Raw genomic sequence first — 57,671 nt, 5'->3', positions numbered from 1 at the left:
TAAAAAAAGTGCTTGAATACAGAGCGTCAGATATTCAAGATAAACAAATGCACCGTTATTAAGTCATTATATGCTTAACTCTAAATGTTAAACATGACAACATAACAAACAATGCTTAAATGGACGGCATTAGCTATCACGGATTGAGTAACAGGCATCTAAGGGTGTAGATCCACCCGTTGCCAAGGGCTGCTACTTACTATCTTTTGATACACGGACCACATGTCAAGACATCAACTAATGACCAGGAGGGTCAAGGGTTTACTTCCCCTTAGAGTATGATGTCTATCGAGCATTGCACTATTTGCTAATTCGAACACACGAATATCCACTATCAGCCCGTTCTGCTTACGGGTACCAGCTTATACTCCGCATTGGAAATGTAAGCTGCCCGTCTACTTAAAAGGACAAGCTATGTCAATGATTTCCTCACAAACACACTTGGCTACGCCAGATGATTTTTCTGATAATTGCGGTTTTGGCCTAATTGCCCATATTGAGGGTGAAGCAAGCCATGATTTGGTAAAAACAGCCATTCATAGTTTAAGTTGTATGACACATCGCGGCGGTGTTGCTGCTGACGGTAGAACTGGTGATGGTTGTGGCTTACTATTAGCGACGCCTACCGACTTTTTTAAACAGATTGCTGACGAGCAGCAATTTGCGATTACGGACAATTTTGCCGTTGGTATGGCGTTCGTTAATTTAGATAGCGAGAAAGCTAAACATAGCCAAAAAATATTAAGTGATGAAATTACAGCCCAAGGATTAGAAGTGGCTGGCTGGCGTGATGTGCCACTTGATTTGAGCATTGTTGGTGAGATTGGTCGTGAGACGTTACCAGACTTTAAGCAAGTGTTTGTTAATGCGCCAGATGATCTAGCAGCTGATGATTTCAATCGTAAGCTGTTTGTTGCGCGCAAAAAATCAGAACAGCGCTTAATAGATGATGAGCTATTCTATGTCTGTTCATTGAGTTGTCAGACCATTATTTATAAAGGCTTGGTAATGCCTTCAGATTTACCAGCGTTTTTCTTGGATTTGCAAGATGAGCGTTTGGCATCACATATCGTGGTATTCCATCAGCGTTTCTCAACCAATACGTTACCGCGCTGGCCATTGGCACAGCCATTCCGTTATCTTGCTCACAATGGTGAGTTGAACACTATCACAGGTAATCGCAACTGGTCTAAAGCCCGTACGCCAAAGCTAAAGTCAGACAAACTGCCTAACTTAAATAAGTTGACACCACTTGTAAATAGTACTGGTTCAGATTCATCTAGCTTAGATAATATGCTTGAAGTACTAATGTCTGGCGGTATGAACCTGTTTCATGCAATGTCTATATTGGTACCACCAGCATGGCAAAATGTTGATAGCATGGATATGGATCTGCGTGCGTTTTATGAGTTTTACTCGCAGCATATGGAAGCATGGGACGGCCCAGCAGGTCTAGTTATTCAAGACGGACGCTATGCGGTCTGTATGCTCGATAGAAACGGTTTGCGTCCGTCACGTTGGGTAACCACCAAGAATGGCTATATCACTGTTGCATCAGAAGTGGGCGTTTGGGATTATGAGCCACAAGATGTATTGGCAAAAGGTCGCGTTGGACCTGGTCAAATGCTGGTCATTGATACTTTGACAGGTCAAATTCTAGATACAACAGCTATTGCAACTTTACTAAAAACGGCTCATCCATATCGTAAATGGTTGCGTGAAGAAGCGACGCGTGTCCGTGATGATGAACGTCTAGAAGAAACATTGGCAACGCAAGCATGTCGCGGTGAGAAGCTAAAAGCGCTACAGAAGATGTATCACATCACTAATGAAGAGCGTACAGAAATCATTCGCCCTAACGCTGAAAATGGTCAAGAACCAGTCGGCTCTATGGGTGACGATACGCCAATGGCTGTACTATCGCAGCAAATTCGCCATGTCGGTGACTTTTTCCGTCAGCAGTTTGCACAGGTGACAAACCCGCCAATCGATCCATTACGTGAATCTATTGTCATGTCATTACAGACCTGTTTAGGCGCTGAGACTAACGTATTTGCACCATCTGCGAGAGATGCGCATCGTATTATTTTGTCATCGCCAGTATTGTCAGCCAGCAAAATGCAGCAGCTTGAAACCTTGGATGATCCAGCGTTCAAGATGGCTCGCATTGATCTAAACTATGACCGTACTCTAGAGCTATCTGATGCTATCGTGGCTATTTGTGAGCAAGTGGCAGATAATATTCGCTCAGGCAATACACTGATTGTCTTGTCAGATAAAGATATCGATGCAGACAAAGTACCAGCCAACGCCATTATGGTTACTGGTGCTGTGCATCATTATCTAATCGCGCAAGGTATCCGTACCGATGCTAATTTAATCATCGAGACGGGTCTTGCTCGTGATTCGCATCAAATAGCGGTATTGATTGGCTTTGGTGCGACTTGTGTATACCCATATCTGGCATATGATGTTATTGATGATTTGGTCGCTACTGGTGAGCTACTTGGTGATCCGATTCAAGCCCGTGTTAATTTCCGTAAAGGCTTAGATAAAGGCTTGCTAAAAATCTTATCAAAAATGGGTATCTCTACCATTGTTTCTTATCGTGGTGCGCAGTTGTTTGAAGCAGTTGGCCTCTCAGAAGAAGTCGTCAATCTATGCTTTAAGGGCGTACAAAGTCGTATCAAAGGCGCTACCTTTGCCGATCTTGCTACTGACCAAGCTCAATTGGCTGCTAATGCGTTTAAGCGTCGCGCCCCTCTAGATCAGGGTGGTCTGCTCAAGTTTGTCTTTAATAAAGAGTACCATGCTTTTAATCCTGATGTGATCAACAGTTTGCATACAGCGGTACGTACAGGCGATTATGACAATTACCGTAACTACGCTGATTTAGTCAATAGCCGTCCGGTCGCTACTTTGCGTGATTTATTGCAACTGAAAACGGATAACAGTATTGATGTCGATGAAGTAGAAGGTATCTCTAAAATCTTAACGCGTTTTGATTCAGCTGGCATGTCATTAGGCGCGCTATCTCCTGAAGCGCATGAGTCGATTGCGATGGCTATGAACACCATCGGTGGTCGTTCAAACTCTGGTGAGGGCGGTGAAGATCCTGCGCGCTATGGCACATTGCGCAACTCAAAGATTAAGCAAGTTGCCTCTGGTCGTTTTGGGGTAACGCCTGCCTATCTTCGCTCTGCTGAAGTCATGCAAATTAAAGTAGCCCAAGGTGCCAAGCCTGGTGAAGGTGGACAGCTACCTGGCGGTAAAGTCAATGCGCTCATTGCACGTTTGCGTTATTCGGTACCTGGTGTGACCTTGATTTCGCCGCCGCCGCATCATGATATTTACTCTATCGAAGATTTGGCACAGCTGATTTTTGATCTTAAACAAGTTAATCCAGATGCATTGGTATCGGTTAAATTGGTCTCACGTCCAGGTGTTGGTACGATCGCGACAGGTGTTGCAAAGGCCTATGCCGATTTGATTACGATCTCAGGTTATGATGGTGGTACAGCAGCGTCTCCGCTATCGTCTATCCATCACGCAGGCTCGCCATGGGAGCTAGGTTTGGCTGAGACTCACCAGTCTCTACGAGTGAATGGATTACGTGACAAAGTACGTGTCCAGACTGACGGTGGTCTAAAAACAGGACTGGACGTAGTAAAAGCTGCGATCTTAGGTGCAGAGAGCTTTGGTTTTGGCACCACACCGATGATTGCGGTCGGTTGTAAATACTTACGTATCTGCCATTTAAACAACTGTCCAACAGGTGTTGCTACTCAAAAAGCCAAGCTACGTGATGAGCACTTCATTGGCGAAGCAGAAATGCTCATTAACTTCTTTAAGTTTGTTGCAACCGAAACGCGTGAATGGTTAGCAGCGCTAGGCGTTCGTAGCATGGAAGAGCTGGTCGGTCGTACTGACTTACTTGATATTCTAGACGGCAATACTGATAAGCAGCGCCATCTTGATTTAACGCCGTTGTTATTTAGTCATCCAGCCAGCGTGGGTAAAGCACAAACTTGTCAGGTAGAGCGTAACGAGCCATTTGATAAAGGCCTGCTTGCTGAGCAGATGATTAGCGATATGCTTGTAAACATTCGCAAAGGTGCAGGTGGTGATTATAGCTACTTTGTTGGCAACTGTGATCGATCTATCGGTGCTCGTATTTCAGGTGAGATTGCTCAAGTTTGGGGCAACCTTGGCATGAACGATATGCCAATTAAACTTCGTTTAACTGGTACTGCAGGGCAAAGTTTAGGTGTATGGAATGCTGGCGGCCTAAACATTGAGCTTGAAGGCGATGCTAACGACTATGTAGGTAAAGGCATGGCAGGTGGTGAGATTGTTATTTATCCGCCGAAAGACTCAAACTTTATGGCACAAGAAACCGCCATTATCGGTAACACCTGTCTATATGGGGCAACTGGCGGTAAACTATATGCTGCTGGTACAGCAGGCGAGCGCTTTGGTGTTCGCAACTCTGGCGTGCATGCAGTCATCGAAGGCACAGGCGACCATTGCTGTGAGTATATGACGGGCGGTATCGTCACAATTCTTGGTCGTACTGGACTGAACTTCGGTGCTGGTATGACGGGTGGTTTTGCTTATGTCCTCGATATGGAAGGTGACTTCTTTGATCGTTGTAACCATGAGCTAATCGATCTAAACCGTATTTCAAGCGAGCAAACAGAAGAGCATCGCATTCACTTGCAACAAGTGATTGAAGCTCATGTAGATAAAACAGGCAGTGCGTGGGGTCAGACAATTCTGAATGATTTTGAGCACTATGTTCGTAAGTTCTATTTGGTTAAGCCAAAAGCGGCGAACATCGCAAGCCTTCTTAAAACTACCATGGCCGACCCGCAATAGCCGATACGTCACTGTTGATCCTACCAATAGATTGCATTGATGGATCGACAGTGAATTTAATTAGGGTAGCCAGCGTTCCGCTTTTAGAGACGTTTTAACTCACAGGTTTTCAGCAGGTACGTGATAGCAGCGATATATGTCTTAGATTGTAGACAAACCAAACATCGCTGACTGTCGCTACCCACTGCAAAAGAGCCTTATATAAAAGAGATAGCACCATGGCAAAACGCTTAGAAAATAACTTCCAGTTTTTAGATGTACCAAGATTTGATCCAACCAAAAAAGATATTGCAACGCGTTCAACAGAGTTTGTTGAGATTTATAAACCTTTCGAAAATGAAGCCGTTGCTCAGCAAGCGCATCGCTGCCTTGAGTGTGGTAACCCGTACTGCGAGTGGAAATGTCCAGTACACAACTATATTCCTAACTGGCTAAAACTGGCCACAGAAGGTCAGATATTTCAGGCTGCTGAATTGTGCCACCGTACCAATACCTTGCCTGAAGTGTGTGGACGAGTTTGTCCACAAGATCGTTTGTGTGAAGGCGCTTGTACTCTGAATGATGGCTTTGGTGCAGTGACCATTGGTAATGTTGAAAAATATATCAACGATACCGCATTCGCACTTGGCTGGCGTCCAGATATGTCTGAAGTCGTTTGGACAGACAAAAAAGTTGCTATCATTGGTGCAGGACCAGCAGGTCTGGGTTGCGCGGATATCTTAGTCAGAAATGGTGTTAAACCAGTTGTCTTTGATAAGCGCCCTGAGATTGGCGGCTTACTGACATTTGGTATTCCTGAATTCAAAATGGAAAAAGATGTTATGCGCAATCGCCGCGTCATCTTTGAAGATATGGGTATGGAGTTCCGTTTAGAGACAGAAATCGGTACAGATGTCACTATTGATGAATTGTTAAGCGAATACGATGCTGTGTTTATGGGTATGGGTACTTATACTTATATGCGCGGCGGCTTTGCTGGAGAAGAGTTGGAAGGTGTATACGATGCACTAGATTACTTGATTGCCAACGTGAATCGTTGTAACGATTGGGAAAAAGATGCTGAAGAGTATATCGATTTCAAAGGAAAGAAAGTAGTAGTACTCGGTGGCGGGGATACAGCAATGGACTGTAACCGTACCAGTATCCGTCAAGGCGCCGAAAAAGTAGTTTGTGCCTATCGCCGCGATGAAGAGAATATGCCTGGCTCACGCCGCGAAGTGGTCAATGCTCGCGAGGAGGGCGTTGAGTTCTTATTTAATCGTCAGCCGACTGAAATTATTGGCCTAAACGGTAAAGTTAACGGTGTAAAAGTCGTTACTACTCAGTTGGGTGCACCAGACAACCGTGGTCGTCAACGTCCTGAGCCTATTCCTAATTCTGAAGAAATCATTCCATGTGATGCAGTCATTATGGCATTCGGCTTCCGCCCAAGCCCCGCTGACTGGTTTGAGTCTCAGCAAGTAGCAATGGACAGCTCTGGCCGTGTAATAGCAGCCGAAAAGCAAACTTTCAGATTCCAGACGCAAAACCCTAAAATCTTCGCTGGTGGCGATATGGTACGTGGTTCTGACTTGGTTGTCACAGCTATCTGGGAAGGCCGTGAAGCTGCGGAAGGTATATTAGATTTCTTAGAAGTATAGTCGAATTTATTCTAAGTTCAGCAGTTTGTGAATAGAGTTTGAGCGTAAAACGTCTTTTGTCTTTTGGTAGGCAAGAGACGTTTTTTTGATTATTACTATTGTAAATAGTGGTGTGGCTGATAGCATGTTCGTCCGTTTTATTTATCAATTAAAAAGAGTAGCCTTACGTGAAATCAATCCTTTGGCAGCGTGTCATATCTCCGTTTGTTGAACCTTATATCCGTTATCAATATGCGGATATTTTGCATGCCATACGCTTAGGTGCGGCAGTGATATTTGCTTTGATAGTTAATGCGCTTACTGGTTTCCCACATGGAGAGTGGACGACGATCACTGTGTTTATTATTTTGGGTTTATTACAGTATCAAGGCGCTATTTATACCAAAGCCAAAGAGCGAATACTGGGTACCATATTTGGTATTATCGCAGCATTCGGTATTCTGTGGTTCAATGACAGCGTGAACGCATGGGTGTGGGTGTATTATGCGCTCATCGGTCTCGTCAGTAGTGTTATTGGTTATTTGGCAGTCAGAAACCTTGGTTATACAGGCTTACTGACTGGTATTACGATGTTGATGATTGTCTCAAACTTAGGCCAAGGTAACATGAGCCAAGACGGTATATATCGTGCCCTAAATATCCTGTTAGGCACTGGTGTTTCGGTGGCTGTGACGCTAATTTTGCCGTTGAAGTCGACATTAATGTGGCGATTTCTATTAAGCAGCAACCTTGATGCTTGTAGCAGTCTTTATGCTGGTGTCGGTAAACATATTGATACTACTGATCAAATCAAAGATGATTTAATGCAGCAGCAAAATACAAAGCTATTTCCCATGGATGAAGTACCTGTTAACAAAGCGTTGCTCACAGAGCTACAGCAAATTAATAAACGTCTGCTGGCTGTACGACCACATATCGCCGCGACAGCAAGTGAGTCAGGTATTGAGAAGGGAACGCTCGAGACGATTCAGCGTACCCATCGTAATATTATTGGAACGATTGACTTACTATTAAGTGCTGCGCCACGATTGGCAAATATTGAGATTGATGAGGAAAATCATATTTTATTGGTACATTATCAGAATGAGCTAACCCAAGCGATGCAACATATGGCAGCGGTATTGCGGAGTCCTAGCGATGAAGTGTTTCGCCCCATTACTCGTATTGCTGTCTCGGAGTATCCGAGCGTGCAGCATCTAGCATTTGAATGGCAGGGGTATTTTTGGTTGACTCAAACCTTGCAAACTCAATTACAACAGCTGAGCGACTTGTTACAAACATCTAAGCTGCATTGGTTTGCTGCATCTGGATTGAGTTATCAACGCCGCGAGCAGCGCAGAATGAAAGAGAAAGGTGGTGAGAGAGATTTACATCTATAACGCACAAAAAACGCTGATCATCTAGGATCAGCGTTTTTATTTTAAATGTCTACTTTGTTTTTAAAATGCTAAGTCAAAACGATTAACGACCAGTTTTTAGCTTATCCCAATACTGCTGATACACTTGCAATGCTTCATCGCCCACATCTTCTTGGAATTCAGCTTTCGCTAATACTTCTTTAGAAGGATAAATCGTTGGGTTGTTTTGTACGCTTTCATCCATCAACTCGCGTGCAGCTATATTTGGTGAGGCGTAGCCAATCCCTTCACTCACGATTTTTGAGTTTTCAGGACGCAATAGATAGTCTATAAATTTATGTGCAGCATCTACTTGCTTAGCATTCTTAGGAATGACAAAGTTGTCCATCCATAAGATAGCTCCTTCGCTAGGGTACTTATAAACCAAGCTAGTGAGACCTTCATCATTGGCGATTACCGCTTCGCCATTCCAGCTCATACCCACTGAGGTTTCACCTTCCATATATGGCATGCGTGTGGCGTCTGAGTTGAACGTCTTAACGTTTGGCATTAACGTCGTGAGCTTGTTATAAGCGGCTTCGATTTCATCGGGATTGCTACTATTACCTGAATAACCCAAGGTGAATAGCGCCATACCAAACACTTCTCGCACGTCATTGGTTAGCATGACTTGTCCTTTATACTTGGGATCCCATAGATCATTCCAACTATTAACTGTCGCAGGATCAACGCTATCTCCATTGATTGCTAGACCTGTGCTACCCCACATATAAGGGATAGAGTATTTATTATCAGGATCAACTTTAGTATTGGTAAATGAAGTATCAAGATTCTTGAAGTTGCTCAATTTAGATTTATCTAGCTCTTGCAGTAGTCCTTCTTTCGCCATCTTTTCGACATAATAGGTCGATGGTACAGCCAGGTCGTACTGACTTGAGTCATCGAGTAGCTTAAGCTTGGCATACATAGCTTCATTAGAGTCAAAGGTGGTGTAGTTGACCGAGATACCAGTCTCTTCTTCAAAGCCATCAAGAATTTCTTGTGGCATATATTCTGACCAGTTGTAAAGGTTCAGCGTCTCATTACTCGCTGCAACGCTGCCATCTGCAGCGTTATCAGAGTTGCTACAGCTGGCAAGAACCAAGCCGACAGCCGCTGCTAATAATGCTTTTGGCACTATACGACCGACACTAGCCGAAGTATGGGTAGCTGGATGGGACGATGATAAAAGGGTCAAAATATCTCTCCTAAATAAAGATAATGCAAATCAGAAAAATTCAATAAAAAATCCAAAAGCCTGACATGGCCAATAAAACTATTATGGTCATTAATTTGTATAATTTAAAGGGGTATTGTTAAGGCAATGCTTAGTGATACTAATAAAGATAACTGGTTGGCTTAATGAGGTGAGTAGCAAAACGAACGTAATGACAGGTAGCTTTGAGTAAAGTTGCTAGCAAGCTGCTGACGTCGAGTCGGAAAAAGATAGTATATAACCATGCTATGATTGGCGCTGATCGGAGTATGATGAACGTAAGCTCAGAGATAATAAGCCTTGACCATACCATAATAATAAAGGATACAGCACAATGACCGAAAGCACTTCAACTCAAAACGTCTTGAACAAAAACCACTCAGCTATACCAGCCTTGCTCACAGATAAAGTCGCCATAGTGACTGGATCCAGTCGTGGGCTTGGTGCACAGATTGCTCAGCAAATGGCAGCGGCAGGCGCAACCGTTTGCGTCAACTACCTTAACAGTAAAGAAGCTGCTGAGAAGGTAGTGGCTGATATCATCTGCGCAGGCGGTCAGGCATTTGTTTATCAGGCAGATGTCACCGAGCTTGAGCAAGTACAGGCAATGGCAGCTGAAGTTGTCACTCGTTATGGTCGTATCGATATATTGGTCAATAATGCCTTACCGAGTTATCAGTTCAATCCAAGTGCTGCGTACACCAGTATCGAAACCGTAGAGTGGTCGCATTTCTCGCAGCAGATGGATGGTATCGTTAAAGGTGCATTTAATACAGTACAAGCAGTATTACCACAAATGAAAGCGCAGCAAGTGGGTAAAATTATCAATATCTCGACCAACCTTGTCTACAATCCAGTGGTTACTTATTACGACTATACCACTGCTAAATCAGCACTCATTGGGCTAACGCGCAACTTAGCAAGTGAGCTAGGACAATATGGTATTCGAGTTAACTTGCTGGCAGGTGGGTTGTTAAAGACTACGGATGCAAGCAGCCTGACTACAGAGGAAGTATTTGATTATATCGCTACTACAACGCCGCTACGCCAAGCGACTTCGGTTGCTGATTTTGCCAATTCGGTACTACTTATGGCATCTGATTTGAGTATGGCTATTACTGGACAATCTATCGCTGTCGATGGTGGCTTAACGATGCCTTGATAGCAGGTAGGTACTAAGATTCCATATACTGTGTGTTAGCTCGTTTGCCATTTTATAAAATAGGGAGCTACACTTATTTAGTCCTGAGATATTTTTAAATGGCGATAGGTTGGATATATTCCGATTTGTCGCCTTTTCTATTTTTGGTACTACAGTTTTAGATTCTTGTGATTTATAGGTTGCATATAGTTACAAACTTTTTGTTTGTTAATACGAAAATATTTGTTTCTAATTGTCAACTATGTTTCAATTCCATTCTTTTATCAATTTCTTATATACCTTAAGTACATTCACTGTGCTTAAGTTTTGATTGGAGTAATGGGATATGCAAGGAAGTAATTCGCCAAATGGTAGTCCGCCACACAACGATTTCGATGCAGCAGAACAAAATTCTCGTATGCAGCGGTTTTTAAAGGGCGTCGAATGGCTCGGTAATTTATTACCGCATCCTGTTATTTTATTCGTTTGGATGTCTGTGCTGTTGTTGGTGCTCTCAGCTGTCATGTCATATTTTGGCGTGTCGGTTATTGACCCAAGACCAGAAGGTACAAGCGGACGTAGCGCTGATGGGATGATCGAAGTCGTCAACCTATTGAACGGTGAGGGCTTGGCTCGTATCGTCGAAAATCTTGTGACCAACTTTACTGGTTTTGTACCGCTAGGTACGGTGCTAGTAGCGTTGTTGGGTGTCGGTATCGCTGAACACTCTGGCATGATATCAGCTGCGCTGCGAGGTCTGGTCATGAATGCTCCCAAAAAGATGGTCACCTTTACCATCGTTTTTGCAGGCATCATGTCAAACACGGCTGCTGAACTAGGTTACGTGGTACTGATACCACTTGCGGCGGTGATTTTCCACTCGCTAGGTAGACATCCTTTAGCAGGTCTAGCAGCAGCATTTGCTGGGGTGTCAGGTGGTTATAGTGCTAATTTGCTGCTAGGGACAGTAGATCCTTTGTTATCAGGGATTACCCAAGAAGCAGCGCGTATCATTGATCCAGCTTATACCGTTGGTGCAGAGGCCAACTGGTACTTTATGATCGCCAGTACCTTTTTGATCAGTGGTTTGGGTTACTTTGTCACTGAAAAAATCGTTGAACCAAGTTTAGGGGAGTATAACCCTAAGGATGCTGACGATACCTCTGTGCTAGAGACGCAAATTGAAAAAGTATCATCGCTTGAGAAAAAAGGTCTACTGTGGGCAGGTATCAGCATGTTGATATTTTGCTTATTGTTAGCGTGGACAGTAGTGCCTGCCGATGGCATCTTGCGTAATGCAGAGACAGGTTTAGTATCAGGCTCACCATTTTTAAAAGGCATTGTGGTCTTTATCTTTGTATTCTTTGCGATTCCAGGTTATATCTACGGTAAGATTACCGGTAGCATCAAGAGCAATCAAGACGTTGTCGATGCTATGAGCAACGCTATGAGCTCGTTAAGTATTTATATCGTATTAGTATTTTTTGCTGCACAGTTTACCGCGTTCTTTAAGTGGTCAAACTTGGGCTCAGTAATGGCCGTATCTGGCGCGACTTTCTTGAGCGATATTGGCCTAACTGGGCCATTACTATTGGTTGGTTTTATCTTGATATGTGGAGTGGTCAACTTGATGCTCGGCTCAGCATCAGCGCAGTGGGCGGTGACCGCACCTATCTTTGTGCCTATGCTAATGCTCACAGGTTACGCGCCAGAAATGATTCAGGCAGCCTATCGCATCGGTGATTCGACTACCAATATTATTACGCCTATGATGAGCTATTTCGGCCTTATTTTGGCAGTTGCTATGCGCTATAAAAAGAACACAGGTGTAGGAACCTTAATGGCCATGATGCTGCCATACTCGATGGCGTTTTTGATTGGTTGGACAATCTTATTCTCTGTTTGGGTATTTGTACTTGGTTTGCCAGTTGGTCCGGGATCAGAGACTTTTTATCCAGCACAATAATTAGATAGTAATAGAAAATATATTGATAATAAAAAGCCCTCACTAATGATTTAGTAAGGGCTTTTTTATTGAATGTTAATGGCTTCATTTACTTGGATGTTTTTACAACTTTATATCTAGCTGATCAAGCACGGTTTGAATACCATAATCTTCAATCGTTCCAGTGACGAAATCAGCGCGTTCTATTAAAGCTGGCTGCGCATCGCCCATTGCCACAGCAAACCCAACCAAATCAAACATCTCTAAGTCATTGAATCCGTCACCAAACGCCATACATTCACTTGCATCCGCCCCATAATATTTGCAGATATCTATAATACCTCGCGCCTTGGACGCATCGACCGGTAATATATCGGCCCCAATCTGATGCCAATGTACCAGTTTTAAATCATACTGGGCAAAGTCGATGTCTTGCATTTTTTCTTGCTGGTTATTAAAAAATACCGAGCACTGATAGACGGTATTTGTTTTGTAGTAATCAGGATCAACAATAGAATTGGGCGTGACAGCATTGAACTCGCGCAAACGTTCATTTTCGCCCGACCAAGCGATATGAGTAGCAGAATCAAACTTATGAATCAAATCACTCTGCTGGCACAGGCGCACGATTTTATCTGTTTGCTCAGCAGATAATGGGTAGTGGCTGATTTTGCCACTTTTATCAAAACTATATTGCCCATTCATACAAATAATAGCATTCAATATGTTCGCATCAAGCAACGACAAAATATCTTCAGGTAATATAGCTTTAGAACGACCAGTCGAAATCACTAGCTTAATATCGGTATCAGCAAGCTGCTCAAGCGTGGCTTTATTATGTTCAGCGATAATACCGTTACGACTCAAAGTATCATCAATGTCAAAGAAGATAATTTTGGGTGTCGAAATCTTAATAGTCATACTTTCTGTGGCAATCTTATCTTCGATAAACATGATGATCCTATTATTTTTAGTCGTCTAGATAATACATTAGATATTACTACAACGCACCTAATCAGATAAGTACCTATCGAGTAACCTATGATGCTATAAACATACTTGCTGATTCAGTATTCGTATGATGGCTAGTGAAGTTGCTCATCGCTTTTCCAGAGGATTAACAAAAATGCTAAACGATATGATTAACTCAATCGTATCGATTTATTATAAGGTGATATTCAATTATCAAAACTAATATACAAAATGAGATGGACTATCATTATTAATGCAGCAGCTACCTAAAGGAACAAGTATGAAGTTTTTCACCTTAAAATCGGTTACCGTTTTGGCAACATTGGCTTTATCTACTAATGCTCTTGCAATGGATGTTAAATTTAACGATGCCGCTTGGGACGGTAAAAAAATACCTGAAGGGCAGCAGTGTCTGAACTATGATGGTAAAAGTCCAGCCACGCCCAGCATGACTGTCTCAGATATTCCAGTAGGCGCGGAAAGCTTGGTATTCGTCTACAACGATGTAAGCAATAAACGTATGCAACACGGTGGACATGGCATTGTAGAGTTCGCACTACCAGAAGGCGCTACAAGTGCAGAGGTGCCACGAGTATTTGGCCATACGTACGAAGTGCCAGTAGGTATTGAGATGGTCGCAGAATACCGCAGCCGTAAGGGTGAGGCGGGCGGAGCATACAAGCCACCTTGCTCTGGTGGTAAAAACCATCTATACACAGTAGATGTACAAGCATGGCAGGGTGATTCGGTACTTGCTGAAACAACAATTGAGATGGGTCGGTATTGATACGTTAGTTTATTCAATTGGTATGCAATAAAGCCGTCTATACCTGCTGTAGGCGGCTTTCTACTGAGGGTGAATTGTGTTTCGAATATTGATAATTGGGCTAGCGTAATAAGTATAATAAACTGAAGGTCTGCAATGGCTAGTCAATAAAGCCGACTTGTTGATTAATTTTTTATGAATAAAATACGGTTATAGGCAGATATAGAGTAGACTTTTTAGTTATTAGAATAATGGTATCACTGCTATGGTGTCAGGTTTTATAGTATAATTATAATCTGACAAATGTTGACATGATATTTCGTCAAAACTTTATATCATTACTCGAAGAGGATCATGGTAGATTATAGAGAGCGGTTATAAGTTAGTAATACTATTGATGGTGTTTTTTTAAGATGTCTTTTGATTCAGTTTAATCATTTATAAATGGATTTTATCATGCATACAGCTACAAGTGATACTGTAAAAAATAGAAAAAGACACGGCGAGCACATTCTTATCCACATGACGTATATTGCTAAAAACGTCGATCTAGATTCGGGAGTTGAGCTAACTCGCGCACTTGAATATTGGCGCAGATATTTTGAAGAAAACAATATAGTTTCAGCTTTAGTTATTAGTGAAGGTTATTTCGTTCAAAGCTTTCAAGGAACAAGGCCTGCTATCAATACTGCCTTAGAAAAAATACTTGATGAGCATTCAACTATTTTCCCTAATATTGTTGATATAAAGGAAATAGAATCGCGTCAATGGAATGGGTTTTTAGTCAAACATTTGACATCAAGCGTTGAAGATGAAGAGTATGCACTAAAGAGTTTCTCAGCAGGTTCTGACTATGATCCTTATCTCATGAAAAGCACTCAAATTGAAAGTTTTTTGACAGCGATTTTTAAAGGTAATTAATTCAAAAGGTTATAAACGCGTAAGTTCTGCTCAGTATAAAGGCTGTCTGCTCTAACCAGCATAAAAAAGCCGTCTATGAAGTGTCTTTTGATTTAGATAAAATTTTTATAAATAAGGTTTCCTATGCACACAACGACAAATCAAACTTCAGAAAATAAGAAAAGACATGGCGAGCATCTGCTGATTAGCCTAACGTATATCGGTAAAAATATAGAAATGAAAACAGGTATAGAGTTGACTAGAGCTCTTGAGCAGTGGCGAAGATATTTTGATGAAAGTGGGCTAGTTTCAGCGTTGGTGATTAATGAAAGTTATTTTATTCAGAGCATTCAAGGCTCAAGACCTGCTGTTAATGTTGCACTAGCGAAAATATTCGATGAACACTCTAAGATTATACCTAATATTGTTAAATTAGAAGAAATAGAATCCTGTACATGGGATGGTTATTTAATCAAACATTTGACGTCAAGCGTTGAAGATGAAGAGTATGCCTTAAAAAGCTTCTCAGCAGGTTCTGACTTCAATCCTTATCTAATGAAAAGTACTCAAATTGAAAGCTTTTTGACAGCAGTTTTTGAAGGCGCTGAAGCCAATAAACCTTAAATAGCTAATAATCACTTACTGTCACAGTTAGTTATTCTAGTGAGCACCAAAAAGCTGCCTATACACACGTATAGGCGGCTTTTTTATTGCAGAGAGTAGGTTGTAATGAGAAGCAAAAGTTATGTTGCAACCTCAACACTCGTCACATTCTGAAAGCCTCTTGGCAACTGACCACCACGATTACCACGCACACCCGTATAGTTAGACAAGTCATTTGGCTTGAGTGTCACATGACGTTTACCAGCAGTAATGACTAGGCTGTCTTGTTGACTGAGTGGCGTGATAGCGAGCACCTCTTCGCCATCCTTTAATTTAATAAGTTTATTGCCCTTACCTCGAGCTTGTTCAGGCAAGTCATCAAGGGCAAATATCAGTAAATACCCCGCATTGGTCACAACGGCGACATGGTCAGGCGCTACCTTTGCATCGGTGCTTTCACCGTCAGCATTAGCAGTCGTTGCCACTGGCGCATCGATACGGGCCACAGGGAGTAAGCGGCTCTCAGCTGCGAGATTAATGATATTTTTCCCCGCTTTTTGATTGCTGTCTAGGTTGCCAAGCGTGTTGATAAAACCGTAACCTGCTGAGCTAGCCAAAATGATGCGTTGATTGTCAGCCCCCGTTAGCAGCTGCTCAAAGCTAGCACCTGCTGGTGGCTTTAGCACACTGGTCAACGGATCGCCTTGACCACGCGCTGAAGCAAGATTGTGTGCGTCAATGCTATAGCTGCGTCCAGTGCTGTCGAGTATGTATATTCTCTCGTTGGACTTACCGCGCACATGCGCTTGATAGCTATCACCTGAGCGATAGCTCATGCCAGCAGCATCGACATCATGACCTTTAGCAGCGCGAATCCAACCCGCTTTTGACAAGATAGCAGTGACAGGCTCGCTCGGCACAAGGTCAGACTCTTTTAGTGCTTGAGCTTCTTCGCGTTCTGCCAATGGTGACACACGCTCATTACCGTGCTCTTTCATATCAGCGGTCAGCTCTTCAATCAGCAAGTTGGTCAAGCTATCTGGATTGTCCAAATACTCTTGAATGATGGCGCGTTCAGCGGCTAGCTCATCTTGCTCACGACGTAACTCGATTTCCTCTAACTTTGCCAGCTGACGTAGACGAATATCCAATATGGCATTGGCTTGAATATCAGTCAGATCATAGTCCTGCATCAAGGTTGCTTTTGGGTCGTCCTCTTCACGAATGATGCGAATGACTTCATCGATATTGAGATAAGCAATTAGTAAGCCTGCCAAAATATGCAAGCGTTTGTCGATTTTATCGAGGCGGTACTCCAAGCGGCGGGTGACCACTGAGCGGCGACACACTAGCCATTCTTCTAATATCTCTTTGAGGTTTTTAACTTGCGGTTTACCGTTTAAGCCAATCATGTTCATATTGACGCGGTAGTTGCTTTCTAGATCCGTGCTGGCAAACAGATGACTCATAACACGATCGACATCGACCCGTGTTGATTTTAATTCAAGCACGATACGGCAAGCGTTTTCGTGATCTGACTCATCATGGATATCTGTGACCCAAGGCAATTTTTTATCGGTCATGAGCTTGGCGATTTGCTCTTGGATTTTGTTGCCTGATACTTGATACGGCAGCGCATCTATAATGACGAGATTTTTCTCTTTAGAGTCAATATGGAAAGTGGCACGCATTTTATAGCTGCCTCGTCCTGTTTCGTACATCGCTTGCAAGTCTTTTTTGCTGGTAATGATTTCCGCTGGTGTTGGCAAATCTGGCGCTGGTATCGATTGGGTAAGCTGTTTCACCGATAGCTCGGGATTTTTGAGCAAGCGAATAGATGCACGCACCACTTCATTGAGATTGTGCGGTGGAATATCGGTTGCCATACCGACCGCGATACCTGTTGTACCGTTTAGCAAGATGTTGGGCAGGCGGGCAGGTAGGGTGGTTGGCTCTTGCATCGTGCCATCAAAGTTATCCTGCCAATCGACCGTACCTTGACCTAACTCTGCAAGTAAGGTATTGGCGTAAGCTGACATTTTGGCTTCGGTATAACGCATCGCGGCAAATGACTTTGGATCATCTGGGCTGCCCCAGTTACCTTGACCCGTGATAAGCGGATAGCGATAGCTGAACGGTTGTGCCATCAGTACCATCGCCTCATAACACGCACTGTCACCGTGCGGATGATATTTACCCAATACGTCACCGACCGTACGAGCAGACTTCTTGGCCTTGGCGGTGGCTTTCAAGCCCAACTCACTCATGGCATAGACGATACGGCGTTGAACAGGTTTTAGACCATCAGCGATATTTGGCAGCGCCCGATCCATGATGACGTACATGGCGTAGTTGAGATAGGCTTGTTCAGTGAACTCTGCGACTGAACGGGTATCCATCGGTTCATTGGGAATGGTTGGAGCAATCGTATGATCAATAACATCAGGCATAAAATAGGATTCACTTATCAGTTTTAATAGGTATAGATAATGGGGTCAAGCACAAAAATAGGATAGTGCTATCGTAAAGGAAATTAGCAGAATTAAAAAGGTATAAGTCATAATAGACGACAAGTCATGACGTGCTTAAAATAAGGACTTATAAAGACTTTTCATCATGTTGTGGTTCATAGCTTTTATAGATTAAGTTAAGTATAGTAAATCTAATATTTATTTTTTGTATGGTTAATAAATGTCTTAGTGTTCCATCATCAACAACTAAGAGTACGATTATTGACACGGACAAGTCGTTACCGAATTATCTTACAATAAGGAATTTCTATTATGTCGTTTGACCTTTTATCCTACGTTTCCACCTCTACGATGCTAAAAAATAAAAGCAGGCACATAGGAGAAAACGCCACTAGAAATGTACTATTGATTAGTGCTATAGCCAGTCTAGGATTAACAGCCTGTAGCCCTTCACAAATGAGTAAGCCGCTACCAGCCGAGACAAACAGCACAGTCAATCAAGATGCAGCAGTGGTGTCAGAATCTATCATGGCATCACCCAGTGCTAAGCGCGCAGTCACGAGCCAACAGATGATGCGCTCTGCGGTGCAGACAAGTATCGTAAGCCCATCACCGCGTATCATCGTCACACCAGAGGCAAAAGACAACTATCAAAAAAATGAAGCAAACCCTGTACATCGAACTACGGATATGGCGGTATCTACTTTGTCTATCGATACTGATACGGGCAGCTACGCCAATGTGCGCCGATACCTAAATGAAGGTCAACTGCCACCCGTCGATGCCGTACGTGTAGAAGAGTTGATTAATTATTTTAACTATCAGTTTGATGATGGCAAACGTATGGGTAGAGCACCATTTGTTGTATCAACTGAAGTAGTAGACTCACCTTGGGATAAAGCTGGTCAAGATAATAAAATAGTCAAGGTTGGTATCAAAGCCGTTGATAGTAGTTGGTCACAAAAAACGGATAAGCAGTCTATGCCACCTGCCAATCTTGTATTTTTAGTAGATGTTTCAGGCTCTATGTCGTCGCGCGATAAGCTACCATTGGCCCAGTCGTCGCTTAAACTGTTAACAGAGCAACTGCGCGCCCAAGACAGCATCAGTATTGTGACCTACTCAGGTAGTACTAGTGTGGCACTGCCTGCGACCAGTGGTAATCAAAAAGCAAAAATATTGGCTGCGATCGAGGGATTAAATGCTTCAGGTTCAACCAATGGAGAAGATGCTCTTAAATTGGCCTACAGACAAGCTGAGCAAGGACTAAGAAAGAACGGTATCAATCGAATCATGATGCTAACGGACGGCGATTTTAATGTCGGTATTAGTGATGTTGATGAGATGCTGGATTTGGTAAAAGCCAATCGCGATCGCGATATTTCTTTGTCTACCGTTGGCTTTGGTCGTGGCAATCTTAATGATCACATGATGGAGCAGATGGCGGACAACGGCAATGGTAATTACAGCTATATTGACAGCTTAACGGAAGCAAAAAAAGTCTTTGGAGATGAGTTAGCCGCGACATTTAATACCGTTGCTAAAGACGTAAAAGTCCAAGTTGAGTTTAATCCTGATGTGGTGAGTGAGTGGCGCTTGATTGGTTATGAAAACCGCGTACTGGCTGAAGAGGATTTCAATAATGACAAAGTTGATGCAGGTGAGCTCGGAGCAGGCAAGGCGGTTATTGCTTTATTTGAGGTGACACCAAAGGGTCAAAAAGGTCTATATAGCGATCGCCGTTATACTGATAGCAATGCCAGTACTAGTTTGAATAATAACCAGAACGCTAACGAGCTTGGCTACCTAAAAATTCGTTATAAAGCACCGACAGGTGGTAGCTCCAAACTTGTTAGCCAACCGATTAACAAAGCTAGCTATGCTCTAGATAAAGCCAGTATCGATACCCAATTTGTGATGGCAGTAGCAGGGTTTGGTCAACGCTTGACTCAAAGCGATTACATCAATGACTGGCAATATAGTGATAGTACCAAGCTTGCCAAAAGTAGTATCGCAGATAGACCAAGTAGCGATGCTGACGGTACTCGTCGCAACTTTGTGACGCTAACTGAGCTGGATAGTGCGCTAAAAAATAGCCGATAGTGAGCAGATATCATGTTGGCGTGGTCATTAAGGAGTAAAAGTCAAGAGTCACATTTCCTAGTGGTATAACTGGTGTTTTTAACATAATATGTTGATATACATAAGGATATTGGGCGTCAAGCCTATTTGCGAACTGGTGTAGCAATCTTTTATATTGAGTACTATCTATAAAGTGTGTATGTTAATAAACAAAGGGTTATTTACCGCTGTATTGTTCGCTCAGCACTGTACAAACATGTCGCAGCCTTGCTTTTCATGATGATAGGCAAGACTTTGACTTTTTGTATATTTATCACACTGTGATTGGCGTGGGTTGACGGTAATGTATTATTACTAGGAGAGAAAAGATTATGGAAAATCAAGGAAACTTAACCCGTCGTGACGATAAAGTTTGGTTAAAAACGTATGAAGAACTTGGTCTGGAGTACAACATCGAGTTGCCAGCGGACAATACGTCACTTATCGATATTTTCGAAAAAAGCTTCGCTGAAAATGCTGATAAAACTGCTTATATCTGCATGGGTTCATCGTTAAGCTTCCAAGAAGTAGATTTATACAGCCGTCAAATGGCTGCTTATCTACAGTCATTAGGATTGGTCAAAGGCGATAAAGTTGCGGTCATGATGCCCAATATTTTGCAGTTGCCGATTTCTGTCATCGCTGTACTACGTGCAGGCTTTACCTTAGTCAATGTCAACCCTTTGTACACTACCAGAGAGCTTGAGCATCAATTGACTGATTCAGACGCCAAAGTGCTGATCATGGTCGAAAACTTTGCCAAAACCTATCAAGACATCGGTCGCAATGTGGTCGATAAGGTCGTGATTACGGGTATGGGCGATTTGATGGGTACGCTCAAAGGCTTTATGGTTAATACGGTCGTCCGCCATGTCAAAAAAATGGTACCAGACTACAGTATTTCTAATAGCATTAGCTTCAAAACTGCACTAAAGCAAGTCACGGCTAGTAAATATAAGCGTCCAACCAATATCACGCTTGATGACATCGCCGTCCTACAGTATACCGGTGGTACGACAGGTGTGGCAAAAGGCGCGATGCTAACGCACAAAAACTTAGTGGCAAACTTAATTCAGTCTAATACCTTTTTGGGCACCGCTTTTGATGATTTCGATCAAAGAGGTGAGCAACCTGTGATTATGACGGCATTGCCGATGTATCATATTTTCTCATTCACCGTATGTGGTATGTTCGGTCTGTATCGCGGTTGTGTGGTGCTATTGGTACCAAACCCACGTGACCTTGATAGCTTGTTAAAAGCATATAAAGCCAATCCACCAGCGTTCTTCCCAGCGGTCAACACATTGTTTAATGCGCTTGCCAATAACGAAGAATTTATAGCGATGGATCATAGCAAGCTACGTCAATCGATGGGCGGTGGCATGGCAGTACTGAGTCCAACAGCAGAAAAATGGCGTCAAGTAACTGGTAATATTATCATTCAAGGTTATGGCCTGTCTGAAACAGCACCAGTAGCAACCTCTAACCCTAGTAACAGTAAAACATTCACGGGTACCATTGGTGTACCGATGCCAGCAACGGATGTGGCAATTTTGGATGATACAGGTAATGAAGTAGCACTTGGTGAGCGCGGTGAGATTAGTGTTCGTGGCCCACAGGTCATGAAAGGCTATTGGAACCGTGAAGATGCGACGGCTGAAGTTATGACAGCAGATGGATTTTTCCGTACTGGTGATATCGGTATCATGGCGGATAACGGTTATGTGACCATCGTTGATCGCAAAAAAGATATGATTTTGGTATCTGGTTTCAACGTTTATCCGAACGAAGTCGAAGAAGTCATGGCTGGCCATCCTAAGATTTTGGAGTGCGGTGTCATTGGTATCGACGATGAGAAAAGCGGCGAGATTCCTAAAATTTATGTCGTACGCAATGATGAGAGCTTGACCACTGACGAAGTTCTTGAGTACGGTAAAGAAAACTTAACAGGTTATAAGCGTCCGCGCCGTGTTGAATTTATTGATGAGCTACCAAAATCGAACGTTGGTAAGATTTTGCGTAAAGATCTACGCGTACTGGAAGAAAAGAACCACGGTTAATTTACCAATACATGCATTTAGAGATGTGTTTGATAGGTATGTGTATTAATAAAAGATACCTGTGAAAATGCTACACGACTAGATATTGTAGTAACTAAAAATGATAAGGCTGCAACCATGCTGTCTTATCATTTTTTTGTGTTTATCGCTTTTGACATTTGTGAGTGACAGTACTATTAATAGAGAATATCTATTAAAACTGCTATAGTGCCCATCGATATATTTTTGTTTTTAGCTAAAAAATAATACTGATTTTGCTCAAGGTAACCAGTAAAATCATAGTAGTACATATCGTTTTCGACGTGGTCGTTCTGAGTGATAGTACTATTTATCATAGACTCAGTGCTGCCTTTTAATTTGCAAAGCTTATGAATGATAAACCCGATCATACTTATCTATTTTTTATTCATAAGCTTCTGCTGTCAGCGATAATCATAAAAATGGTGTTTCCATTAGCATATTCAATGTTTTTTAACAGTAACGTTTAGGAAAAATTATGACGGATAATATTAATAAAAATACGACAGATAATAGCGCTGAAACTAATGATAAATCCGATACTGCTAACGATACTTATCAAAGCAATGCATTTCCTACTATGCCGACCATCGATGGTGACAGTCCATGGCTGAATGCTTATGAGCGTTATAGTATCGATGCGACTATCGAGATGCCAGAAGACAATACTTCTTTACTCGATGTGTTTGAGCGTAATTTTAGTCGTTATGGCCAAAAACCTGCCTATATCTGCATGGGTTCATCGATTACGTTTAAGCAATTAGACCTATATAGCCGACAGATTGCTAGCTATTTGCAGTCGCTAGGACTGGTCGAAGGCGATAAAGTTGGGGTAATGATGCCCAACGTCTTACAGTATCCAGTTGTCGCTTTGGGTATCATTCGTGCAGGGATGGTGTTGGTCAATGTGAACCCTCTATATACCAGCCGTGAGCTATCGCATCAGTTGCACGACAGTGGTGCTAAAGCGCTATTTATCGTAGAAAACTTTGCCAAGACGTATCAAGATGCGGAAGACAAAGGTCAGGTAGAGCACGTAGTGGTATGTACCATTGGTGACATGCTAGGTACGATTAAAGGAGCAGTGGTCAACCTCGTAGCTCGTCATATTAAAAAAATGATTCCTGCTTATAGCATACCGAATAGCGTGAGCTTCAAGCATGCTTTGAATGCAGAGTCAGCCAGTAAGTACCAGCGTCCTGAATTGAACTTGAGCGATGTGGCTTTACTGCAATATACTGGTGGTACAACGGGAGTAGCGAAAGGCGCGATGCTGTCTCACGGCAATCTAGTCGCCAATATGCTACAGGTCAGTGCGCTGATGAATAGTGCATTTGATGATGATATAGATGGTAGAGATGTGATTTTGACCGCACTGCCGCTATATCACGTATTTTCATTTATGGTCTGCGGTATGTGCAGCATGTACCAAGGCTATGCTTCGCTCCTCATTCCGAATCCACGTGACCTTGATGGGCTTATCAAAGAGATGGCCAAGTATAAGCCAGCATTTATCCCTGCTGTGAATACCTTGTTTAATGGTTTAGTACACAAAGATAACTTTGCTGATTTGGATTTTTCTAATCTAAAAGCTTCTATCGGCGGCGGTATGTCAGTATTGCCTAGCGTAGCGAAAGAGTGGCATAAAATAACTGGCCTGCCTATCGTTGAAGGTTATGGCTTGTCTGAGACTTCACCTGTAGTAGCATTTAACCCAATGACCATTGCAGAATTTACCGGAAAAATCGGTATTCCTGCACCTAGTACTGATATCGTACTCATTGATGATGACGAAAATATAGTGGCTATGGGCGACCGTGGTGAAATCTGCGTAAAAGGCCCCCAGGTTATGATTGGCTATCAGAACCGTCCGAAAGAAACTACTGAATCCTTTACGGCTAGTGGCTACTTAAAAACTGGCGATATCGGTATCATGGACGAAAAAGGTTTTATCAAAATTGTCGACCGCAAAAAAGACATGATTTTGGTATCTGGCTTTAATGTCTATCCAAACGAAATCGAAGAAGCGATGAGCGAGCATCCAGCAGTCGTAGAATGTGGTGCTATTGGTGTACCAAACGATGATCGCGGCGAAGAACCAAAGCTGTTTGTGGTCAAGAAAGGTGAAGTGACCGAGGACGAGTTACTCGCTTTTGGTAAAAAGCAATTGACTGGCTATAAACGTCCACGTAGCATTCAGTTCGTTGACGAATTACCAAAGTCGAACGTTGGCAAAATCCTACGTAAGGAATTGCGTAAGATGGAAGGTTTAGAATAGTTTATATCTGACATTCTATTGATAACGGTGGCGTGATGGCAGGTGCGAATCTTGCTATTGCGCCGCTGTCACGTTAGGATATCTTAGGATTTTAGTCGACTATATACCTATCAATGCGTTTATTGACGACTGATGGGTGTTTTTGTGACACTGCTTTTATAATATTGTACTAGGAATTTTTATGCGTATTGACAATCGTGAGCTTGACCAACTTCGCTCGATCAGCTTTGAGCGCCACTATACGAAGCATGCTGAAGGGTCAGTACTGGTAAGTTTTGGCGATACCAAAGTACTATGTACTGCCAGTGTAGAATCTGGTGTGCCGCGCTGGCTCAAGGGTAAAGGCAAAGGTTGGATCACAGCCGAGTATGGCATGTTGCCACGCGCGACTAACACTCGTAATCAGCGCGAAGCAGCTCGCGGTAAGCAGTCAGGTCGTACGCAAGAGATTCAGCGTTTGATTGGTCGTAGCCTACGTGCCATGATTGATCTGAGCAAACTTGGTGAAAACACCATCTATCTTGATTGCGATGTGTTGCAAGCGGATGGTGGTACTCGTACGGCTAGTATTACTGGTGCTGCGATTGCGCTTATCGATGCGCTAGAGAGTATTCAAAAGACCAAAAAACTCAAAACAGATCCGCTAATCGGGTTGGTTGCTGCGGTTTCTGTTGGTATGAAAGATGGTGAAGCCTATCTTGATCTGAACTACGAAGAAGACTCTAGCTGCGATACCGATCTGAATGTCGTAATGACCCAAAAAGGCGAGTACATTGAACTGCAAGGTACTGCTGAAGAAAAGCCGTTCACTCGTGCGCAAGCAGATGCTATGCTGTCATTAGCTGAAAAAGGCATTGCTGAATTGATTGAAATGCAACAGACGGCGCTTGGTTGGTAGACTAGCGTTTATACACACCACATTGTCTTTGTGTTTAGTCTCAATAACTGCCTGTTAGCTGCTAATGGGCAGTTTTTTAATAGAAGATATTCGTACATCACGTAATAGGTAATAACATATGCTAAAGCTGACTGATGATGGCGCCAAAATCACCTTACAAGGGCAAGCAAATGCTGCTGATAATGGCATGTTTTGGTTTGGTTCTGCATTGTTAGTAGGGGCGGTCGCAGTGGCCATGGCGATGAGCTTATTACCTGAGCGCTTAGCCATCGGTGCGCTTGCACTGCTCATCATTGGTAGCTTTATTTTCAACAAAAAGCGCCAACAACACAAGAAAGCCATGAGTGGTATGATTAGCAGCGGCACATTGTGGGTAAGGGCTGGTGAGTTGGTTCATGACAATCTAGGTAAGCGTGAGCATATTCATTTGATTGACGGCGATAAGGTAACGCTGATTGACGAGCAATTACAGATTGTCGATAGCAGTGATGTCCGAAAATATCGTATTACTGGTTTTGAGAGTGCTCAGGAGGCAAAAGCTACGAAAGCTATTTTAGAAGGACAAGCGCTAACGAAACGCCATGTAAATATCAAAATGAAGAGTAACTAGCATCATCGCCAAACACTGTACTGTACCAAAGCAAAGAGATTATCTTTGTCTTACCTAAACTTCTAGTTCAAATCTCATTTCAAGTCTTACTCAGCGCGTCTCTCCAATATAGCCATTCACTAGTACACTTCTACTGTCTATCACCTATCGCAGGTGAATAGTGCTTGCGGATTTGTGCATAAATAGTTTATAAGTAGGGTTATAAAGTTCATCTTTCTTATTATTGAGACTGTCATTGAGATCTAGTTGACAAGGAGTTAGTCATGTCGCGTTTGTCTATAACGTCAGTCGCCACGTCGTGTGGCTTTTTATTGTTTACCTGTGGCATGATGGGGCAAGCCAATGCAGATAGTATGAGTATGCTTATCGCCCAGAAGTCAGGACAATCAGTGACAAGCACAGCACATGTTTATCCTGAGGTAACACGTCAAGCGCCTACAGTACTACCAGCATTTTTATCAGGTAACTATGACAATGTCGATAGTGAGTATCTACCGCTACTTAGCAATGCAGAAAATCAAAGTAGTCCAGCGGCGCGTGAGGTGGTCAGTACCGCACGTAAAATGGCCCTTAACGAGCGCACAATTATTCAGGGTGGCTGCTGGGATTATTTAAATGCTGTATTTAATCGGGCAGGGGTATCGCGTAATACCATACACAAAGGCACTTATGCGCAAGGGCCTTATGCTAGTAGTAGCGAAATTGAAGCAGGCGACTGGCTCTATTATATCAACCATGGCTACAATGGCGTCGAGCATAGCGGCCTGTTTGTTGGTTGGGTCGATGAGCGTGCCAAGCAAGCATTGATATTAAGTTATGCTGGCGAAAACCGCCGCGAACCAGCTCGTTATCGCGTTTATGACTTAAGTAATGTTTATCAAATTATGCGCCCTAGCGTCTGATACTCAGTGTGCAGGATTTAAGATCTAGCAGCAGTTAAAATTGAATGGCAGGTTCAAAATATACAGCTAACGGTATTAATTTTATCTAATCTACAAGCTATATTAAATTCAAAAAAAAGCGTCCGTCACTGGTTAAAGTGACGGACGCTTTTTTCGCAGGTTAGATGATTGTTCTGAACCTAAAACGGTTTTACCACGACTAAAATAACGATAAATATTAACGCAAACACTGGTATTTCATTAAACCAACGCCAAAACTTATGCGTTTTATAGTGTGGGTTGTCAATCAGTTTTTTACGATATAAGCCGCAAGCGCCATGATAGCCTGATAGCAGCACGACTAAGAGCAATTTAACATGTAGCCAACCTTGGGTTTTGTACACATCCCAGCCCAACCCTAACATCCATAGACCAAAGATCCATGTTGCTATCATCGATGGAGTCATGATGCCGCGATATAACTTGCGCTCCATAATGCTAAAGCGCTCTTGGCTGATAGTATCATCGCTCATCGCATGATAGACAAACAGGCGCGGCAAATAGAATATCGCCGCAAACCAGCAGACCATCGAGATGATGTGTGCCGCTTTAATCCAGTTAAAATAATCTGCCATCATAGTCTCTCTTGCTTAGCTTATATTTTTTAGCTTGGTTTTGGCTTAATCTGCCAATACTACTTGTGTTTGATGACCATTCATCGCATCCATGACAGGCAATACTTTAGGTGCTCTTGGTGCGGCAAACTGTTTGGTTAGGCCAAGCTCACGCATCAGTCTATCATCGCCTGATTGGCTTGAGTTACCAGTAGTAAGAAGCTTGTCACCATAAAAGAATGAGTTGGCACCTGCCATAAATGCCAGGGCTTGCTCAGAATCTGATAGGCTTTCACGGCCAGCAGATAGACGCACGTAGCTAGTCGGACAGCAGATACGTGCGACCGCAATCGTACGAATCCATTCAAGTACAGACAGTTGACCTTCAGCCAGTATTTTATCACCGATTGGTGTGCCTGCAATAGGTACCAGTAAGTTAACGGGAATCGATTCAGGTGCTTTTGGCATTTTTAGCAGCTCAAGCACCCAGTCGATGCGGTCATCACGGCTCTCACCCATACCAACGATATTACCACTACAGACATTGATGCCAGAGTTACGCACGTTTTCTATCGTGTCTAAGCGCTCATCATAGCTACGCGTGCTAACGACTTGCTCATAGTAGCTGCGCGAAGTATCTAGGTTATGGTTGTAGTAGTCCAGTCCTGCATCAGCCAGTTGAGTTGCTTGATTGGTATCGAGCATACCCAGCGTCATGCACGTTTCAAGTCCTAAAGCTTTTACTTCTTTGATTAGCTCAACTACATAGGGCATATCTTTGGCACTTGGGTGTTTCCACGCAGCACCCATACAAAAGCGTGACGACCCGCTATTTTTGGCACGTTTTGCCGCAGCGATGACTTTGTCAACTTCTATGCGTTTTTCTGCTTGTAGTTTAGTGGTATCACGGTGGTGGCCGGACTGTGAGCAGTAGCCACAATCTTCAGGGCAGTTGCCTGTTTTGATAGAGAGTAGCGTGCTGATTTGTACTTCATTGGCAGTGAAATGTTTTCTATGAATGGTCTGTGCTTGTAATAGCAAGTCCATTAGAGGTAAATCAAACAGCTGCGCAATCTCGTCACGGCTGTACGTGGAGGGAGCTTTACTATCAGTTTGAGCTGCGTCTGTTGCTAGGCTGGCCAAAAAGTCATTGTTGGCCGTATCTGGCTGAGTGGCGTCAGGTTCGGAGATGCTAAGCAATCCTGCCATAAGGTAAGTCCTTTTATAAGAATTGGAGGGTATTAAATAAAACCAATATTTTTATCTATTGTCATTTATAAGGTAACAAAAAAGGTTGCCGTATAGTATACCGCAACCTTTTTAGAAAATCAGAACACTACTAAGCAGTATGTATAATTGTCACAGTAGCGCACACAAATAGTAACTATTTAGTTCTATATCATCCATTCTACCAATGACAACCGCTTAGTACGTCACTCTTTTTATTTACCAAGTTTGTGCTTGGCAACACCAACCCAATGCTCAGCAAATTTTTGTGCTTTATATGCATAAGGCTTGGCTTTGTCCAGATACGGTTTGCACTCTTCTGGGATAGCTGGAACGATATGCTTAGCAAGTTTGTTGAACCACATCATTAGGCTATAGTCGCCTTCGATGCTCAAGTTACCTTCTTGTACGGCAGTCATAAAAGCAGGCAAGCTACCTTTGGTTAGCAGTCTAACGCCCGTCATAGAGTCTTTGAAAGTGATGGTCAAATCGGCTTCTTTTGCATGGCCACTTTGTTGACTGAACTGTCCATTATCAAAGCTAAAAGAACGGGCGATATCAGACTCAGTACTAGCAAACTCAATCGTAACTTGACGGTCAGCAAATAAGGCTTTGACATCTTCGTTATCACTATCAGCTAGCATAGACAAACGATAGCCGACTACAGCTAATAAAGCATCTAATGGGTCAGATTTGATATCTAATACAGGAACAGTAAACATAGCAGAACTCCTAAAAAAATGAGGCATAAAAATAAAGCGTACTTTATACCAGTTTTTATGACAAATATATAACTGGATTATAAACTATGACAGGGCGTCAACTCTTTAGGAGTTAAGTAGAGAGCGTTAAGTATCTTGTAACATTCGATGTCACTGAGGTAAGTAAGGTATTGATATAGACAAGCAAAGGTATAAGTGGGACATTTTTAACGGAAGCGTGGCTGATAGTTATCATCGTAGACAGGTGTGTGCTCGATATAGCGTGCGGCTTCTAGCTCGCGCTGTTGACTGACCGTCTGACTCACATCGTCATAGCGCAATGCCCGATACAATACCCAAGCTGCCAACGGCAACCAACTGATGCCCATAGCGATGATATAGCGATGCCATGATGATAGCTCCATCAATATAGGACGACCTGCCAATATCTTTTGAATCAGTTCAACGGCGAACCAATAGGCCATACCGCCAAACAGATATAGCAATAGCCAACGATATGACGATAAGGCAAACACCGCTACTAAACTTGCTAGCAGTCCATAACCAAGCCATACCGAGCTGCTCCATGCCTCTACACCAATAAAAGAAAATATAGTCATTAACATCATTCATCTCGCTATTCATAAGGTGAATTTCAATGAGACTATTATGAGAGGTTATTGAGTAAAGCTGAAGAGGGTAGAGGTGACTTTGCGACAACCGTTGACGTTTGGTTTTATGGCTTGTTTTTGCGATATTTGATGGCTAGATTTTAGGGTAAGCGCCGTGAGGACGGGCGCTCATTTTAAAGAATATAGAAATAAGCTTGCTAGTCTGGGAAAACGTCTGCTAGCTAGAAAATATGATAGATGACTTTCTAGATATTTAGGCGCGATTAGTACGGCTGCCCCACCACGATAGTAGCGAAACTAAAGTAGCACCAAGTAGCATAAGCCCTATTGTGGTTGGCCACTGTGCACCAGTAGGGTATTGCCATGGCATGACATTATGGACGGCTGCAGTGTTTAGCGAGCCTAAAGCATCTACTTTCCATGGCCATACTTTCATTAGAGAGCCTGCGATAAAGCCTGTAAGTAATGCCAAAGTGGCTTGATAGTAGTGTGATAGTAGCCACTTAAGTGCGCGCGTGAACAACAATAATCCAGTTGCCATACCAGCAATGACTGCGAAAATAGCGCTTAGATTCATCGTATCGACCGCTTCTAGCACTGCATCGTAAGCACCTAGCAAGAGTAAGATAAACGACCCTGATATGCCTGGTAGGATCATGGCACAAATGGCAATTGCCCCTGCAAAAAACAGATACGGTAAGCTAGGCGTAGTCGTCAGCAACGGCATACTACTAATGAATACGGCGACAATAAGCCCAGTTGCAAACAGTGCGATACGTCCTATATTCCAGCGCTTAATCTCATTAAGTAATATAAAGACTGTAGCGACGACCAGCCCAAAAAAGAATGACCAAATAAGCAGTGGTTGGTTGTCCAGTAAATGCTTAATGATACCGGCTAAGGTCGCAAAGCTAGTGGCAATACCCAATAGCAAACATAATAGAAATGTCGCGTCCACTTGTCGCCAAATCGCAGCAAATCCTTTTATGCCACCTTCTTGACGAAATATTGCCCAAAGATTGGGGCCGATACTACCAAGCGCATTGATCAAACGCTCGTAAATTCCTGCAATCAGAGCAATGGTGCCACCAGAGACGCCAGGTACGATATCTGCTGCACCCATGGCCATACCTTTGATATAAACCCCCAAAAGTTGTTTTGGGCTATCGTTGCGTACAGGAGCGGTGCTGGTATCTAATGGCTGCGCTGCTGACGGCTGAGTTGGCCGTGGAGATTGTGATGCCGTCATGAGCATTCCTTTATCATTTAAAAATAAGCATTATTTAAGAGTGAGCGATAGCTAAAAACAGACGTTAGCTAAAAATAAATATGAACAAAAAATCTTATTAGCAATCGTGAAGAACTAAAACATAAAAGCCAGATTAATGATGAAACATTAACCTAGCTTATTAAGTAACATAAAGCGTTTAGTACTTACTCAGTAGGCGCCAGTGCTGGATAGCCAAGAGCGTATAAAGTACCTTCAAGCCCTGTCACATTGATAGCGGCATCAGCACGTGCTTGAACGATTGGTTTGGCGTGATAGGCTACTCCCAAATCGGCCAGTGCCATCATCGGTAAGTCATTAGCACCGTCACCGATACAGACTACTTGTGACATCTCAATACCTAAGCGCTCAGCAGTATGCTCAACGATAGCCGCTTTTTTGGCACCATTGACAATAGGTAGTTGGACATGACCAGTAACTTCACCATCTTCGATATCTAGAGCATTGGCATGGACTTCATCGATACCTAGCTGCTCAGCGATATAACGGGCAAAATAAGTAAAGCCGCCTGATACAAGTACCGTATGATAGCCTAGTGCTTTTAGCGCACTGATCGTCGTACGCGCACCAGTCGATAACGTTAGGCGACTACAGATATCATCAAGCACCTCGGTAGAGATGCCTTTCAATAAAGCCACACGCTGAGCAAATGATTCATCAAAGTCAATCTCACCGCGCATCGCCGATTCAGTAATGGCTTCGACTTCCTCACCAATCCCAGCAGTTTTTGCCAGCTCTACGATGACTTCTTGCTCGATCAAGGTCGAGTCCATATCAAAGCATGCAAGCTTGTGCGTCCGTAGCATATGACCGACAGATAGAATATGACAGTCCACGATATTTAGATTATCGGCGCTGTCAGCACTACGTGTGTTGTTGTATTCTTCAGTTAAGTCATGACGCAGGCGAGTGGTCAGCTGATCATCAATGATGTGAGCGGCTGCGGTTTTTTTGCCAGGGTGCATCAGTGTGTCAGTGACTGGCACTAGCAGATAGCGGTAGACCTGAGTATGGGTAAAGGGTAGGCGCTGTGCGTCTGCTGCTGTCGGTTCTGTATCAGACACTGTAATATTGACAAAGCTAGCGTCAGTATCTTCAGCAACGGTCACTAAATGCCAACTTGGCTGCTCATCGACCCACGACTGAACATACTGATGAATATCTAACGTAGATACCTGAGTAGGTAGTACTACAGTGAGCGCAAAAACAGGTAGCGACTGTAGCGCATCAAAGTCTTGCAAATTGGTATTTTCGGGTAATAATGCTGCAATAGAGTCGACGGCTTGTTGCCATGCTTTGCTGTCTTTTGGTAACGAATAAGATGTATTTTTTGGCATGGCTCAATTGTCCCTTGTATGCTCATATAAGATTAGGAATAATAACAGTTTTACTGGGCAGCGCCTATAGATGACGTGCAAAGTAACAATGATGCTAAAAAACAGATTTTATGGCGTAAGAAGTCATAGAAAACGCGATAAGGTTATTATGATAAATTTATAAAGCGCTCACGCTATAAGGCTTATTATGGTGATATAGTAGATGAGATAGGCTGACCATTTATTGATGACGTCTTAGCAGAACATGGCAAAGAAAAAGATAGCAAATTTGGCAACGATATCGATGGTATTAGTAATAATGATGTCATCAATCGGAAGCTATCCCAATGTGTAAGTACCGTTTTGTGCAGTAATGCTTTAGGTCTAACAGTGTCTTAGATGCAATAGTGTTGTCAATAGTCGCTAATAATCAGTATTGCTTTATCACTATGTGCGCACTACCATTGGCGCGCATCACAATTGTTTAAAAATTAGCCAAAAATGAGCAATAGCCTCGTTTTTTAATTTCTTCTCCCCAAAAAAGTTTAACATATCATGACGTATTTAGCGCCGCGGCAAGGGTTGTTTGCCATTATTCTTCTGGTTAGTTTTTGTTTGCAGACGCTGTTATTGGTCATTAGTACTGACCAGCAGCTGAGCAATAGTCGTGCGTTGAAAGGCGAGCAGATGGTCGCCCAGCTGATTGATGAAGCAAGGTTGTCTTTAGAAAACAAGGATCGTGTGAGTTTAAGCGTTATTGCCAATCGCTACACCAGCGAGCAAGACGTCACACGGATACTGATTAAAGACAACAATGACGAGATCTTGGTGCCAGTAGGTAACGCGCCGATGCAGCAAGGTGATACCATTCGTCAAATCGCGACCAATGGCGATGCAGTCATCGGTAGCGTTGCACTGACCCTAAAAGACGTCAGTAAAGGTGAGATTATCACCATGCAGTGGCCGTTTGTCATCGGTACGATGCTGCTACACTTATTGCTTTGGTTAATTTATGGTTACCTCGCTCGCCCGACTAAAGAGCAAATCAATGCATTAAGTCGAGATATACAAGAGCTGTATCGCGACCAATATAGACCAGTTGACCAGCGTAGCTATGATAGAGAGATCGAGCGCCAGTCAACGGGCCAATCAGCATCTCATTTGGCGGACAGTCAAATAGAGAACGATAATACTGCAAATGCTGCAGCTGACAAAGTGACTAATACGCACAAATTTAATGTGCACAATGAAGTGAACGAGTATCTCAGAACCCAACAAAACCAAGAGGCAGGTAGCGATACTGACAATCTAGCGGAGACGAGTGAAGGCGAAGTAGCAGATACCGATAGTGCTGCTTCTCAAGCTGCCAGTCACACGTCTAAATTATCTGCCAGCCGATCTGTTGATAGCGTTAAAGTTCAAGTAGGATTTCATGACGAGTTCAATATGCTTGAGCGCTTGGCACCTGCGCAGCGTTTGCCTTATCTAGCGCTTTGCACTCAGCTGCTTAACCAAGCTGTGACAGAGTTACTCAAGCAGCCATTGCTATTGGGCGTTAGTGCGATGAATGAAGCGCACTTTGAGGACAATGGCGCAAGCGTGGTGCTAAAAGCTGATAATAGCCATGCAAAAGTGGCGCTTGCAGGTGTGATGCTTGCCAAGCTATATTTAATGCTCAACAAAATTATTCATGATAAGCACATTGAGCTGTCACGTTTTGCTTTACCAGCAAAAGCGGGCGTGAGTGATGAGGCGCAGTCAGAACCAATGACACATTTGCTTCAGAGTATCGGTAAAAAAGAGCAGCTATTAATACTATTGCCAAATGCAGGTCTCAAGCAAATCAGTAATCATGTACAAGTACATAGTCTTATGCGCCCAACCACGGTCTATGAGCGCGAGTGTGCGATATTTGATGGTGCTAATGACTCATTGATTCAGCGTTTGGCTGATGTTCGTAACGCAGTCCTGATGATTGAAGATGAGGATGAACTGCACGTTTAATGTCGATTGTATTTATTCATTTATATTACAATTGTCTATTATATGGTCTACTAGACTGTCTTAATCGTAGTCATGAAATGCACTATATTACGAAAAAGGATTGACAACATTCAATTGAGACTTTATAAGGCATATATATATTGATGTATTCTAATACCCTTGCCTAAAAATGATAGGAGTTTGTCATGAGTGACGCTGATATTGATGACGATTTTGATGATGAGTTTGTCGATGATGATGATGCAAAGATGGTTGAAGAAGCTGAGACGAGCGTACGTACACGTTTAAGTAGTCTTGAGAAGCGTCGGTTAATTGATAATTTGCTAGAAGAAAAGCGTTTGGCTAAAGAGTTAAAAGACGATCTAGACGATATAGACAACTTTGACGAAGACGGCGATGATTGGGATGATGATGATTTTTAATTTATCGGCATCAGTCATTTAAGTGGACTAAAGTGCTTTAGTAACTACTTTGGTGATTAAAAGCCATTTAACCAGTCAAACTAATGGTTTTTTTGTTTGGTGCTTTTCTACGATTGCCCGCAACCAGTTTATCTCGATAATACTTACTTGATAGGGGTCGCTTGAATTTTAGTGAGTTAAGCAGCCTTTAGTCTTTAGCTAAGTATCTAAATACTTGCTCTCTTTTATTTAACCGATCGCGTACCGCGATTGACGACATCTATCTGCTAAGGAAAACCAAATTATGAGTAACAAACTAAGTTTTGATGAATTACTAGACTATTTGGACAATCAAGAAAGCCAGTTCGTGCTAGATAGTGTCGCCGCGCATGGTTTTTTGACAGCGACGGTTATCGGTCGTCCATTACCAAACTGGATGGATGCCCTGTTTGAAGGTCATGTGAGTGAAATTCCAGAAAATGTGATTGACGGTATTAAACGCTGGCGTGATTCGATCATGGCTGAGCTAAAGAACGAGACGCCTATTGAGCTACCATTTGGTGAAGATGCTGGTGATGAAGAGGTTGCAGTTGATTTCTCGGATGAGTCAGATATCGTTGCTTGGTCAATTGGTTTTGTCGATGCGATGTATGGCGATGAAGCAAGTGATTGGTTTGAAGATGAGGAAACGGCAGAAGACGTCGCGGTATTGACCTTGCCAATGATCGTGCTTAGCGGTATCGATGACGAAGATCCAGAGCTGTCTGAGATGCGTAAAGACGAAGACAAAATGGTACAAATGGCCAATAGTATCGAAGGCAATTTGACTGAATTGTTCTTATTATTTCATACCAATGATTAATGACGCTAAAAAACAGTGCTGCTAGCAGTGCTGTTTATATTTATGCGATATCACACCGTTTAGTTTTACCATGTATTTTACAAGCCACCGATAAGGTCATCCTATGACTGTGCAACTCTCTAACCTTGAGCATTTACCCAATTATCAAATCACCGAACGTCTAGATGTTGTGTACGGTAGTACCGTACGCTCAAAGCATGTGGGTAAGGATTTGTTTGCAGGGTTGAAAAATATCGTTGGTGGCGAGCTGACGGCTTATACTGAGCTACTAGAAGAGTCACGCCAAGAAGCAATAGATCGCATGATTATCAAAGCAGAGGCGCTAGGTGCTGATGCAATTGTTGGTTTGCGTTTTTCAACTTCTAGCATTGCGCAAGGCGCGTCAGAGTTGTTTGTCTATGGCACAGCGGTCAAGGTTGCGCCAATATCACAGCAGCAGTATCAAAGCCCGTCAGACAGTATCGATAGCCATGCTACTCAAAATACAAATACTCAGACCCAAGCCGCGCCTGATGACTTACCGCGTTTCAATCCTTTTGGTTAATCCTACAATACGAAAAACTATAATGCTAAAAGCTCCGATGCTTTTTATGATGAGAAACGTGCTATGAATGACTCACTCACGCAAGTGCTCATCAACTATGGGCCGTTTGTCTTCTTATTCGCGGCTGGCTGGTTTTTTGGGTCGCGCCATGAGCGTCGGCATTTGGCACAGCTCACAGTGGCAGAGCAAGCATTGGGCGATATAACAGTTTCAAGTGAACGCTTATACCGTCCAACATTAGCGTCGGGTAGTGAAGGTGAGCTGGTACTGGGTAGTGTCGTTATCGCTCAAGATTATTTCAAAATGATTATCGCTCGCGTACTGAGTGTTTTTGGCAAAAACTTAACTACCTATGAGACTTTGCTAGATCGTGCACGCCGCGAAGCCATCGTTCGTATGCGGACTGAGGCAAAAGCCAAAGGCTACACGCATATCTATGGGTTACGTCTTGAAGTAACCAATGTCAACCAATTAGGCAGTATGGTCGAAGCCATCGCCTACGGTACGGCAGTGATTAGTATTGACCATATTAAACCTACATCTGCTGTAAATCACAAAACCCCCGCTTAAATCATTTCTACTTTATTTTTAAGTGTAAAAACCTATAGTTGACTGACGAGTAGTCAGAAAAATCAAATACATACAGTTTTACAACGATATACTGAATTTTACTGTTCCGTCATTATTTCGGCGCACATAGACGAATAACGTCAAAAAATATTGTCTCAAAAAACAGTACTGTATGAAAAGTATCATATAAAGAGCTGACAACGTCGGTGGCTTTTACCCAAGATATCAGCAGGATTAGCTGATTGAGCATGACGAGGTTGTCATAAACCTGCCCGTGTAAGGGCTCTATCTACAAGGATGTAGTTATGGAAGGTGTTGAGTTAGTCACGTTTGTAAATGCAAAAGTCATTCCCATTAGTATCTTTTTAATTATGATGGGCATGGGACTGTCCCTCGTTACTAATGACTTTAAGAGAGTCGTCAAATACCCCAAAGCAGTTGCAATTGGGTTAACAAACCAGCTGATATTCCTACCGCTCGTTGGCTTTGCCTTAGCAACATTCATGGCACTAGAGCCTGAGTATGCTGTTGGTGTCATGCTATTGGTACTGTGTCCTGGCGGCACAACATCCAACCTGTTTACCTATCTAGCCAAAGGTGACGTCGCGCTTTCGGTCACTATGACAGCCATTGCCAGTGTCATTACTGTATTTACCATTCCTATCGTCCTGAGCTTTTCGCTGGTCTACTTTATGGGCGCTGGTAGTGAGTTTCAGTTGCCAGTGGCTAAGACCATGATCAGCTTAATTGCTCTGACTATCTTACCTGTCAGTATTGGTATGCTGATCAAACGCTATGCCCCCAACGCTGCAGATAAGGGACAGGTTCTGGTTTCTCGTTTTGGTATAATATTTTTGAGCTTCTTAGTTCTATTCTTAAGCTATGTACAACGAGATATTCTTGTAGAAGCCTTAATAGCAACAGGCCCTGTATCATTGATATTAAATGTGTCAACGATGGCGCTTGGTTATTACACCAGTAAATGGTTTGGTCTAAACCCTGCGCAAAGACGCTCGATTACTATGGAAGTCGGCTTACAAAACAGTACGCTTTCTATGTTTATGGCCCTCACGTTGTTAGCCAACTATAAAATGTCGATGACCCCTGCTATCTATACGCTCATTATGTTCTTGACCGCTGGGATCTTGGTCAGAGTCTTTGCTGCCCAGCACAATAAAGCTAAAAAAACTGAGATAGAAAACAGCGTATTGGCAGCACGTAGAACGTAAGGTGTTTAAGATAGCTTTCACAACGCGTTGCTGAACTGGCTAAATGACTGTTTCTAATTAATTGTTTCTAGGTGACTATTTATTGAAGAGCAACTGTCTGTTGAAAAGTAGACAGTTAGCAGAAAATCAGCAATATCTGGTTCAATAAAAAAGCCCATAATCCGCTTTGTATGATGAAGCGATTATGGGCTTTTTTGTTTAACGCCAGTTTTAGCTCAAATCTAAAACCTTCGTCTAACCATGTTTGCTCTTGCTTCGGCAGATTGTTCCTTTACCTTTTCAACCTCAAATAAGAACGTACGGTTTTTGAGTACCGCGACAAACACCACACCGCCGACCGTATTGCCCACCAGTACCACGACCAAAAATACTAAGTAGCGCCAGAGACTGACGGTATTGCCATACAGCAACGCTGAAAATACCTCGATATTGCCAACAATACTATGATGCAAACCTAAAAATCCAATACTACCCGTGATAAGCGTAACCAGTACGATACGGCTAAGCGTGTCACGCGCAGATGTCACCAGCCATGCGGCCACACCCATCATCCAGCCCGCTAGCACCGCGCTACCAAATATCACCCACCACTCAAAACCCAAAATATGCTCAGCATAGACATCAATAGCGTGATCTGTAAACAGGTGCATATGTAGCCCGAGACCAATCATTAATGCTGCAAATATACAGCCGCCAACGATATTACCAGCGATGACGATGCCCCATAGCCGTATGAGTTTATGCAATGGTTCAATCTTATTTAATACAGGTAAGCTTAAGAGGGAGGTCTGCTCTGTGAATAATAACGACTGGCCAATCACCACAATAATAAAGCCAATTGGATATAGTAGTGATGATAGCACCATGGCATAGCGACTCGGTATCACATCATTGAGTAGGGCAAACGCCGATAAAATCATAAAAAAGCTGATGCCAATCTCTAACCCAGCCGTAAAGGCACTGGTAAATAGCGAGCCAAGTGAGCGCTCAAACGTTTCTTTTGCATGGATGACTTGCTCAACCAATATACTGGCATAGCTTTTTGCTTGGCTTAGATTGTCATCACTGGCGACCTTTTTGATGGTTTCTTTATCTTCTTCGCTGATTTCTTCTGGTAGGTCATCGTTTTCTAAGTTTTCGGTGGCTTTGATAGGTTCGTCTACATCACTATCTGGCGTATCGTCTACCTTCTCGTTTACTTCCTTGTCTACCGCGCTCCCTTTAGAAAGGCTATCGCCTTCTTCTGGTATATCGTCATTTTCAGGCACAGGCGTTGTGGTGCTCGCATTTATACGATCATCGTCTGACAGGTTAGCTTTAGAATGAGGGTCATGCTCGGTATCTTGGGACAAAGTTGGCTCGCTAGTTGTAGGCTAATGATTTTGCTGCATAAGTAATCTCTATTATATTTGTCATTATTCTGATTGCTGTTGTTAATTGATTAACAATTTGAGTAATAAATCATCTTCAGGCTTTATAAATTGCCTTATCATCTAACAAAATATGCCTATCTGCGTTAAAATCACTCTATTCATTATTTTCTAATTTTTATATTAGCTTTAATTCAATTAACTTTGATCACATTCAATCAATAAAAGATAATGCCATTATGAGTAACCATAACCTCACTACATCTATTCAAGCGGCCTTAAGCCAGTTAGAGCATGCGTATAATCCTGCGGAAGTTGAAGCAGGCATGTACCAAGGCTGGGAAGAAAGCGGCTATTTTCAGCCGACATTTGATAAAGACGAGTCGTTTTCTATCGCGCTACCACCGCCGAACGTCACAGGCTCGCTACACATGGGTCATGGCTTTAACAATGCGATTATGGATGCACTCACGCGCTATCACCGCATGGATGGTGACAATACGCTGTGGCAACCAGGTACGGATCACGCAGGTATCGCTACTCAGATGGTTGTTGAACGTCGTTTAGAGGCGCAAGGACTCAAGCGCCGTGATATGACGCGTGCAGACTTCATCGATAAAATATGGGAGTGGAAAGAAGAGTCGGGCGGCAATATCACCGGTCAAATTCGCCGTTTGGGCAGCTCGGTTGACTGGTCGCGTGAGCGCTTTACCATGGATGATGGTCTATCCAATGCAGTAAAAGAAGTGTTCGTTCGTCTGTTTGATGACGGTCTCATTTATCGCGGTAAGCGATTAGTGAACTGGGATCCTAAGTTCCAAACTGCGCTGTCTGACTTAGAAGTCGAGAACCATGACGAAAAAGGCAGCTTGTGGCATTTCCGCTATCATTTCACGGATGCAGATTTAACCACTCAAGATGGCAAAAACTATCTGGTAGTAGCGACCACACGTCCTGAGACATTGCTAGGTGACACCGCTGTCGCCGTCAATCCTAGCGATGAGCGTTATGCACACTTAGTTGGCAAAACCATTACTTTACCAATCACGGGTCGCGTCGTGCCTATCGTCGCTGATGATTATGTCGAGAGCGACTTCGGTACAGGCTGTGTCAAAATCACCCCAGCGCATGATTTTAACGATTATGAATTGGGTCGTCGTCATGACTTGCCACTGATTAATATCTTGGATGAGCGCGCCAATATCCTACCAGCGATGGAAGTTTATCCTGATCTGCAGACGCGTGAGCCAGAGCTAGAGACCACGCCTAGCGAGTATGCAGGGCTAGAGCGTTTTGCCGCGCGTAAGTTCCTCGTTGAGCAAGCAAAGGATCAAGGCTGGCTAGAAGACATCGAAGACTACGCCCTAAAAGCCCCACGTGCTGAGCGTGGCGGTACGATCGTTGAGCCATGGTTGACTGATCAGTGGTATGTCGCGGTCAAAGAGCTTGCCAAGCCTGCGATTGATGCAGTAGAAGACGGCAGCATCGAGTTCGTCCCTGCGCAGTACAAAAACATGTACATGGCATGGATGACCGATCTACAAGATTGGTGCATCAGTCGTCAGCTCTGGTGGGGACATCGTATCCCTGCATGGTATGACGATGCGACGAGTGAAATCTATGTGGCCCGTGACGAAGCGGAAGTACGTAGCAAGTATAATCTCAGCGACGATGTAAAACTGCGTCAAGATGATGACGTACTCGATACGTGGTTTAGCTCTGGTCTGTGGACGTTCAGTACGCTTGACTGGGCAGACGTCAACGCCGATCCACGCGTGATGGATACTTTCCATCCAACCAGCGTATTGGTGACAGGTTTTGACATTATTTTCTTTTGGGTCGCCCGCATGATTATGATGACCATGCACTTCGTGAAAAACGAAGACGGCACGCCGCAAGTACCGTTTCAGACTGTCTATGTACATGGTCTGGTGCGTGATGGTAATGGTCAAAAAATGTCAAAATCAAAAGGTAATGTCTTAGATCCAATCGATCTAATCGACGGTATTGATCTAGAAGCGCTGGTAGACAAACGCACCAGCAATATGATGAATCCAAAAGACGCAGCCAAAATCGAAAAGCAAACGCGTAAAGAGTTTCCAGAAGGCATCCCAGCTTATGGTACCGATGCACTGCGCTTTACCTTTACCTCGCTTGCCAGTACGGGTCGCGATATCAACTTTGATCTAAAGCGTGTCGAGGGCTATCGTAACTTCTGTAATAAAATCTGGAACGCCAGCCGTTTTGTCCTCATGAACTGTGTCGATGGCGAAGGCAGTGCCAAGCCTATCGATCAAGCGGCCAACCCTGACGTTTGGGAGCTACCAGAAAAATGGATCATGAGCCGCCTAAACTCTAGTATTGCCAATATCCATCAGCATTTCGCCCAGTATCGTCTGGATATGGTCAGCCAAGATATCTATGAGTTTATCTGGAATGAGTACTGTGATTGGTACGTTGAGCTAGCCAAAGCCAGTTTAAACGATGACTCAGTGTCGGATGAGCGTAAAGCGCAAATCCGCTATGTGCTACTGCATGTGCTAGAGACGGCGCTGCGTTTCACGCATCCAATCATGCCGTATCTGACTGAGCAAATATGGCAGACCATCGCGCCGCTACTGGGTCGCAAAAACACCGACAGCATCGTAGTCGCTGACTATCCACAAACTGACGATAGCCAAATCAGTGAACAGACTGAGGCAGATATGGCGTGGCTACAAGAGCTAATCGCGAGCGTCCGTAACATCCGTGGTGAGATGAAATTGGGTAACGCGGTACGTCTGCCAGTGCTACTACAAAACGTCTCTAGCGATGAAGAAGCGCGCCTATCGCGCATTGCTAATCAGTTCAAAGCGCTTGCCAAAGTCGAGAGCTTAGAGATCGTCAAAGAAGGCGATGAAGTGCCGCTATCATCATCAAGTATGGTCGGTCAGCTACGCGTACTCGTACCGATGAAAGGGTTAATCGATCCAACGGCTGAGCTGGCACGTCTGGATAAAGCGCATGAAAAACTACAAAAGCAAGCTGATGGTATCGCGCGCAAGCTAGGCAATGAAGGCTTTGTCAGTAAAGCACCTGCACAAGTGGTAGAAGCAGAGAAAGCGAAACTGGCTGAGTTAGAAGGGCAGTTGACCGCGATGACGGCGCAGATGGAACAGTTAAAAGCGTTGTAAATAAAGCGTAAATATCTATAGTAATAAAAAACGCTGTCACAATTGTGATGGCGTTTTTTATTGTCAGGATGATGGTCAACAAGATATCTACCTGATGTATCTGAGATGCCTAAATCTAGTTAGCGTCGTCCAAATCTATACTGTTAAAGAGTAGTAATACCCCAATAGCCAAATAGGAATGATTCCTTCGCGTTAAGGGGTGTATATTGCATGCTGTTTTTTTTATTTTTGAGTTTGCTTTACCCATTTGATTTATTTGAAACATTATTTTGAGGGATATTATGTTAGCTGCTTATCGAGATGATACGTTCTTTCTTAGTCGAGCGTTACCTGTGCTGGTTGCTTTAGCGGCTATTTATGGACTGTTGTCATTGCTGTCTATTCCGATCAATGCTGTGGTGTTGGCTATTGTCCTTATGGTTGTATTTTGTCTTATCAAAATTCCTGTTGCAGTCTCTCTGGTCTCAGCGGCTTTGCTAGGCGGTATGCATGCACAAATGGCGTTTCCAGATATCTTGCAAGTATTGAATGACAACTTACTCAGTGGTGCGCAAGTAGGTATGACTTATATCATGGTCGGGGCATTTGCCGTTGCACTGTCGAGGAGTGGAGTCCTTGATTGGGTGGCGCAAAAAATGGCTCGTAGCCTGAATCGTGAAAGTGTTCATGTGCGCAAACAGGTCAAATGGATGCTGTTTATACTGTTCATTGTCGCCTCGTTACTCTCGCAAAACTTGATTCCAGTACATATCGCTTTTATTCCAGTATTGATCCCGCCATTACTTGGATTGATGAATCGTCTGCAAATGGATCGTCGTGCCATCGCTTGTATTTTGGCTTGTGGTATCAGTGCGTCTTATCTGTTGTTACCGTTTGGTTTTGGTGCGATTTATCTCAACGAGATTTTATTAGAAAATTTTAATACGGTGGGTGCGGCCTCTGGGTTTGTTGCCACAGCCAGTATGGCGCCTAAAGCGATGTTTTTTCCAGTGATGGGTATTTTGGCTGGTATGTTGGTTGCTGTGTTTATCACATATCGTAAGCCGCGCATTTATACTGAATCACCAAAACAAGAAACGGCGACATCTACCGATCAAGAAAACATAGAGATAGGCATACAGCCTTTGATTTTTACTGCATTGGCTGTGATAGTGGTGTTGCTGTTTCAAATGTATTTTGATTCGTTGTTTATTGGGGCTATGATAGGGTTTATGATTCTTGGTTTCTCTGGTATCTATCGCTGGCGGGCTCAGGATGATGTCTTTACGCAAGGCGTTCGACTGATGGCTGAAATCGCTGTGATTATTACTATTGCCTCCAGCTTCGGTGCGGTACTGACAGCCACAGGTGACATCGATCCGTTAGTAGCTTCTGCTGCTCAGATGTTAGGTGATAACAAGCTATTCGGTGCTGTCATGATGCTAGTCGTGGGGTTGTTTATCACGATTGGTTTTGGTGATTCATTTGCTTCTGTACCGATTTTGGCACCTATTTATATTCCATTATGTGTGGCGCTTGGTTTTTCTCCATTAGCGACATTGGCTATGCTTGGTGCATCTGCGGCATTGGGTGATGCGGGATCACCTGCGTCTACACTTACGCTTGGTGCGACTGCTGGTTTAAATGCGGATGGACAGCATGACCATATCAAAGACAGTGTGATTCCGACTTTTTTCCATGCCAATATCGGTATGCTGCTGTTTACTTTGGTCGCTGTGGTATGGCTGTTAGGCTAAACGGGCTGAGTGTGAAGGGTGGTTGACGGCGATGACGGAGCAGATGGAGCAGTTAAAAGCGTTGTAAATAAAGCGTAAATATCTATAGTAATAAAAAACGCTGTCACAATTGTGATGGCGTTTTTTTATTGTCTACTGTTTAGTTCTCTAATCAACTTTTGGCGCTGCAAAATACTGAATATTTGTGTGCTATTATCTATATCCTACTGAGATTAACTCAAATATATCTTCAGTAAAGCACTTGTAGAAGTAGTCGTTATTGAGGAAGCTAAAAGGTCATCTGACTGTGCTAACAGCGCATCTAGAAAAGATAAAGTCGCTGTGGCCTAAATTTATATTTGATTGATAATTAACATTTGAGGACTAATTGCTTTGAAGAATATAGTAATAGATACAAGTTGTATAGCAAAATTCACGTGTGGAAATGCTAACTATAAAGCCATGAAAAGATTAGTTGAAGCTGAAGAAATCAGAGTCCATGTCCCCTATGTTGTTAGAAGAGAGTTTGAAACGCAGAAAGAGATAGAAGCCCAAAAGTTATATAGTGAATCTCTCAAAACTTTGAAAGCTTTAAGCAATAGGTTTCATGAAATAAGCAATATAAAAGGTGTTATTAGTAATCTAGAAAGTGCTGAACGTAGTATTTTAGATTCCGTGAAAGCTGATAATGAGGAGTTTTTCGATGGTTTGAGCTCAAATATAAAGGATATTAGCTCGGAGCAAGCTTTAAAAGCAATGGAAGCGTATTTTGGAGGTAACCCTCCATTAACAAATAAAAAGGATAGACAAGATATTCCTGATAGTTTCATTTGCCAATCAATCCAATCTATTAAGAGCGATGAAGATATAGATTCATTAGTAGTCATAGCTAATGATAATAAAATAAAGAACACTTTCACAGGTCAAGAAGGCTATATTGTTTTTAGTTCTCTAAAGGAATTTTTGAGTAATGAAGAAATGCAAGCTATCTTAGCTAATATTGATACCTTAGAAAGTCTTAGAGATAATCCGTTAGGCTTAATTTCAAGGCTTGAAAATAATAATGCAGTAATAGTAGATTACTTATCCAGTGCTGTAGGAGAAGCGGTTCATGGTAAGACTATAGAAGGACCTTTGATACCTTCTGATGATCATGAAGCTACAATTAGTAAATATTACGAAGGAATAGATATAGAGTTTGATTACACTGATATTATTCATTATGGTAATAATCAAGTAGGTATTAATTTTGCATCAGATTTATGGGTTACCGCAGACTTTTACATAAATAAGTCTGACTATTATGCAAATGAATATGATTTTTCTATAGATGATTGGAATGATCATTACTATCTAGCTGAAAGTGAGTTTCTTGTAAAAGTGACAGGTGTAGCTTCAATAAAGCTAAATAGTGATGACTTAGATGTTAAAGAGATAAATTTGATAGATAGCGATGAATTAGAAGATCATCTTAGCGATTACTATAGTGAGGCTATCATAAAGATTGAGTCGATAGATAGTTTAGAATTGATAGATATAGAGTAATAAATATTAATTTACCTCAGACAGAAAAATCGCTCCAACTCATGCTGTGAGCGGTTTTTTAATGTCAGTAATTAGTCTATTATTTTCAAAGAAATAACACGCTAACGTAAGGAATACCATGAACCATCTCACCGTCGGACAACGCTCGCCTTTAAGCAACCTTGCTATTGACGATAGCGCACCCATCACACTCAAGTTTACTCGTCAAAGTCCAATAGAGATGGACATCAGCTGCTTTGCCTTAGACGCAGCGGGCAAACTGATCAACGATGATTACATGGTATTTTATAATCAGCCAACCTCTCCGTGTGGGCAAATCAAGCTCACCCATTACGAGTCGCAGCCAACGGCGAGTAAAGGCATCCAAGCCGAGTTTGAAGTTAATTTATCCAAATTGGATGCGAATATAGACAGCTTATTTTTTGTATTATCAGCCGATACGCCGCTCAATCAAATTCAATCGTTAGAGATTGGCCTTTGGCAACAGTCGCAAAAGGCACAGGCAGAGTATCAAGCAGCAGACTTTGCTCAGCAGCAAGCCAGTATGCTGATGCAGCTTTATCGTAAAGGCGGTGTGTGGCGAGTATCTAACGTCGCGCAAGGCTTTAATGGTGGACTTGCCGCCATCGTCCAGCATTTCGGTGGTGATGTAGAAGAGGACACTACGCAAGCAGCAGATGTAACGGCAACGCCAGTTCAAGCAAAACCGTCGCTCGAAAAGGTTATGCTAGATAAAGCGCCAAAACTGGTCAATCTCGCCAAAAAAGCTACGGTATCACTTGAAAAACGCCAATTGCAGCAATTAACCGCAAAGGTCGCGTTGGTGTTAGATGCCTCAGGCTCAATGAACAGACAGTACAAAAAAGGCCGCGTGCAAGAGGTGGTCAATCGCATATTGCCATTGGCAGTAAACTTTGATGATGACCAAGCGTTAGACTGCTGGGCGTTTGCCCGAGATCCGCAGTATTTGGGCGAGATTGGGCTGAATAACTACGACGGTTTTATTAAAAACGCTCATGGCGGCTGGCGCAAATGGGCACTTGGCCCGCGCATCAACAATGAAGCAGAAGTCATGAAAGCGGTGACGGAGTTTTATCAAAAGGACGGCTTGGATGTGCCTGTCTACGTGCTATTTATCAGTGATGGCGGAGTGAATGACAATCGCGGTATCACTAGAGTTATGACGGAAGCGGCGAAACTACCGATATTTTGGCAGTTTGTGGGCTTAGGTGGTCGTGGTTATGGCATCCTCAAAAAACTAGATGATATGGAGGGGCGTGTGATTGATAATTGTGATTTCTTTGAACTCGATGATTTGGACGATATCAGTGAAGAAGCCTTGTATGAGAACATGCTAGAAGAGTTCCCAAGCTGGCTAAAAGAAGCCAAGCAACTTGGTATAGTTACTTCATTATAAAAGTATTATTGCGTCATCACTCGATTGCCTTGTACTAATTTTAAATTGAACGGATCATATCGTGTAGCAATAATCTGATTATTTGATTATCGCCGTTTAATTATTACTGACTAAAAAACCGTCATAGCAGATACGATGGCGGTTTTTTATTATTTAAAATATCTTATTTTCTAAAATAGCTTAACGTATAAAATATTTACAGTGCCCACAGAGATTGATACTGCTCGTCAGTCAATGTCACGATATCGATTTCGGCCAGCATTTCGCGTAGGTCTTGCCATTTACTTGCATCAGGCGTGATCGGCGTGATCAATCTGCCCAGCGTATTATCAATGATGGCATCCATCAGTGCATCGGCTTCGGTTTTACTATAGTCGTAATACATACGGTGGGCAGCATCTGAATCATTTTTGCACAGCTCAGTCATCTGGCTGGTCACTTGGATAAAGGTATCTATTGCTTCCTTTTTCGCGGTATAAATTTCATCAGTCGTGAGGATTTCTAACGCCGAAAAGTTAGGATAAGGTGACAGATTCTGATCAATAAACGTAAAGTCCAACCTTTCATGAGTGGCCTCAACGCCCTCAAAGTTATAAAAGCACAGCCATGCACCATCGAGGCTTGGGTCTTCTTGCAGGTTTTTTATATGATAGAAGTCTTTTTGTACAAAGCTCACATTATCACGGCTGATAGCAAAGCCGTTTTTCTTGGCATAGCGGGCCAATATCTCAAAGCCAATACGATTGGTCTTTTCTTCTGCAGCAGGAGTACAGATGCGAATCGGCTGATTGTTCTTGAGTTTATCCATGCTGGACTGCTGCATCAATATGCCACCATCGGTCTCAAAAAAGCAGCCAAGCGCACGTAGATTAGGCGCGTAATGCTCAAACAAATGGATAGGCTCATTTACATGCAGATCGATGCTTTGGTTCTGTAATTCAGCAAAGCCATCATAATGGTCATCAGGCTCGATAATGGTGATATCCAGACCTGCTTGCTCATATGCGCCCGTGGTTACCCCAGCGATAAAAGGCAAATGATCGGGGTTTAAAAACCATTCGAGAGTTAGAGTAAGTTTGGTGGTTGGCTGCATGGTTGTTTCCTTTTTTGAGTATGGAAAACAATCAGACTGATACTATTAAAGTAAAACAAGAAAGGCCAAATAAGAGAGGTGACGTCTCGATGCTAATTATCAGGTGCTTAACGTTCGATATGTTTGGCACCAGTACAACATCTATAGACTGTTCTTACTTGTAGACTTTTTAAGGCGTGTCGCGCTTGTTTCCTACGTCAGTGCTAACTGCTTCAGGTTCACGGGTATGTCTCAGCGATGATCTGGGCTGTATTTACAGCGTTAAATCAAAGCACCCCGACAAGATTGATTGGTACTATATTATTTTTAAGCAATACTGCGGCTGAATCGTACTGCTAATGGCTATTATCGATAATCGATAGCTACTGCGTCATCATAGACGACTTATAAGAGGTGATGCAAGTATGTATGGCATGGTAATGGTAGGACATCACAAGATAGGTAGTGGCTTATATTCGATAGCCGCCTTTTATAACAGGTTGTTATGACAGCTCCTGTTGATAGCGGTTAGTAATAGTCAGCTCTGCTACAAGTATTGATAGAAGAACGCCATACTTCTGGTTAATGCATTGTTTTTCGCTAATACTTACCAAATTACTCACTAGATATACGCATCGATAGCAAAAACGCCATATAAGTTGTCTTGTACAGTTTGTCTGACTACGGCATGCTATGCCTCGTGCAGTCATCATTCTTAGGTGGCTCACTACTGGCACCAACGACCACTTTTCCAATGATATGAAATCTATGACCAATAATAAAAAAGTATTCTATTACCGACCGAAAACCGATCAATCCAAGCATCCGATGTTGCGTTGGACATTTGTGATACTTGGCTGGGTGTTTTTTATATTGGGTCTTATCGGGATACTATTACCTGTCATGCCTACCGCGCCGTTTATTTTGCTAGCAGCAGGGTGCTGGGCACGCAGCTCTCGACGTTTTCATTTTTGGCTGATCAATCACAGATACTTTGGCAAATTCGTCCGAGATTGGGAAGAGAGACATGCCGTTCCACTGTATGCCAAGTGTTTAGCGACTATCATGATGGCAGCATCGACCATCATGTTATTTTATCGATTGCCTGCTGATATGATGTGGATGGCATGGCTGGTAGCCGCTGTTTGTAGTGGGGTTGCGATATATTTGTTCCGTTTACCAAATGCTTAAATTCGTTGCAATTTGGGCAAAAATTGATCAATAAAGGGCTTTAGTTACACGAAACATGAGATAAGACTTGCGATACTAGGATGTTCGACTTATAATATGCCCAAGCTTAAGAGCAGTTCTGCACCAAATCATTACCTCGTAGTATTAGTTATAATCCTTCGTTTTAATATTTATCGTTCAGTAGCTATTTGCAAGCGTTACCGGTCACTAGACCATTAATAAATTTAAAAGTAGGATTATATTATGTCAGACGTTCAAAAAGGTACAGTTAAGTGGTTCAACGAAGCTAAAGGCTTTGGTTTCATCGCTCCAGAAAACGGCGCAGACGTTTTTGCTCATTACAGCGAAATCACTGGTTCAGGTTTCAAAACTTTGGCTGAAGGCCAAGAAGTTGAGTTCACTGTAACTCAAGGCCAAAAAGGCCCACAAGCACATAACATCGTTGCTATCTAATTTGTCCTTATAGACAGATAGATAAATAGATGTAGAAAAGCGAACCTACGGGTTCGTTTTTTTTCGTCTATGATTTAGTATTTAAAGCCTTGGTGTTTAAAGTATTAAGTTTAATGCTAATTCAGGATTAAAAGTTTGAGCCAATCATACTGGACTAAATGATAGATATAAAAAGGCCTCCGACTGTAAATAGTTGGAGGCCTTTCGTATTCAGTGATGGGGTAAAAAGCTGAGAATGGTCAGACAGATTATTATATAAAGCTGATGCCAATATTAATCAGACCACCGCCCAGTATCAACCAACCAAACATAATAGCACCTAGGATAAGCGGTTTAACACCAGCTTGCTTAATTGCGCTCAGATGTGTGGTTAGACCTAATGCAAACATAGCCATCGTAAGTAACACATCATCTAGCATAACCATACTGTGTACGATGCTCTCAGACATTGGCACCCAAGTATGTATCAATACAATACCAATAAAGATAAATGCGAACCATGGTACTTTTACCTGTTTGACTCGGGTCATAAACGATGTGGTCTCGTCTTTATCATTACTTTCTTTGACAGGTGCATTATTAACGGTGCGATCCTTAGTTAATGCGAAAGACAGCACGAGTAAGAAAGGCGCAAGCATCATAACGCGTATCATCTTGGTTACGACAGCAGTATCACCAATCTCGGTATTGATGGCATTACCTGCGACCACGACTTGCGCCACCTCATGTACGGTTGAGCCTGTGTACATACCGTATTGCTGGGCGCTTAGCCAAGGCTGTAACCAGCCAAGGTGATACAAAAAAGGATACAGCAACATTGCGATAGTGCCAAAGACCACGACAGTTGCCACAGCAATAGTGACCTTATGCGCTTGTGCATTGACCACTGGCTCTGCGGCGATGACGGCTGCAGCTCCGCAAATACTCGCCCCTGAGCCAATTAGAATAACGGTTTCTTTATCGACTTTTAACCATCTAGTACCTAACCAATAGGTCAGCAGAAAGGTCGACGTTAGTACGAGCGCATCGGTCATAATCGCTGGCATACCAACGCTAGCAACTTGGGTCATCGTCAGCTTAAACCCATAGAACATAATCGCAAGGCGTAGGATTTGCCCCTTTGCAAAGCAGACGCCGCCGTTTAAACGTTCAGTGAATCTAGGGTAAATGGTATTGCCCAAAATCATACCTAGCAATATCGCTAACGTTAAAGAGGATAAACCGACGATACGTCCGTTTGACCATACATCTAAACTGCTGTCCAACCATAAGCAAAACAAGCTACCCATCAGAACGACTAGCAATCCCGCTACGTGACGGTGATTAGGAGTATAGTTGTGAACAGAGTTACTGACTGTTTGGACGAATGTATGCATAGTGCGGCATCCTATTACTTATATTAAGATAAGCATAAGCTTATGAATAAACAGTATAAGCCCACTGTTTTTATAATAAAAACAGATTAATAAGATATAAACTATCGATTTTTTAGGTTAATATTTGTTGTGAAATTCGATATACCATGCATGAGCATCAAAAAAGACATACCTAACGAATAAGACAGATGAAAAATTGACATAAAGCAATATAAGGCATTTTCAATAACATGAAAAAATCTGTGCAGACATTGCCAAAAATTACGCTTAAGCAGCTCGCTGTCTTTGTCAGTATTTATCAAACAGGCAGCACCAGTCGTGCTAGTGAGGAGCTGCATTTATCACAATCAGCAGTTAGTAGCGCACTGACAGAGTTAGAGTCCAGACTACAGATGCCGCTATTTGAGCGCGTTGGCCGTCGGCTCAATCAGCATCCCAATGCTCATCCTATTTATATACAAGCACAGGCTATTTTGGGGCAGTCACTCACGCTTGAGCATTATCATCAGTATCAAGCAGGACAGATTCATATCGGCGCCAGTACCACTATCGGTAACTATGTGCTGCCGTCGTTGCTTGGCAAGCTATATGAGGCGCTACCCGATGCCAATGTCGATATGTATATTGCCAATACTCAAGAAGTGGTGAGCGAGGTTGAGCAGCTAAATATCGATATCGCACTAGTAGAAGGTATGCCGCGTCCGATAGATATGAAAGCTATTGAGCAGCGTGAGTGGCGAACCGATACGCTGATGATATTTGCCAAGTGTGATAGCAAATGGCTAAAGGATGTTGCTACCTATAACGAAGATGAAAAGTGCTATCAGCTGACCATTAACCAGCTAGCGCAGTTACCGTTACTGGTACGCGAGGCAGGATCAGGCACACGGCAGATTATCGATGAGCAATTACTAAAATATCTACCCAATGCAGAGGTGGTAAAGGCGATACATCAGTCTGAGGCCATCAAACACATGGTAAGTGCAGATATTGGACTGGGTTGTCTATCGCAGCATGTGATTGAGACAGAATTGGCGACAGGTGAGCTAGTACAAGTAAATGTGGCGGGAATCGACCTATCAAGGACATGGTGGTTGGTCTGGCATAAAGCCCGTCACCAAAGCCCCATCTGGCAAACCTTTATAGATATCATTCAATAAGATTAAACGATCAATCTAAAACGACAGACAATAAAAATGCCGCGTTAAAAGTGACACGGCATTTTTATGTTTAAGATGTTTTCTGGGAGCATCAGACAATTAAAGCGTGTTTTTTTATTCTGGAACAGGTTTGTCCAGTCTAACCACAAAGCTGTCGCAAGGTACATTGGGTAGTATATTATCGGCAGTTGCGCCACTGATCCATGCAGCAATACCGGTACGCTTGTGACGACCGATGACCAATAGATCGACATCGTGTTTATGACAGTAGCTGACGATACCTTCGCTACTAGAGATAGCAGTCGTGACTTCTGATGTTGCTGCATTTAGCTGATTGCGTTCAAGGAACTGCGCCAGCTTGGCACGCGCCTCTTGGCAACGCTCATCATCAATCTCATCATATAGGCTAGAGGCAGGCACCAGCTCATAGCCGAAGCCAACCATGGTGTCTTTGACAATATGTAAAACAGATAGCTTAGAGCCTGGACGGTTTTCGACGATGCGCTTGGCCTTTTGGGCGACTATATCGGCATCAGAGAGTAAGTCGGTAACCAGCAAAATATGTTCGTAACTCATAGCGTATTCCTCATGTCAGATAGTATTTACTATAGCACTACTCTAGGGCACTGTTAAGTGAAGCTTGTCGTCTTTTGTGGTCTACCAAGACCAGTTATTACAGTCACCGTAAATGACCAGCTAGATTGAATATATAGCATGCGACAAACATCGCTCATTATTCTGGTATAGGCTCATCAAGTCGAACAACCAAGCTGTCGCAAGGGGCGTTGGGTAGTATACTGTCGGCGGTTGCTTTTACCAACCACGCGGCGATACCATGACGCTCGTGGCGACCAATAACCAGTAAATCGACGTTTTTTTCATGACAATAATCAACGATACCTTTGCTATTAGAAATGGCGGCTGTCACTTCATAGTTGGCGGCTTCTAGCTGATTGTACTCGAGAAATTTTGCCAGTTTAGTCCGTGCTTCTTGCCATTTCTCACCATCGACATCACCTGAGAGTCTCGAAGCAGGTACCAGCTCATAACCAAAGCGTACCATGTCATCTTGGACAATATGCAGCACAGATAATTTGGCATCAGGAGAGCCTGCGAGAATACGTTTGGTTTTTAGCGCTACTTCATCCGCGTCAGGAAGTAGGTCGGTCACCAGTAAAATATGTTGGTAGCTCATAAAAAGCTCCTTTTAGGTAGTTAACTTTATATTAACAGCGCGAACTATCTTCGTTAAGTGTAAAAACCACAATAAAAGTATGGTTATTGTTAAATTTGCCGTGCTAAGTATTCAATGAATAAAGTTAATAGCAGCATAGATTATTGCATGGCTGCTGCCTTGACTTATCCATGTCGCAGCCCCACTAATAGCGCTAAGCCAACTCTTTTTTAGCCAATTTATTACTCTATTTTCCCTGATAGACAGGGCTCTATACGCATAATAAGCGATAAGGATAACTATGACGGACACGCCATTTACTGCTGATTTAACGTTGCATCCAGCATTTGAGTTAATTGAGCATCGCCATATTGAGGCGCTATCGATGGATGTGCTGATCAGTCAGCATGTGAAAACAGGAGCGATGCATTATCATCTGGCACACCCAAGTGATGAAAATGCGTTTTTGGTTGGCTTTCGCACCCAGCCAATGGACTCAAAAGGTGAGGCGCATGTCTTAGAGCATGTGGCCTTGTGTGGTTCGAACAAGTTCCCAGTGCGTGATCCGTTTTTCTCAATGATTAAACGCTCATTAAACACGTTTATGAATGCGATGACTGCCGCCGATTGGACTGCGTATCCGTATGCGACGCAAAACAAAAATGACTATTTTAACTTGCTCGCTGTGTATCTTGACGCGTCATTTTTCCCAAATATCCATCCGCTCGACTTTGCGCAAGAAGGTATTCGCGTCGAGCTTGATGAAAACGACAAGCCGCAGTTTAAAGGTATTGTCTTTAATGAAATGAAAGGCGCGATGAGCGGCGAGATTGATCAGCTATACCATACGGTAGCGCATCATCTGTTCCCAACGACGACCTATCACTATAATTCAGGCGGCGATCCTGCTGATATCCCTGACTTGACGCACACTGAGCTGACTGAATTTCATCAGAGCCACTATCATCCGTCGAACAGCGTCATCATGAGTTTTGGTAATATCCCTGTTGCTGAGACGCAAGCGAAAATACATGAAGATGCTTTAACTCAGTTTGAAGCCGGTAAAAAGCACGTATCGCGTCCAGAGCAGCGTTTGTCTGCGCCAGTGAGTGCGGTCGATACTTATACTGCGGATGAAGCAGGGCCAGATCAAACTCATCACGTAGTTGCTTGGTTATTACCGTCGATTACTGATCCTAAGCAGCGCTTAGCATTACGTTTGTTAGAAGGCGTATTAATTGAGCATGCAGGCTCGCCATTGCGTGCTTATCTTGATAGCCATCCACTGGGTAAAGCGCCAAGTCCGCTATTAGGGCTTGATGACAGCCATTATGAAATGGCCTTTTATACAGGTCTGCGTGGTTCGAACCCTGAGCATGCCGAAGCAGTAGAGCAGGGCATTATTGACTTACTGACTGAAGTAGCCAATTCACCAGTTGACGACGAGACAATTGAAACCATTCTGCATCAGATTGAAATTGATCAACGTCATATCGGCGGCGATAGCATCCCTTATGGTCTAAACCTTATGCTAGAAGGCTTTAGTACGGCTATTCATGATGGTAATCCTATCGACGTATGGGAAGTAGACGAGCATCTACAGTGGTTACGCGAGCAAGTAAAAGATGAGCAATGGTTACCGAGTTTAATCAAAACGCATTTATTAGATAATCCGCATCGTGTGCGCGTAACGATGACTCCTGATAGCGAAAAAACAGCACGTTTGGCAGCAGCTGAGCAGACGCGCCTTGACACTATCGAGATGGATTTGACTGCTGATGATAAAGCTATCTTAAAGCAACAAGCTTTAGACTTGGCAGCACGTCAAGCCGCGCCAGATGATTTGAGCTTATTGCCAAAAGTAGGTCTGGAAGACGTACCAACGGATATTAGCTTTAAAGCAGGTACGCAAAAGCAAGTGCGTCTGAGCGGACAGGACAGCACGCTATTTGAATATGAAGCTGGTACCAATGGCATCTATTACTATCAAGTGATCGTCCCGCTTACTGAGGTAATTGGCAATACGAGTGCAGATGAGTTGCCAGCCAATGATGTGATTAATCATCCATTGCTGCCTATTTATTTAAGTCTACTGTCTGAGTTAGGTACTGATTCACTTAGCGCTCACGAAATGCAAGCCAAGCAAGCGGCGCATTCTTCTGGTGTGACCGCACGTATTAGCCAACGTACCAACGTCGATGATAGCCAAGCGATTAGCAGTTATTTTGTTGTGGCAACGCGTGCGCTGAATCGTAAACCTGAAGCGATTGACCTGCTCAAAGAAGTGATGGAGCACAGTATCTTCTCTGAACATGATCGTATCAAAGAGATCTTACAACAGCGTCAAGCAGGTTGGCAGTCAAACCTTGCTGGTTCAGGGCATTCATATGCGATGCAAACGGCTAGTCGCGGTATGAGCCGCCAATCGCAGTTGGAATATGTGCGCAGTGGCTTACCAGCATTGAACGCACTTAAGGACTTTTTGGCACATGCCAATACTGACGATGATCAATGGGATCAACTGGCAACGAGCTTGATGGACTTACATCAACGCCTGATCAGATTGCCGAAACATGCCGTTATTATCTGTGAAGCAGAGCAAACCGAACGCTTAAGTAGCTTGATCGTTGATAGCTGGAAAGACAGCCAAGCGTCAACCGCTGCTAATGACTTAACAAATGCGGTAGCAAATATCCCAAGCGAGTTTGCAAACCTGCAATTAGATACTGCTCTAAATGGCGTGACTGATGCAGTCAAAGCATTAGAAAATGGTGTGACGCTCGATGTTGAAGACTTGGCATGGTTAGTGCCCACCAACGTCTATCATAATGCCAGTGCTTATACTGTACCTGCAGCTGATCATCCAGATACTGCTGCACTTATGGTATTAGCGCCTTACTTACGTAACGGTTATTTGCACAGTGCGATTCGTGAGCGCGGCGGTGCCTATGGCGGCGGTGCAGGTTATGATGCCAATGCTTGCGCCTTTAAGTTCTTTAGCTATCGTGATCCGCAATGCGCTGAGACCTTTGCTCACTTTGATGATAGTATTGAATGGCTATTGAACGAACCACAAACTGATGAGCAACTGGAAGAGGCTATCTTAGGTATTATCTCAGGTATGGATAAGCCAGGTTCTCCAGCAGGTGAGGCGATCAAAGCGTGTTTTGCGAATTTGCACCATCGCGGTGCTGATTGGCAACGTAAAATGCGTGCATCAATCTTGGCTGTGACGGTCGCTGATTTACAGCGTGTTGCCAAGCAATACCTGCAAGGCCAAAAGCATGTACGTGCGGTACTAGCGCCTTATGATAAAGAAGAGACAGTAAAAGGTCTTGGTTTTGAAGTTTGTAGAATAAAGAGCTAAGACAATTAGATCTGTTCTTGATTAAAAGTTAAGTCCAAAAAAGCCAAGCATGATGCTTGGCTTTTTGCGGTTAGGTAGTTGATTAAAACCGTTTGATACTCAAATCTTTGCCAATTTTATCTTGATGAATCGGGAATTCAGACAGCTCATTGAACTGCTTGCGATCTGCAAAGTAGCTTTTTAAAGTAAGGCGAATAGCTTCAAATGCAAGTTTATCCCACGGGATATTTTCTTCACTAAATAATGCGCATTCGAGACTTTCTGACCCAGTACCATACGCACCGTCTTTTAGATCGGCTAGGTAGATAGAGTAGATTTGCCCAATATCTGGCAAGTCATAAATGCAGTATAAATGTGGATGCAGCACCACCGCATCGGCTTCCTCGTAGCTCTCTCTCGCTGCGCCTTCAGCCATGGTTTCGCCATTCTCCATAAAGCCTGCAGGTATTGTCCATAGGCCATATTGTGGCTCAAT

General features: G+C 43.1%; 43 protein-coding genes (1 of these 43 running past the window's edge). 28 read left to right on the top strand and 15 right to left on the bottom strand.

Translation table 11 applies throughout. From position 1 onward, the window contains the following. Nucleotides 1–414 precede the first annotated feature (414 nt). The 3 genes from gltB (at nt 415) to ACT3QR_RS05250 (ending at nt 7,897) form a co-directional block, all read left to right on the top strand. Entirely contained in the window at nt 415–4,878 is a 4,464-nt protein-coding gene (gene gltB / locus ACT3QR_RS05260) for a glutamate synthase large subunit (protein WP_444520335.1), read from the top strand. Nucleotides 4,879–5,096: 218 nt separating this feature from the next. Beyond that, nucleotides 5,097–6,518: a glutamate synthase subunit beta gene (locus ACT3QR_RS05255; protein WP_444520334.1), complete on the top strand. Its 1,422-nt coding sequence runs from the start codon at nt 5,097–5,099 to the stop codon at nt 6,516–6,518. A gap of 167 nt (nt 6,519–6,685) precedes the next feature. After that, a complete protein-coding gene (locus tag ACT3QR_RS05250) occupies nt 6,686–7,897 on the top strand; it encodes an FUSC family protein (protein ID WP_444520333.1) in 1,212 nt (403 codons plus the stop codon). A gap of 82 nt (nt 7,898–7,979) precedes the next feature. Here ACT3QR_RS05250 and ACT3QR_RS05245 read toward each other — a convergent pair whose 3' ends face one another. Next, nucleotides 7,980–9,113, bottom strand: a complete 1,134-nt coding sequence (locus ACT3QR_RS05245) for an ABC transporter substrate-binding protein (RefSeq protein ID WP_444520332.1) — start codon at nt 9,111–9,113, stop codon at nt 7,980–7,982. A 352-nt stretch (nt 9,114–9,465) separates the two neighbouring features. On the opposite strand from ACT3QR_RS05245, the gene ACT3QR_RS05240 reads away from it, so the two are divergent. Together ACT3QR_RS05240 and ACT3QR_RS05235 are read left to right on the top strand one after the other, a co-directional pair. Continuing rightward, a complete protein-coding gene (locus tag ACT3QR_RS05240; RefSeq protein ID WP_444520331.1) occupies nt 9,466–10,293 on the top strand; it encodes a 3-oxoacyl-ACP reductase in 828 nt (275 codons plus the stop codon). A 325-nt stretch (nt 10,294–10,618) separates the two neighbouring features. Then, nucleotides 10,619–12,238, top strand: a complete 1,620-nt coding sequence (locus ACT3QR_RS05235; RefSeq protein WP_444520330.1) for an AbgT family transporter — start codon at nt 10,619–10,621, stop codon at nt 12,236–12,238. 102 nt (nt 12,239–12,340) lie between these two features. Here ACT3QR_RS05235 and ACT3QR_RS05230 read toward each other — a convergent pair whose 3' ends face one another. After that, complete coding sequence (locus tag ACT3QR_RS05230; protein ID WP_444520329.1) at nt 12,341–13,171, bottom strand: HAD family hydrolase; 831 nt, start codon at nt 13,169–13,171, stop codon at nt 12,341–12,343. A 298-nt stretch (nt 13,172–13,469) separates the two neighbouring features. Between ACT3QR_RS05230 and ACT3QR_RS05225 the strand changes: the two genes are divergently transcribed. From ACT3QR_RS05225 to ACT3QR_RS05215, 3 genes are all read left to right on the top strand, one after another. Continuing rightward, a complete protein-coding gene (locus ACT3QR_RS05225) occupies nt 13,470–13,976 on the top strand; it encodes a hypothetical protein (protein ID WP_444520328.1) in 507 nt (168 codons plus the stop codon). Nucleotides 13,977–14,411: 435 nt separating this feature from the next. Further along, complete coding sequence (locus ACT3QR_RS05220) at nt 14,412–14,876, top strand: BLUF domain-containing protein (RefSeq protein WP_444520327.1); 465 nt, start codon at nt 14,412–14,414, stop codon at nt 14,874–14,876. A gap of 123 nt (nt 14,877–14,999) precedes the next feature. Next, nucleotides 15,000–15,479 carry a hypothetical protein gene (locus ACT3QR_RS05215; protein WP_444520326.1) on the top strand — a complete coding sequence of 160 codons (480 nt, stop codon included), beginning with the start codon at nt 15,000–15,002 and terminating at the stop codon, nt 15,477–15,479. 119 nt (nt 15,480–15,598) lie between these two features. On the opposite strand, the gene parC is transcribed toward ACT3QR_RS05215, so the two are convergent. Beyond that, nucleotides 15,599–17,908, bottom strand: coding sequence for a DNA topoisomerase IV subunit A (gene parC / locus ACT3QR_RS05210; protein WP_444520325.1), 2,310 nt, complete (start codon nt 17,906–17,908; stop codon nt 15,599–15,601). Between the two features lie 333 nt (nt 17,909–18,241). Here parC and ACT3QR_RS05205 point away from each other — a divergent pair, with 333 nt between their 5' ends. From ACT3QR_RS05205 to ACT3QR_RS05180, 6 genes are all read left to right on the top strand, one after another. Next, nucleotides 18,242–20,032: a vWA domain-containing protein gene (locus ACT3QR_RS05205; RefSeq protein ID WP_444520324.1), complete on the top strand. Its 1,791-nt coding sequence runs from the start codon at nt 18,242–18,244 to the stop codon at nt 20,030–20,032. Nucleotides 20,033–20,382: 350 nt separating this feature from the next. After that, nucleotides 20,383–22,110 (top strand): AMP-binding protein, encoded by a 1,728-nt coding sequence (locus ACT3QR_RS05200; RefSeq protein ID WP_444520323.1) that lies wholly within the window; start codon nt 20,383–20,385, stop codon nt 22,108–22,110. A gap of 496 nt (nt 22,111–22,606) precedes the next feature. Next, nucleotides 22,607–24,406 carry an AMP-binding protein gene (locus tag ACT3QR_RS05195; RefSeq protein WP_444520322.1) on the top strand — a complete coding sequence of 600 codons (1,800 nt, stop codon included), beginning with the start codon at nt 22,607–22,609 and terminating at the stop codon, nt 24,404–24,406. A 181-nt stretch (nt 24,407–24,587) separates the two neighbouring features. Then, nucleotides 24,588–25,304, top strand: coding sequence for a ribonuclease PH (gene rph, locus ACT3QR_RS05190; protein ID WP_444520321.1), 717 nt, complete (start codon nt 24,588–24,590; stop codon nt 25,302–25,304). A gap of 118 nt (nt 25,305–25,422) precedes the next feature. After that, nucleotides 25,423–25,914 carry a hypothetical protein gene (locus ACT3QR_RS05185; RefSeq protein ID WP_444520320.1) on the top strand — a complete coding sequence of 164 codons (492 nt, stop codon included), beginning with the start codon at nt 25,423–25,425 and terminating at the stop codon, nt 25,912–25,914. Nucleotides 25,915–26,177: 263 nt separating this feature from the next. Continuing rightward, the gene (locus tag ACT3QR_RS05180; protein WP_444520319.1) at nt 26,178–26,816 is read left to right on the top strand and encodes a hypothetical protein; all 639 of its coding nucleotides are present in this window, start codon (nt 26,178–26,180) and stop codon (nt 26,814–26,816) included. Nucleotides 26,817–26,995: 179 nt separating this feature from the next. Here ACT3QR_RS05180 and hemJ read toward each other — a convergent pair whose 3' ends face one another. From hemJ to serB, 6 genes are all read right to left on the bottom strand, one after another. Then, a complete protein-coding gene (gene hemJ, locus ACT3QR_RS05175; protein WP_444520359.1) occupies nt 26,996–27,430 on the bottom strand; it encodes a protoporphyrinogen oxidase HemJ in 435 nt (144 codons plus the stop codon). 45 nt (nt 27,431–27,475) lie between these two features. Beyond that, nucleotides 27,476–28,618: a biotin synthase BioB gene (bioB, locus tag ACT3QR_RS05170; protein ID WP_444520318.1), complete on the bottom strand. Its 1,143-nt coding sequence runs from the start codon at nt 28,616–28,618 to the stop codon at nt 27,476–27,478. 233 nt (nt 28,619–28,851) lie between these two features. Beyond that, on the bottom strand, nt 28,852–29,358 hold the full coding sequence (locus tag ACT3QR_RS05165) for an SCP2 sterol-binding domain-containing protein (protein WP_444520317.1): 507 nt from the start codon (nt 29,356–29,358) through the stop codon (nt 28,852–28,854). A gap of 206 nt (nt 29,359–29,564) precedes the next feature. Further along, nucleotides 29,565–29,957 carry an AciT family ciprofloxacin tolerance protein gene (gene aciT / locus ACT3QR_RS05160; RefSeq protein ID WP_444520316.1) on the bottom strand — a complete coding sequence of 131 codons (393 nt, stop codon included), beginning with the start codon at nt 29,955–29,957 and terminating at the stop codon, nt 29,565–29,567. Between the two features lie 265 nt (nt 29,958–30,222). Beyond that, the gene (locus ACT3QR_RS05155; protein WP_444520315.1) at nt 30,223–31,218 is read right to left on the bottom strand and encodes a DUF368 domain-containing protein; all 996 of its coding nucleotides are present in this window, start codon (nt 31,216–31,218) and stop codon (nt 30,223–30,225) included. A 185-nt stretch (nt 31,219–31,403) separates the two neighbouring features. Further along, entirely contained in the window at nt 31,404–32,594 is a 1,191-nt protein-coding gene (serB, locus tag ACT3QR_RS05150; RefSeq protein ID WP_444520314.1) for a phosphoserine phosphatase SerB, read from the bottom strand. 534 nt (nt 32,595–33,128) lie between these two features. Here serB and ACT3QR_RS05145 point away from each other — a divergent pair. From ACT3QR_RS05145 to ACT3QR_RS05120, 6 genes are all read left to right on the top strand, one after another. Continuing rightward, entirely contained in the window at nt 33,129–34,577 is a 1,449-nt protein-coding gene (locus ACT3QR_RS05145; protein ID WP_444520313.1) for a hypothetical protein, read from the top strand. Between the two features lie 185 nt (nt 34,578–34,762). After that, on the top strand, nt 34,763–34,999 hold the full coding sequence (locus ACT3QR_RS05140) for a PA3496 family putative envelope integrity protein (protein WP_444520312.1): 237 nt from the start codon (nt 34,763–34,765) through the stop codon (nt 34,997–34,999). Between the two features lie 283 nt (nt 35,000–35,282). After that, on the top strand, nt 35,283–35,840 hold the full coding sequence (locus ACT3QR_RS05135) for a YecA/YgfB family protein (RefSeq protein ID WP_444520311.1): 558 nt from the start codon (nt 35,283–35,285) through the stop codon (nt 35,838–35,840). A gap of 103 nt (nt 35,841–35,943) precedes the next feature. Next, nucleotides 35,944–36,384 carry a YbjQ family protein gene (locus ACT3QR_RS05130; protein WP_444520310.1) on the top strand — a complete coding sequence of 147 codons (441 nt, stop codon included), beginning with the start codon at nt 35,944–35,946 and terminating at the stop codon, nt 36,382–36,384. Between the two features lie 63 nt (nt 36,385–36,447). Further along, nucleotides 36,448–36,954, top strand: coding sequence for a YbjQ family protein (locus ACT3QR_RS05125; protein ID WP_444520309.1), 507 nt, complete (start codon nt 36,448–36,450; stop codon nt 36,952–36,954). 305 nt (nt 36,955–37,259) lie between these two features. Then, nucleotides 37,260–38,183, top strand: a complete 924-nt coding sequence (locus ACT3QR_RS05120; RefSeq protein ID WP_444520308.1) for a bile acid:sodium symporter family protein — start codon at nt 37,260–37,262, stop codon at nt 38,181–38,183. Nucleotides 38,184–38,404: 221 nt separating this feature from the next. Here the strand turns inward: ACT3QR_RS05120 and ACT3QR_RS05115 are convergent, their stop codons facing one another. Then, on the bottom strand, nt 38,405–39,535 hold the full coding sequence (locus tag ACT3QR_RS05115; protein WP_444520307.1) for a formate/nitrite transporter family protein: 1,131 nt from the start codon (nt 39,533–39,535) through the stop codon (nt 38,405–38,407). 257 nt (nt 39,536–39,792) lie between these two features. On the opposite strand from ACT3QR_RS05115, the gene ACT3QR_RS05110 reads away from it, so the two are divergent. The 4 genes from ACT3QR_RS05110 (at nt 39,793) to ACT3QR_RS05095 (ending at nt 47,403) form a co-directional block, all read left to right on the top strand. Continuing rightward, nucleotides 39,793–42,726, top strand: coding sequence for a valine--tRNA ligase (locus ACT3QR_RS05110; protein WP_444520306.1), 2,934 nt, complete (start codon nt 39,793–39,795; stop codon nt 42,724–42,726). Between the two features lie 281 nt (nt 42,727–43,007). Beyond that, entirely contained in the window at nt 43,008–44,462 is a 1,455-nt protein-coding gene (locus tag ACT3QR_RS05105) for a Na+/H+ antiporter family protein (RefSeq protein ID WP_444520305.1), read from the top strand. Nucleotides 44,463–44,834: 372 nt separating this feature from the next. Beyond that, the gene (locus ACT3QR_RS05100; RefSeq protein ID WP_444520304.1) at nt 44,835–45,986 is read left to right on the top strand and encodes a PIN domain-containing protein; all 1,152 of its coding nucleotides are present in this window, start codon (nt 44,835–44,837) and stop codon (nt 45,984–45,986) included. A gap of 118 nt (nt 45,987–46,104) precedes the next feature. Next, on the top strand, nt 46,105–47,403 hold the full coding sequence (locus ACT3QR_RS05095) for a VWA domain-containing protein (RefSeq protein ID WP_444520303.1): 1,299 nt from the start codon (nt 46,105–46,107) through the stop codon (nt 47,401–47,403). A 196-nt stretch (nt 47,404–47,599) separates the two neighbouring features. Here the strand turns inward: ACT3QR_RS05095 and ACT3QR_RS05090 are convergent, their stop codons facing one another. Next, nucleotides 47,600–48,496 carry an ABC transporter substrate-binding protein gene (locus ACT3QR_RS05090; RefSeq protein WP_444520302.1) on the bottom strand — a complete coding sequence of 299 codons (897 nt, stop codon included), beginning with the start codon at nt 48,494–48,496 and terminating at the stop codon, nt 47,600–47,602. 747 nt (nt 48,497–49,243) lie between these two features. On the opposite strand from ACT3QR_RS05090, the gene ACT3QR_RS05085 reads away from it, so the two are divergent. After that, complete coding sequence (locus ACT3QR_RS05085) at nt 49,244–49,666, top strand: YbaN family protein (RefSeq protein WP_444520301.1); 423 nt, start codon at nt 49,244–49,246, stop codon at nt 49,664–49,666. 243 nt (nt 49,667–49,909) lie between these two features. Then, nucleotides 49,910–50,119, top strand: a complete 210-nt coding sequence (cspE, locus tag ACT3QR_RS05080; protein ID WP_068403593.1) for a transcription antiterminator/RNA stability regulator CspE — start codon at nt 49,910–49,912, stop codon at nt 50,117–50,119. A 251-nt stretch (nt 50,120–50,370) separates the two neighbouring features. On the opposite strand, the gene ACT3QR_RS05075 is transcribed toward cspE, so the two are convergent. Next, nucleotides 50,371–51,495 (bottom strand): YeiH family protein, encoded by a 1,125-nt coding sequence (locus ACT3QR_RS05075; protein ID WP_444520300.1) that lies wholly within the window; start codon nt 51,493–51,495, stop codon nt 50,371–50,373. Nucleotides 51,496–51,725: 230 nt separating this feature from the next. On the opposite strand from ACT3QR_RS05075, the gene ACT3QR_RS05070 reads away from it, so the two are divergent. Continuing rightward, on the top strand, nt 51,726–52,655 hold the full coding sequence (locus tag ACT3QR_RS05070) for a LysR substrate-binding domain-containing protein (RefSeq protein ID WP_444520299.1): 930 nt from the start codon (nt 51,726–51,728) through the stop codon (nt 52,653–52,655). Nucleotides 52,656–52,769: 114 nt separating this feature from the next. On the opposite strand, the gene ACT3QR_RS05065 is transcribed toward ACT3QR_RS05070, so the two are convergent. Both ACT3QR_RS05065 and ACT3QR_RS05060 read right to left on the bottom strand, forming a co-directional pair. Next, nucleotides 52,770–53,231, bottom strand: a complete 462-nt coding sequence (locus ACT3QR_RS05065) for a universal stress protein (RefSeq protein WP_444520298.1) — start codon at nt 53,229–53,231, stop codon at nt 52,770–52,772. Between the two features lie 157 nt (nt 53,232–53,388). Next, nucleotides 53,389–53,850 carry a universal stress protein gene (locus tag ACT3QR_RS05060; RefSeq protein WP_444520297.1) on the bottom strand — a complete coding sequence of 154 codons (462 nt, stop codon included), beginning with the start codon at nt 53,848–53,850 and terminating at the stop codon, nt 53,389–53,391. 280 nt (nt 53,851–54,130) lie between these two features. Here ACT3QR_RS05060 and ACT3QR_RS05055 point away from each other — a divergent pair, with 280 nt between their 5' ends. Further along, nucleotides 54,131–57,196 carry an insulinase family protein gene (locus ACT3QR_RS05055; RefSeq protein ID WP_444520296.1) on the top strand — a complete coding sequence of 1,022 codons (3,066 nt, stop codon included), beginning with the start codon at nt 54,131–54,133 and terminating at the stop codon, nt 57,194–57,196. 82 nt (nt 57,197–57,278) lie between these two features. Here the strand turns inward: ACT3QR_RS05055 and ACT3QR_RS05050 are convergent, their stop codons facing one another. Continuing rightward, nucleotides 57,279–57,671: the 3' portion of an NUDIX hydrolase gene (locus ACT3QR_RS05050; RefSeq protein WP_444520295.1), read on the bottom strand. It continues 171 nt past the right edge of the window; the window shows 393 of its 564 coding nt (coding positions 172–564); its start codon lies beyond the right edge, outside the window; its stop codon occupies nt 57,279–57,281.

It is taken from the genome of Psychrobacter sp. AOP7-B1-25, assembly GCF_052376195.1.
Taxonomy (GTDB): domain Bacteria; phylum Pseudomonadota; class Gammaproteobacteria; order Pseudomonadales; family Moraxellaceae; genus Psychrobacter.
Note: the sequence above shows the minus strand (reverse complement) of the source record. Positions and strands in the feature narration are given on the sequence as shown.

Coding starts and splice junctions, on each gene's coding strand:
- gltB (WP_444520335.1), top strand. CDS start 415: ATGTCAATGATTTCCTCACAAACACACTTGGCTACGCCAGATGATTTT.
- ACT3QR_RS05255 (WP_444520334.1), top strand. CDS start 5,097: ATGGCAAAACGCTTAGAAAATAACTTCCAGTTTTTAGATGTACCAAGA.
- ACT3QR_RS05240 (WP_444520331.1), top strand. CDS start 9,466: ATGACCGAAAGCACTTCAACTCAAAACGTCTTGAACAAAAACCACTCA.
- ACT3QR_RS05235 (WP_444520330.1), top strand. CDS start 10,619: ATGCAAGGAAGTAATTCGCCAAATGGTAGTCCGCCACACAACGATTTC.
- ACT3QR_RS05230 (WP_444520329.1), bottom strand. CDS start 13,171: ATGTTTATCGAAGATAAGATTGCCACAGAAAGTATGACTATTAAGATT.
- ACT3QR_RS05225 (WP_444520328.1), top strand. CDS start 13,470: ATGAAGTTTTTCACCTTAAAATCGGTTACCGTTTTGGCAACATTGGCT.
- ACT3QR_RS05220 (WP_444520327.1), top strand. CDS start 14,412: ATGCATACAGCTACAAGTGATACTGTAAAAAATAGAAAAAGACACGGC.
- ACT3QR_RS05215 (WP_444520326.1), top strand. CDS start 15,000: ATGCACACAACGACAAATCAAACTTCAGAAAATAAGAAAAGACATGGC.
- parC (WP_444520325.1), bottom strand. CDS start 17,908: ATGCCTGATGTTATTGATCATACGATTGCTCCAACCATTCCCAATGAA.
- ACT3QR_RS05205 (WP_444520324.1), top strand. CDS start 18,242: ATGTCGTTTGACCTTTTATCCTACGTTTCCACCTCTACGATGCTAAAA.
- ACT3QR_RS05200 (WP_444520323.1), top strand. CDS start 20,383: ATGGAAAATCAAGGAAACTTAACCCGTCGTGACGATAAAGTTTGGTTA.
- ACT3QR_RS05195 (WP_444520322.1), top strand. CDS start 22,607: ATGACGGATAATATTAATAAAAATACGACAGATAATAGCGCTGAAACT.
- rph (WP_444520321.1), top strand. CDS start 24,588: ATGCGTATTGACAATCGTGAGCTTGACCAACTTCGCTCGATCAGCTTT.
- ACT3QR_RS05185 (WP_444520320.1), top strand. CDS start 25,423: ATGCTAAAGCTGACTGATGATGGCGCCAAAATCACCTTACAAGGGCAA.
- ACT3QR_RS05180 (WP_444520319.1), top strand. CDS start 26,178: ATGTCGCGTTTGTCTATAACGTCAGTCGCCACGTCGTGTGGCTTTTTA.
- hemJ (WP_444520359.1), bottom strand. CDS start 27,430: ATGGCAGATTATTTTAACTGGATTAAAGCGGCACACATCATCTCGATG.
- bioB (WP_444520318.1), bottom strand. CDS start 28,618: ATGGCAGGATTGCTTAGCATCTCCGAACCTGACGCCACTCAGCCAGAT.
- ACT3QR_RS05165 (WP_444520317.1), bottom strand. CDS start 29,358: ATGTTTACTGTTCCTGTATTAGATATCAAATCTGACCCATTAGATGCT.
- aciT (WP_444520316.1), bottom strand. CDS start 29,957: ATGACTATATTTTCTTTTATTGGTGTAGAGGCATGGAGCAGCTCGGTA.
- ACT3QR_RS05155 (WP_444520315.1), bottom strand. CDS start 31,218: ATGACGGCATCACAATCTCCACGGCCAACTCAGCCGTCAGCAGCGCAG.
- serB (WP_444520314.1), bottom strand. CDS start 32,594: ATGCCAAAAAATACATCTTATTCGTTACCAAAAGACAGCAAAGCATGG.
- ACT3QR_RS05145 (WP_444520313.1), top strand. CDS start 33,129: ATGACGTATTTAGCGCCGCGGCAAGGGTTGTTTGCCATTATTCTTCTG.
- ACT3QR_RS05140 (WP_444520312.1), top strand. CDS start 34,763: ATGAGTGACGCTGATATTGATGACGATTTTGATGATGAGTTTGTCGAT.
- ACT3QR_RS05135 (WP_444520311.1), top strand. CDS start 35,283: ATGAGTAACAAACTAAGTTTTGATGAATTACTAGACTATTTGGACAAT.
- ACT3QR_RS05130 (WP_444520310.1), top strand. CDS start 35,944: ATGACTGTGCAACTCTCTAACCTTGAGCATTTACCCAATTATCAAATC.
- ACT3QR_RS05125 (WP_444520309.1), top strand. CDS start 36,448: ATGAATGACTCACTCACGCAAGTGCTCATCAACTATGGGCCGTTTGTC.
- ACT3QR_RS05120 (WP_444520308.1), top strand. CDS start 37,260: ATGGAAGGTGTTGAGTTAGTCACGTTTGTAAATGCAAAAGTCATTCCC.
- ACT3QR_RS05110 (WP_444520306.1), top strand. CDS start 39,793: ATGAGTAACCATAACCTCACTACATCTATTCAAGCGGCCTTAAGCCAG.
- ACT3QR_RS05105 (WP_444520305.1), top strand. CDS start 43,008: ATGTTAGCTGCTTATCGAGATGATACGTTCTTTCTTAGTCGAGCGTTA.
- ACT3QR_RS05095 (WP_444520303.1), top strand. CDS start 46,105: ATGAACCATCTCACCGTCGGACAACGCTCGCCTTTAAGCAACCTTGCT.
- ACT3QR_RS05090 (WP_444520302.1), bottom strand. CDS start 48,496: ATGCAGCCAACCACCAAACTTACTCTAACTCTCGAATGGTTTTTAAAC.
- ACT3QR_RS05085 (WP_444520301.1), top strand. CDS start 49,244: ATGACCAATAATAAAAAAGTATTCTATTACCGACCGAAAACCGATCAA.
- cspE (WP_068403593.1), top strand. CDS start 49,910: ATGTCAGACGTTCAAAAAGGTACAGTTAAGTGGTTCAACGAAGCTAAA.
- ACT3QR_RS05075 (WP_444520300.1), bottom strand. CDS start 51,495: ATGCATACATTCGTCCAAACAGTCAGTAACTCTGTTCACAACTATACT.
- ACT3QR_RS05070 (WP_444520299.1), top strand. CDS start 51,726: ATGAAAAAATCTGTGCAGACATTGCCAAAAATTACGCTTAAGCAGCTC.
- ACT3QR_RS05065 (WP_444520298.1), bottom strand. CDS start 53,231: ATGAGTTACGAACATATTTTGCTGGTTACCGACTTACTCTCTGATGCC.
- ACT3QR_RS05060 (WP_444520297.1), bottom strand. CDS start 53,850: ATGAGCTACCAACATATTTTACTGGTGACCGACCTACTTCCTGACGCG.
- ACT3QR_RS05055 (WP_444520296.1), top strand. CDS start 54,131: ATGACGGACACGCCATTTACTGCTGATTTAACGTTGCATCCAGCATTT.